Genomic DNA, 55,069 nt, shown 5'->3' with positions numbered 1-55,069 from the left:
GGCGATGAAGACGAGGCTCGCCAGCTGGGCTTGGAACATTTGACGGAAGGCGCTCCAGCGGGAGTCGCCGAGCATCCAGACGTTCACCAGTCCGGGCAGTGTCAGGATGGCGCCGCACACGCGCGCGGTGAGCGGCGTCAGCGGCCAGGCCCAGACGTCGATCGCCACCTGCGGCACGACGAACAGGAAGATCCCGGTGGCCAGCGCTGCGAGCCCGACCACGGCGAGCAGGATGCGCATGAACGTCGGGATGCGCACATCCCGCTCCTCGGGCGTGCGCGGGTCGGCCGGCGCGTTGGCGATCATGGCGGCGAAGACGAGGAACGGCGTCACGATGTAGAGCGTGATCCACACGATGAACGAGATATGCCCGAAATGGAATTTGTCGAGGTGGATGAAGGTCGAGATGGCGAGGAGGGTGGCGAAGACGAATACCGCCGGGAACCCGTACCGAACGTGGTGCCAGCGGTTCGGGCGAACGACTTGCACGAAGAACCAGATGCCGCCGGCATAGGCGGAGGCAAGGAACATGGCCGTCAGCGGAGGGTTGATCGTCCACGCGAACAGCTCGTCGGTGCGCGTGGGGAACCCGTACAGGAGGACGAACGCGGCCACCAGGAACGGGACGATGATGACGCCGACCCAGCGGGTGTACAAGAGGATGCGGTCGTCGGCTCTCATACGGGGTCGCCTGCCTGTTCCTCCGCGGGCGGCTCCGGCTGAGCGGGCGGTTCCGGCTGCGTGGGTGGCGCGGGCGGCGCCAGCGCTTCGGCGACCGCCTCGTCGACGGTGAGCTCGCGGCCCGCGGCGATCGCCGCGTCCAGCGCCTCCCTCGCTCCCGATGCGGCCAGCTGGTCGACATACGATTCGTGGAACGTGAATGCGGGGGCGTTGTACAGGCCACTGCGTTCGCGCAGCACCCGGGCGGCACCGGTGAGCCTGCCGGCCCGCTCGACCTGACCGGACACCGCGGCGACGGCGACCAGCCCCTCGAGCCCGTAGGCGACGCCCTCGACATGGCCGAGGCTCGCCGACTGGATGACGCACTGCGTGAAGTCGGCAGCGGCCTCGGGGACATGGCCGAGCAGAAGCCACGCCCAGCCGAGGTGGTGTACCGCGATCGCCTCGCCGAGACTGTCTCCTCCCCGACGGGTGAGAGCAAGACTCTCCTCGAAGCGATTGAGGGCGCCCTGCACCTTCTGGCGCAGCAGCGCGACCCGGCCGAGCATGACGAGGGCCATCGACTCGCCCCAGTGATCGTTGCTCTCGCGGAACAGGCCGAGGCTGCGTTCCATCGCGTCGTCGGCCCGCTCGGTGTCGGGCTCGGGCGCGGCCAGCAGCGCCAGCGCGAGCGAGATCAGCGCCAGCGCCTCACCGGACTTCTCGCCTTCCCGCTGGAAGAGCTCCGCGCTCTCGGAGAGGCCGGCGACGACCTGGCCGTCGGGATCCTTCCAGAACGTGATGGCGCAGGTGAAGTAGAGCGCGGTGGCCCGGGTGAGATCGCTGAGCTGATCACCGGATGCGAGCGGCTTCTCCATCCAGTCGCGCACCTCGCTGAGCAGGCCGTCGACCCACCAATAGACGAAGAGCGCCCAGGCGAGGTGGGCTGCGCGGTCCCAGTCGCGCCCGTCGAGCAGGAAACGTTCGGCGGCACGCAGGTTGTCGCGTTCGTCCCCGAGTCGTTTCACCCACTCGCGCTGCCGGTCCCCCTCCAGCTCCAGTTCGACGCGATCGCCCAAGTGGATGAAGTACCGGGCATGGGCGTCCCGAACCCGATCGAGCTCACCGATCGTCTCGAGCTGTTCGATCGCGTACTCGCGCACGACCGACAGCATGGAGAATCGTGGACGATCGGCGGTGTCGTGCTGGCTGACCAGGCTGTTGTCCACCAGCACGGAGAGTTCCGCGAGAACGTCGCCGGCGGCCGGATCGCCGTCGCCCCCGACGAACTCCGCAGCTTCGAGGGTGAAGCCGCCCTCGAAGACGCCCAGCCTCGCGAGGAGACGCTTCTCCCGGTCGTCGAGCAGCTGCGTGCTCCACTCGATGGTGCTGCGCAGGGTCTGCTGACGCTGCGGGAGGTCGCGCGATCCGCCGACCAGCAGGCTGAGGCGGCGGTCGAGCCGGTCGAGCAATGCGGCGGGAGAGAGTACCCGGATGCGCGCCGCGGCCAGCTCGATCGCGAGCGGAACGCCGTCCACCGCCGCGCACACGGCCGCGACGGCCCCGGCATTCTCCGACGTGATCTCGAAGTCCGGCTTGACCGCGTGCGCCCGCTCGACGAACAGGGCCACCGAGGAGGCCTCCGCCAGCGGACCCACTTCATAGCTCTGCTCTCCACCGACGCGCAGCAGGGAGCGGCTGGTGACCAGCACGGCCAGGCCGGGTGCGGCCGCGAGCAGCGTCGTCAGGATCGGGGCCGCATCCAGCACCTGTTCGAAGTTGTCGAGCACGAGCAGCACTCCGCGGTCGCCCAGGGCGGTGACCACCTTGTCGATGATCGGAGCCTCGCCCGTGTCACGGACTCCCAGGGCCTGCGCGATGGAGTTCGGAACGCGGGCCGGGTCGTGGACGGCGGAGAGGTCGACGAAGACGGCGCCGTCGGCGAATGCGGGGCTGGCAGCACGCGCCGAAGCGATGGCCAGGCGGCTCTTGCCGATGCCGCCGGGGCCGGTGAGGGTGACGAGGCGTGTGCCCGATTCGAGCATCCGCCTGATCGTCGCCAGATCGCGGTCGCGGCCGATCAGCTCGGTGAGCGGAACTGGGACGCGCACCGCTTCGAGCACCGGGGCCGTGCTGGGCGGGCTGGTCAGCGGGGACAGGTTCCGGCTCTGGTCGAATCGCTCGGCGAGCAGCGTCGCCAGATCGGATTCGACGAGGGCGCCCAGCTCTTCTGCGGTCTCGAAGTACTTGAACGCTGCACGGTCGTCGTCGCGGATGCGGTCGAGCAGCTCGGTGAGTCGCGGCTCACGGTTCTCGGCCGGGCCCTTGATGTAGAGCAGGCGGGGAAGCTCGGGCGGGCACAGGTTGTACTCGTCCTCAAGGCCGGACACCGATTCGTCGGGCGCGACCCAGCCGTATCGCTCCCAGTAGAGTCCGACGAACACGTCGCTCTGGTCGAGATACGCGCGGTACAGCTCGCGCGGCGGATGCGGGCGGGCGCCGAGCTCGAACATCACCGGCGCGAGGTGCAGGCGCTCTATAGCAGCCCGCGTCGTCCGGCGTTCGGGGGCGAGCTCTTTGAGGGTTGAACTGACGAAGATCCGCAATCGCTGATCCGGCGTGCGGATGGTATGAGCTGTGCTCATGCTTTGCATTCTAAGGTTTGCGGCACCGAGTCGTCGAAAATCGACCTTCGCGGGCTGCGCGAAGGTCGATTTGCCGCGACCGGAAGCAGCTTGGCCCCTATGCTGTGGCCATGAGCACGAAGAGCAAGCAGGGGCCGCACCGTGAGACCACGCTGCACGTGGGCGTCGGTCGAGGCCATTGGGGGGCCCTCGCCGGCCTCATCGTCGCCGTTCTGATCGCCTACCCGCTGTCGGCGTGCATCGCGTTCGCCACGCATCCGGGCACCCAGAAGCTCTTCGGAGGGCGCCTCGAATCCGCCTCGCAGGCAGGATTCCAGGCGTTCTGGTGGATCCTCGCCTTGCTGTGCCTCGCGCTGCCGTTCATCGTCGGCTTCGGCATCGCCAAGCTCTCGACGCGCACTCTGACCATTGTCGGCGGGATCGTCGTCGTATTCCTGATCCTGGTGATCGTGCTCGGTCAGATCTTCGTCTTCTAGACGCTGCACTGCTTCGGGTTACCCGCGCCTGCGGCCGCTAGCGGCCGCTCTCCCGCGCATCCCGAATCGCCTGCAGGTCGCTGTAAGCGCGCGCGCTCTCGCGCGTGACCCTGCCGCCGCGGGCTTGCACCGCCGCGGGCAGCCACTCGCTCAGGGTGAAGTGGCGACCACGCGGGCTTCGCTCGACGGCAGTGCCGCGGCTCCGCTCCACTCGGGCGACCCACCCGTGTTCCATTCCCTGTACCCAGTTTGCATTAGCCATGTCCTATACATTACGAAGGAAAAGATTCGGCCACGAGATGGCCTTGGGTCTATCTTCGTAAAAATTCGGCCAGTACACTGTCGGCATGCTGCATTCGGTAGCGGTACCCCTCATCGACGACTTCGCCATGTTCGAATTCGGGGTGGTGTGCGAAGTCTTCGGGCTCGACCGCAGCTACGCCGGGCTCGCACCGTTCGACTTTCGCGTCTGCGGGATCGAGCCGGGTGTTCCGCTGACGAATCCCACGGGGGCGGCGGTCATCACGCCGTTCGGGCTGGAGGCGATGGAAGACGCGGACCTCATCGCGGTGCCGGCTGCGCGCATCCGTGACGACTACCCGGAAGAACTGCTCGAAGCGCTCCGGCGGGCGGATGCCCGTGGCGCGATCCTGCTGAGCGTGTGCTCGGGCGCCTTCATTCTCGGCGCCGCCGGGCTGCTCGACGGGCGCGACTGCACGACGCACTGGCGGTACGCGGATGCGCTGGCCAAGCGCTACCCGAACGCGCGGGTGAACCCCGACGTGCTGTTCGTCGACGACGGGAACCTCATCACGAGCGCAGGAACGTCCGCAGGGATCGATGCAAGCCTGCACGTCGTGCGCCGCGAGCTCGGCAGCGCATTCGCCAACACCATCGCGCGCAACATGGTCGTTCCGCCGCAGCGCGACGGCGGGCAGCGGCAGTTCATCGAGCGGCCGATCAGCGACTGCACCGACGACACGTTCAGTGAGCTGATCGACGATCTCGCACTGCACCTCGACGAGCCCCACACGGTATCCGGGCTCGCCTCGCGCGTGCACATGTCGACGCGCAGCTTCTCCCGCCGGTTCGTGGCCGAGACCGGGGTCTCGCCCATGCAGTGGCTGACACGGCAGCGCATCCTGCACGCCCGGCTGCTGCTCGAGACGACGGAGCTGTCGATCGACGAGGTCGCGGCGCAGTGCGGGTTCGCCAGCGCGACCCTCTTCCGTCATCACTTCGACCAGGAGGTCGGGGTCGCCCCCACCCGGTACCGTCGGTCGTTCGCCAGCGCACCCCAGCTCGCCTGACGCGCGCGCCTCTCCGCCGCCCGGCCCGCCCTCCGAGGTGCCCACCCCTCCCCTGGCCCCAGGCGCCGAGAACGCAGTTGTTACCGTTTGAAGCGTTTCAGAATGGTAGAAACTGCGTTCTCGATGGCGTAAGTGGCGGGCGCGAGAGGCGCGAGCACGCAGGGCGCTACTCGGCGAGGTTGTCGCTGATGGCGTCGAGGGCGAGCGTCTTGGCGCGCGTGGCGGCATCGCCGAGGCGGTGGGTGACCGCGGCGACGAGCCCCTCGATCAGAATGGCCTGCGGCAGACGCGACGCGAGAGTGATCTCATCGCGGAAGGTCAGGTCTGGCATCGTCACTACGAGGCTGATGCCGGCCGCCTGGGCGATGGGGCTGCGGGCGAACGCCGTGACCGCGATCACCGTGGCGCCAGCGGCGGTGGCCGCGTCGACCGTGCGCAGGGTGGAGGCGTTCGAGCCGCTGCCGCTGATGACGAGCACCGCATCCTCTTCGCCGAGCAGGCGGGCGGTAATCTGCTGGCCGATGACGTCGAGTGGGGCCTCGGATGCGCGGCCGACGCTCGTGAGGCGCGCCGCAGCGTCGAGCGCGAGAGGCGCCGAGAGCCCGTTGCCGATCGCGACCACGCGCCGCGCGACCGCGAGCACTTCGACCGCGCGCTGAACCGCGTCGGCGTCGAGAAGCGCGAGCATGTCGCCGACCCGGTCGGCCAGGTGGGTGAAGGTCTGCGCGACGATGCCGGCCGCCCCGTCCGGAGCAGGCGCCTGCTCGGCGGGGCGGTACCCGGCATCGCGTGCCAGCAGCACCCGAAGCTGCTGGTATCCGGTGAAACCGAGGCTCTGGCACGTCCTGACGACGGTGGCGCGGGACGCGCCGGCCAGCTCGGCCACCTGCTGTGAGCTCAGCTCGACGATCTCGCTGGATCGTTCGAGGAGCACGGCTGCGACGGCCTGCTCGGTGGGGAGCAGGGAGGGAAGGAGGGAGCGGATGGTCGCGATGACCTCGCCCGGACGCCGCTCGGTCATGCGCTCGGCCCGGCCGCGGCGGCGATCCGCTCCACCTCGGCGGCGTCGAGGTCGAAGATCTCGGTGCCGTCCTCCGGGCCGGGCGCCGCGATGAACACCACACGCGGATCGCCCTGCACGGGGAGGTCGACGACGGCGAAGCCGGAGCCGACGGTCGCCCGTTCGGTTCCGGCAGCAGCGATGGCGTCTGAGGTGTTCGCCACCCCGGGAGCGACGACGACGGGGATCCCGGCCGTCTCGGCGACGAGGGCGTGGTGATAATGACCGGCGAGCACGAGCCGAACGTCTCCGGAGGCGCAGACGTCGAGCAGGTCGCCGGGGTTCTGAAGTTCGAGCGCGGCCAGCAGAGCGCTCGACGCCGGAACCGGCGGATGGTGCACCACTACGACGGTGCCGTGCACCGCCGGCTCGGCGAGGATGTCGTGCAGCACGTCGAGCTGCCCGGCGTCGATGTTGCCGTAGCCGGCGCCGGGCACCGAACTGTCGATCGCGACGATGCGGAAGCCGTTCACCTCGGTGACGACCTCGCGCGCGCCGAGCACCCGCTCGAAGCCGTCGCGCAGGTCATGGTTGCCCATCGCGTACACGACGGCCGCTCCGTGCTCGTCGGCCCATGGACCGATGCGGGACGCCAGCAGCCGGTACGATTCCGCGCTGCCGTCGTCGGACAGGTCGCCCGAGGCGACCACGGCATCCACGTGCTCGAGTTCGTTCGCGCGAGTCAGCACCCGATCGAGCGCTGCGAGCGTGTCGACCATTCCGTAGTGCAGGGTCCCGTCGCCGAAGAGGTGGGTGTCGGAGAGGTGCAGGATGCGCAGACCACGCTCGGCGGACGGGTTCGGGTGGGTCACGCACACACCCTATTCGGTCGCCCTCAGCTCGATGCCCTCGGCACGCGCACGCCGAGCCGATCGCCGCCGCAGGGCGGTCACGATCGGCAACTCCCAGCGACCCGCGATGATGCGGTGGCGCACCATTCCGGAGAGCTGGTCGATGATCATCGTGACGACGACCACGACGATCATGAGCATCCCGACCACATCCCAGATGCGGAACTGGATGTTGTCGATCAGCATCTTGCCGATACCGCCGGCACCGATCAACCCGAGGATCGCGGACGCGCGAACGTTGATCTCGAAACGGTACAGCCAGAAGGCGAGCACGTCGGGTTTGGCGTTCGGCCACACGCCCCAGCGCATGATCTGGAGGCGGGATGCGCCCGCCGCCGTCGTCGCCTCGATCGCACCCCGGTCGACCGACTCGAAGCTCTCGTAGCCCCATTTGCCGAGCGTGCCGATCGAGCCGATCGCGATGGCCAGGGCACCGGTGTACGCGGTCAGCCCGGTGACGGAGAGCATCAGCACGGCGATCACGACTTCGGGCACGGCACGCAGCACCGCGAACACCGCGCGCAACGGCCAGCGCACCACTCCCGGGGTGAGGCCGCGGGTCGCGAGCAGGCTCAGCGGAAACGACACGACGACACCGAGCACGGTGCCGAACCAGGCCATCGCGACCGAGAGCATCGTGGCGCCGAGCGCATCCGGGAGCTTGTCCCATGCCGGCGGCAGGAACATGAGGCCGAGGTAATGGGTGAGCTTCTGCGGAAGCTGCCAGAGCGCATCCCACGAGATGTCGACACCCCAGAACGCCGCGACCACGATGAGGGTGACGACCACCCAGACCACCGCCCGAATCACGTGCACGGGCTTGCGCGGACGCTCCTGCACGGGGATGCCTGCGCCCGCCCGGGTCTCCCGAACCATCGTCGTGCTCATCGCAGCAGCCTCCTCCGGGTGAACGAACTGAGCAGTTCGAGCAGCACGACGAGCACCATGATCTCGAAGATGATCATGCTCAGGTAGTGGTACTGGTAGAACGTGCGCACCTTGTCGATGAGCATTCCGAGGCCGCCCGCGCCGACCAGGCCGATGACGGTGGAGGCACGGATGTTCAGCTCGAGCACGTAGATCGTCTGCGACAGGTAGGTGGGCGCCACCTCCGGCACCATCGCGGCGCGATTGGCCTTGAACCAGGTGCCTCCGGCAGCGAGCGCCGCCTCCTGCCCACCGCGGTCGAGCCCGTCGAGCGCCTCCGAGACCAGCTTGACGAGGATGCCGACATTGAAGAGCACGAGCGCGAGGATGCCCGACAGCGCGCCCGTGCCGACGACCGTGACGAAGAGGGAGGCGTAGAGGAGGTCGGGAACGCTGCGCACGATGTTCATCACGAACCGCACGACGACGAGCACGGTGCTGTTCGGGTTCGTCGCCCGCGACGCGAGGAAGGAGACCGGCAGCGAGATGATCACACTGACCGCCGTGGCGATGACGGCCATCTGCACCGTCTGCAGCAGGGCCGGAAGCGTCTGGGGGAAGAAGCTGTAGTCGGGCTGGAAGAGCTGGATCAGAGTGTTGGATGCGTTCTGCGCGTTGGCGAACAGAGCGCCGACGTCCACCTGCACCGCGATGGCCGACCAGATCGTGATTCCGGCGATCACGACCAGCGCGACCGAGATCTTCCAGCCGGTGCGCGGCTTGATCGGCCGAGCGGCGGCGGCCACGGTCGCGGGCCGCGACGTCACCGTGGTCACGGCAGCACCGCCGGGGCGTCGAGCACGTCCTCCGCGGTGAGGGAGCGACCGTAGATCGACTCGAACACCGACTCGTCCGCATCCGCCCCGGGTCCGTCGTAGACCACCTCGCCGTTGCGCAGGCCGATCAGCCGCGATCCGTAGCGTCTGGCGAGGTCGAGGAAGTGCAGATTGACCACGACGGTGATGCCGAGGTCGGCGTTGATGCGCTGCAGGTCGCGCATCACCACGTGCGACGTAGGCGGGTCGAGGGATGCGACCGGCTCGTCGGCGAGGATCACCTTCGGCCGCTGCGCGAGCGTGCGGGCGATGGCGACGCGCTGCTGCTGCCCTCCGGAGAGCTCGGATGCGCTCTCGTACGCCTTCGACACGATCTCCACCCGCTCGAGCGCCTGCATCGCGAGCTCCACGTCGTCTTTCGACCAGGCCGCCAGCAGCGTGCGCCAGGCGGACGTGTGGTGCAGCCGGCCCATCAGCACGTTGTTGATGACCGTGGTGCGCTTGGCGAGGTTGAAGCTCTGGAACACCATCCCCACTTCGCTGCGCAAGGTGCGGAGCCGTCGCCCGCTCAGCCCGGAGAGTTCGTAGTCGCCCACCGTGATCTCGCCCGAGGTGATCGGCACCAGTCCGTTGATGGTGCGGATGAGCGTGGACTTCCCGGCGCCGGACAGCCCGACCACGGCGACCATCTCGCCGGGCTCGATCGTGAGATTCACGTCGCGCAGGCCGCTGAACCCGTTCGGGTAGGTCACCCCGACACCGTCGAAGCGGATGCCCGCTCCCGCCTGCTCGCTCGTCATCGTGCTCATTCCGTCCTCACTCCGTGTTCGTCACCGCGCCCGCCGCATCCCTGCGCCCGGGAAACCCGGCTGGGCGGTCCGCGCCGGAAGCCGCGGACCGCCCTGCCTACTTCGTGCGGGTCAGGATCAACCCAGTCCGATGGAGGCCGCGGCCTCCTGCGTCTTCTTCAGGCTCGCCGGGTTCGCGTCGACCAGACCGGTGATCTGGTAGATGGCGGTGAGCGCCTTGACGCCCTCCGGGGTGCCCGCGTACTCCTTCATCGCATCCGCGATCTTGGTCTGCCACTTCTTGCTCAGCTTGCTGCTGATCGAGGCGCCGTCGTTCGGGATCTCGTCGGTCAGCGCGAAGACGACGACCTTCTCGCCGATGTCGGGGGTGTCGGCCTGCACGACGCTGCGCGCATCCCAGTAGCTGGTGCCGACTTCGGCGTCACCGTTGTAGACGGCGAGCACGCTCGCGTCGTTGGCCGTGACCTGGACCGTCTTGATGTCGGTGTCGGCGTCGATGCCCGCCTTCTTCAGGGCTGCGACCGGGAAGATGTAGCCGGCCGGGGATGCGGCCTGCAGCAGGGACACCGTCGCGCCCTTGATCTTCTTGATGCTGTCGAGCCCGGCCGGGCCGGTGCCCTTCTCGGTGCCGTTGCAGTAGAGCATGCCGTTGGCGCCCTTCACCGGTGTGTCGGTGCAGTACTTGTCGGGGTTGTTCGTGAAGAACTGGGCGGCGTACGAGCTCTTGCCTGCACGCTGCGTCTGGAGTGCCGGAACCGCGCCGTACTTGTCGCAGGCCTGGCTCATCTGCAGGCTCGGCAGCATGCCGATCTGGGCCTGGTTGCTGCCGATCGCCTCGACCGCCGCCTGGTAGTCCTGCGTGATGACGCCCTTGACCGGGATGCCGAGGCTCTTGGTCAGAGCCTCTTCGAGCGGCTTGACCGTCTCGACGAGCTTGTTCGCGTCACCCGACGGAACGAGGGCCAGGGTGAGCTGGGTCGGGTCTTTGGCCGAGTCGTCCGCGGTGCCGGTGCAGACGTCGGAGGCACCGGAGGCGCTCGTGGCGCCGGCTGCGGTCTGCTGCTGCACTCCGCAGCCGCTCAGCGCGAGCGCGGTGAGGAGTGCGAGGCCGGAGGCGCTCGCGACGGCGATCTTTCTGAGTTTCATGACAATCCCATTCTGTGCGGGTGGTGGTGTGCGTGCTGGGTGGTGGTGCGGGTCGGTGGACAAGTCGTTCAGGTCGTGACTGCGGAGACGTCGGTCGCGACGTCGGCCCGGTGGCTCTCGGCGAACGCCGCCGGTGACGCCGCCCACTCGCGGATCCCGTCGTACAGCCCGGGAAACTCAGGAGCGATCAGATGCGCCGGTCCGGCCCGGTGGCCGAACCGGTCGATCAGCGCGACCGCGCAACCGGCCGCGAGCGGCTGCTCGAGGTCGTTGCCCCAGATGTCCCCGACCGAGAGCAGTTCTGCGGGTTCGCGTCCGGCGAGCAGTTCGGGGAGCAGAGTGGACCAGCCGGCGGGTTTGCCCGCATCCGTCACGATGCGGTCGATGGCACCGGCGAGGCCGATCGCCGCCAGTGTCTCCCGCACCCCGTCGAGCGGCGCGTTGGTGACGAGCACACGCTCGACCCGCTCCCCCAGCGAGTCGAGAAACGCGGCGAGCCCGTCCGGCGCCGAGACGGCGATGGTTCCTCCGGCAAGCGCCCGCCGACTGGTCTGGTATGCGCGCTGCAGCACGTCCTCGCCTGCATGCCCGGCTGCGAGCGCCGCAACGGCCGCATAGCCGTCGATGTACGCAGGAGACCCGGGCTCCCCGTCGAGGAAGGCGCCGAGCCGTGCCCGGAGTTCCGCGTCGAGGTCGACGGATGCCGTCGAGGCGTCGTCGAGGATCCCGGCGATCACCGCCTCCGCGTATGCCCAGACGGGAGCATCCCCGACACAGACCGTCCCGTCGAAATCGAGGACGAGGAGGGGCTTCTTCGGGGCACGTGCTTCGTTCACGAGTGCAGCTTATGCGTTCATGAACGTTCTGTTCACAGAAATCTTGATCGTGAAACGAGTGTTCACAAGTCGTTAACCTGACGACGTCGAGGCCGCCCCGTGGGATAGTTGCCGCATGACCACCGCCTCCCCGGGCGACACGCTTCTCGCGATCGGTCTCATCGCGGTCCCGCTCGCCTTCACCGCTTTCTACGCGGCGCTCGCTGCGACGTTCCACTACCCGGCCGTGCTGCGCGAACCCGCCGGCGAGGTGCTCGCACGCTTCCGCGCCGGCGGTACCCGACTCGTGCTCCTCTGGTGGGCCTTCGCGATGACCGCGGTCGCGTTCATCCCCGTCGCCGTCGGCGCAGCCCACCTGGCCGGCCCGGACCTCGCCGCGCTCACCCTCGTGATCGGCGTGCTCGCGGGACTCGTGCAGGCGCTCGGTCTGCTCCGCTGGCCTTTTCTCGTGCCGCAGCTTGCGCGGGATCGCGAGCGCTCACCCGAGGCCGTCGACGCGATCTTCGACGCGACCAACCGCTACCTGGGCGTGGCGATCGGCGAGCACCTGGGCTACCTCCTCACCGGCGGCTGGACCATCCTGCTCTCGGCCGGGCTGCTCGCCACGGGCGCGCTACCTGGATGGTTCGCGATCGTGGGGATCGTCATCGGTGCCGCGCTGCTCATCGGCTGCTTCGAGTTCGTCGGGCCGGCGGAGCGCGACGGATGGGCCTTCGCCGGCGCCGTGGTCGCGGTCGCGTACACCGCGTGGTCCCTCTGGCTGATTCTCGGCGGAGTGCTGCTGCTCGTGCTCCCCCACTGAGAGTGCGAGGCGCCGACGGGCGGTCGCAACCCCCGTAGCAACACGAGCCTGCGTCGGCGCCTCGGGACAGGATGCTAACACAACCGGACGTTCAGTTTATTTTGCTCAGCGGACTCGCGGCAGATCGTCTCCCCGATAGTGACGGATGCGCAGCCAGTTGCGCCTCGCCAGCTGCACGCACAGCCAGACCGTGACCAGACCGCATCCGACGACGCCCCAGGCACGCGGATTCTCCCCCTGGGTAGGGATCGCCACCGCGACCGCGACGGTCGCCACGAATGCGAGCACAGCCAACGTCGAACCCCACCCGACGCCTCGTCGCGCCCGGGCAAAATCGGTACTGTCGCCCATGTCAGGACTGTACGCCTGATCTCCGCCGTCGGCCAGAGTCTGTTCGGGTCAGGACATGCGCAATTCCAGGGGGAAGCGCCACCCGTGGAACCAGCCGAGCGTGCGAACCCAGGATGCGTCGATGCGGCGGGTGCTCGGGGCCCCGTTCTGCGTCATCGAGTCGGTCAGTTCGCGGATGTCCCGCTGGAGCTCGGCGAGCGTGATGCGGGTCAGCTCCACGCCCGCGTCGCTCAGGCTGTCGGCCGCCGCGAGGTGGCTGCGGCACGGGAGGATGCCCTCGCGCGCCGGGATCCCCAGCTCGTCGCTGCACTCCGGGCATACGCTGTCCTGCCACTCGAGGAGGGTCTCGTCGAGCCAGACGCGGGTGTGGATCATGCCGTTCGCCTCGACGACCAGCGGTGCGAGCGCGAAGCCCGCGTGCGTGCTGACGATGCCGCCGGGCGCCGGGGTGTGCAGCTTGTCGCAGATGACGCATCCGCCGCGCGGCTGCAGGGTCCGGGTGAAACGGCGGCCCCGAACGCGTGCGAGCCCGTCTCGCATGGTGACCAGCAGGTCCTGGTAGAGGATGCTCACGTCGAACGGCTGGTGGCCCCCGCGCCTCCCGGCGCCCGCTTCCCAGAGCTCGATCTCGACGACGGCGTACGCCCAGGCGTGCCGGGAGCACATCCCCCAGTGCTCGCGCAGGCGGTTGCGGGTGCGCACATCCATGATGTCGCCGTGGATGAAGTTCCAGAGCAAGCGCACCTCGTCGACGCTCAGGTTGCGCTCCGCAGACGTGCCCAGCGGGCGATCGTAGCGCGGGTCCCCGGAGATGTCGTCCGGAGGCGAGACGTCGACCATTCTTCGGCCTCCTCGTGTGCGAGTCAGTGTACTCACGCCGGAGCCGGCTTGCGCCTCCTGGTGGCTGTCTTGAACCAGGTGGCATCGGTGATGCGCGCCAGCAGGGGGCCCGCGACGACCGTTATGAGCACGTATGCGGTGGCGAGCGGCGCCAGGCGCGGCTCGATTCCCGCGGTCACGGCCAGTCCGGCGATCACGATCGAGAACTCGCCCCGCGGGGTGAGTGCGAGGCCGGCGCGCCACCGGCCGGGGATGCCGATGCCGGCTCTGCGCGCGGCGAGGTACCCGGTGGCGACCTTCGTCGACAGGGTGACGACGGCGAGCACGACAGCGGGAAGCAGCATCTCCAGCAGCTCGCTCGCATCCGTCGCCAGGCCGAAGAAGACGAAGAAGACGGCCGCGAAGAGATCCCGCAGCGGGGTGAGCACCTGGCTCGCCTCCTGGGCGACCCGTCCCGAGAGGGCGATACCGACGAGGAAGGCGCCGACCGCCGACGACACGTTGACCTGGGCGGCGAGGCCTGCGACGAGCATCGTGAGTCCGAGAACGCCGAGCAGCAGGGGCTCCGGATGCTCGGGCGTGAAGATCCTCGACACGAACGCTCCGTGACGCAGGGCCACATAGAGGATGAGCGACACGGCGCCGACGGCGATGGCCACGGTGATCGCGCCCTGCAGCAGGCTCACACCGACGACCAGGGCGGCGAGCACCGGCAGATAGAACGCCATCGCGAGGTCCTCCATCACGAGGATGGCGAGCACGATCGGGGTCTCCCGGTTGCCGAGACGCCCGAGGTCCCGGAGCATCTTGGCGACGACACCGGAGGAGGAGACCCAGGTGATGCCGCCGAGGGCCACGGCGGCGACCGGTCCCCAGCCGAGAAGCAGGGCGAAGACCGCACCGGGCACTGCGTTGAAGAGCGCGTCGAGGAGCCCCGCGGTCGGGCGCTTGCGCATATTGGCGAGCAGCTCGCTGGCGGTGTACTCGAGTCCGAGCAGGGCGAGCAGCAGGATGACGCCGATCTGCGACCCGATCTCCAGGAAGCCCTGACTCGCGTCGAACGGCACCAGGCCGCCCTCGCCGAAGAACAGCCCGACGATCAGGTAGAACGGGATGGGCGAGATGCCGAAGCGGATCGCGACCCGTCCGAGCAGACTCATGCCGAGCAGCAACGCGCCGATCTCGATCAAGATCAGCGTGGTCTCGGACATGGTTCCCTCTGGCTCAGCCGGTGCCGGCGATGAGCCGGCCGAGCGTGTCGAGCCCATCCCGCGTTCCGACGGCGATGAGCACATCGCCCGGGCGAAGGATATCTGCGGGGGTCGGCGACGGAGCCACCTCGGTGCCGCGCACGATCGCCACGATCGAGACCCGGGTGCGGGTGCGCGCCTTGGTGTCGCCGAGGGGCCGGTTCAGGTACGGCGAGTCGACCGGCAGCTGCAGCTGCTCGGTGAACACACCCGCGGTGTCGTCGGTGAGACTCGCGAGCCGGCTCAGCGTGACGGAACTGCCCAGCAGGTCGGCCAGCGCTGCCGCCTCGTCGTCGTTCAGCGGAATGGACTCGCTGCTCGAGTCGGGGTCGTCCAGGCTGAAGAGTGCGAGATCGCGGTCGCCGTCGCGGTGGGAGACGACGGACAGGCGACGCCCGCCCTCCGTCAGCAGGTCATGGCGCACGCCGATGCCCGGGAGATCCACCTTCTCAATTCGAACAGCCACGCAAGAAACGTACCAGTCGGACCGCGCGAGCGCTCAGCCGCCCCACGCGGATGCCGGCGCCTTGACGAGCTGAACGGGTGCGGTGCTCCAGTGCGCGCCGTTGGCGTAGTGGCTCGTCGCCCATGGCGACGCCCAGATCGCCGCGGCGGTGACGTCGGCGGAGGCACCGGATGCGAGCGCTGCGACGATCCCCGGATACCCCCGATGCAGGTTCGCGGCAGCGTACTGCGCCGCATCCTGCAGGTTGTCGTAGCTGCCGAGGCCGGCGCCGCCACCGGATCCGTATCCGTTGTTCAAGGGGTTGTTGCGGTTCCACCAGTCGGGCGGCCCGTTCTCCTGGCGCATCCACCGCAGCAGAACGGTGATGTTCTCGTCGGTGGTCGGCCAGCCGCCGTCCATCAGGACGAGCTTCGCCCAGTCGGCGTTGGTGCCGTTGTTGGTCAGCGTCTGCACGCCGTCGGTCGCGGCCATGCTGTCCCGGACGATCGGTGGCGCCACCACGCCGGCGTCGACCACATAGATCTGCCCCGCCGGGCGCGGCTGCTGCTGCTGAGCGGTGGCGATCGCCTGCGCGGTGCTCGCCTGCGCCGGACCAGCCGGAGAAATGGACAACCCGGCCACGAGTGCGAGAGCCATCACACCCACCCCGACGCGGTCGGCGATCGAGCGCCGCACCACCAGCGGAAGAGGCGTCACCCGACGGCCCGCCGAGCGGCGGCCGTGCGTGGGAGTCGGGTATCCGGTCTGCATACCCGTTCGAGAGTAGCAAACCCCCTTGTGAGGCGCGAGGCCGGAGAATCACACGCTCAGGTTCGCTCCTTCGTGGGCATGACGACCTCCGTGACGATCAGGATGACGCCTGCGGAGATCGGGATCGCCACCAGAGCGCCCGGAAGCCCGAACAAGGTGCCGCCAGCGAGGGCCGAGATCAGCACGACCGACCCGGGGATCTTCACCGCCTTGCTCATGACCCTCGGCGTCAGGATGTACGCCTCCACCTGCATGTAGATGAGCATCAGGATGAGCACGATCAGCCCCGACACCGGCGAATGGATGAACGCCAGAATCGTCATCACGACCGTGGTGAGGATCGTTCCGATCAGCGGGATCAGCGTGATGAAGAACGCCAGGATGCCGATCACGAACGCTCCGGGGACCCCGGTCGCCAGCAACAGGATCGTGCTGTAGACGGCGTTGATGAACGCGAGGATCACCATCCCGCTCAGATACTTGCCGACGTTCTGCAGGATCCGCTCCGAGTAGTTGATGAAGCTCGCGCGGTGGGACGCCTTCACCAACCGGTAGGCCGCGGCCTTGGTCGCGTCGTACGAGCCCACGAAGTAGATGGTCAGCACGGCGATGAAGAATCCGGACGTGATGGCGTTGGCGACCGAGATGCCGAACCCGACGGCGCCGCTGCCGATCGCCGCGATGAACTCGGGTTTGGTCACCTCGGCGGCGATCCAGTTGACGACCGATCCGAGCACGCCGTTGCTCGCGTCGTCGGTCGTGTCGAACCAGCCCTGCTCCTTCAGATTCGCGACCTCCTGCGGGATCGCCCGCACGAGTGTCGAGATCTGGGACACGATCAGGGGGACGACGACCCAGATGATCGCGACGATCAGCGCAACGATCAGCAGAATGACGGTGACGATCGCCCAGGTGCGCGTCATCCCGTGCCGCTGGAACCAGCGCACGAGCGGATCGAGTCCGACCGTGATGAACGCGGCGAGGAACACCGAGAAGACGATGCTGCTCAGGTTGAAGACGGCGAGGCCGAGCGCGAGCGCTCCCAGCGCGCCGATCGTGACGAGGAACCCCCAGCGCAGTGGATGTTGGACCATGTTCTCCCCTTGGTCAGTCGTTGCCGAGAGCGTGGAGTGCGCGATCGGCCGAGCCGCCCAGGCCCCAGCGCTCGCTGAGGACGCCGACGGCGGCGCGCTGTTCGGGAGTGAGTGGCCGGATGCGCGCATCCACCTCGCCGAGGTCGAGATCGCGCACGACTTCGACCACCTTGGGGGCGACGGCGAGGTAGTCCGCCGCTCCGAGGATGCGGTTGCGCACGGTCGGCGACAGCGGCTCGTCCGGGTCGGCGGCGACCTCGATGATCCCGTCGAGGTCGCCGTACTCGTTGAGCAGATTGGCGGCCGTCTTCTCGCCGACACCCGCGACGCCGGGAAGCCCGTCGGACGCATCCCCGCGCATCACGGCGAAGTCGGCGTACTGGGCGGGGCTGATCCCGTACTTCGCGCGCAGCACGTCGTCGGTGACGATCTCGAGGTTGCTCATCCCCCGCGCGGTGTAGATCACCCGCACACCGGATGCGTCGTCGGCCAGCTGGAACAGGTCGCGATCGCCGGTGACGACGTCGACCGGCGTGCTCGCCGTGCTGGCCAGGGTTCCGATCACGTCGTCGGCCTCGTGGTCCGCGGCGCCGACGATGGGGATGCCGAACGCGCCGAGCACCTCACGGATGACCGGGATCTGCACGACCAGGTTCTCCGGCGTCTCCTCGATGTCCGTTCCTCCGGGAACCTCGCGCGCCACCCGGTGCGCCTTGTAGCTCGGGATGAGGGCCACGCGCCACTGCGGTCGCCAGGCGTCGTCCCAGCACGCGACGAGCTCGGTCGGTTCGAACTCGGCGACGAGGCGCGCGATGATGTCGAGCAGGCCGCGCACCGCGTTGACGGGGGTTCCATCGGGGCTGCGCACCGTATCCGGCACCCCGTAGAACGCGCGGAAGTACAGCGAAGCGGTATCGAGGAGCATCAGTCGCCCGGTCACATCCCCGATCATGGCACGAGAGCGTGCCGTGCGGTCGGTCACCCGACGCGGGTCAGCCACGCCCGGAAATCTTTTTCGACGAGAATGTCGAATGCCGCCGGTCTCCTTCGACGTCTCCATGAAGCGTTCACCAACCGAAAGGAAGAACGATGAAGTACATGATGTTCGTCGTCACGGATCACGAACCCGATACGACCCCCGACGACTCCGACGTCAACCTGTGGGTCGATGAGTTCGACTCCACCGGCAAGCGGGTCATCGGCGAGGTGCTCGAGCCGCCGGCCAAGTCCACGGTGGTCCGTGTGCGCAACGGGGAGCGCCACGTCACGGACGGGCCGTTCGCCGAGACCAAAGAGTGGATCTGCGGATTCGACATCCTCGAATGCGAGAGCCTCGACGAGGCCATCGAGATCGCCGCGAAGCACCCCATGGCCCGCAACGGCCAGCTGGAGATCCGGCCGTTCATGGTCTGGGAGTGAGCCGCAGGCGGCGGTCCGGTGCGTCCGGCCGCCGCCTGCTTGCCGACTTCTAACAGACCGGGCCGGCCGCCGGCAAGCAGATGTCGTCAGGTGACGTTCCGTTTCGCTTTCGGACGGGGCCCCCTCGCCCCGCACGTTGACTCCGCCATACGGTTCTGGGCACTCACCGATCCCAGAAACCAGGAGTCTCAGCATGCCCTTGCGCCCCCTTCGCACGGCAGCCGCCGCATCAGCCATCGCACTCTCCGCCGCGCTGGTTCTGACGTCTTGCGCCAGCGGCTCGGCCGACGCATCCGCCGGCGAGAAAGTGACCGGCGGCACCATCGTCTACGCCCACCAGCAGGAGCCGGCCTGCGTGTTCGGCGGCTGGATCGAGCAGGCGTACCTGTCGTACCAGGTGCTCGACAGCCTCGTGTCGCTGGATGAGAACCACAAGGTGGTCCCCTGGCTCGCGACGGCCTGGAAGCAGTCCGACGACGGCCTGACCTGGACGTTCACGCTCAAGAAGGGCGTGAAGTTCACCGACGGCACCCCCGTCGACGCCGCCGCGGTCGCGTACAACTTCGACTACTGGGTCACGGGCGGCAACAGCACCGCCAAGGTGTGGCTCGACGGATACTACAAGTCGGCCCAGGCCGTCGACGCCCAGACGCTCCAGGTGAACCTGTCCAAACCGTATCCGCGGTTCGCCGACAACCTCACCCAGGGATACTTCGGCATCCAGTCGCAGAAAGCGCTCGAGACGCGCACCAAGGAACAGAACTGCGAGGCGCCGATCGGATCGGGCGCGTTCATCGTCGACAAGTGGAACCGCGGCCAGGACATCATCCTGAAGCGCAACAAGGACTACACCTCGTGGCCGGCCAACGCGCTGCACACCGGTCCGGCGATCGTCGACGAGGTCGACTGGAAGTTCGTCGCCGACCCGACCACCCGCGTCGCCGCGCTGCAGAGCGGGCAGGTCAACGCGATCTACGATGTTCCCGCGGTCCAGTGGAACACGCTCAAGGACGGCGGCTACCAGCTCGAGAAGTACGTCACCCCCGGCCGGCCGCAGCAGATCTCGTTCAACTCGCAGGTCGGCCCGTTCACCGATGAGAAGGTGCGGCAGGCGTTCGCGTACAGCCTGAACCGCAAGCAGATCGTCGACACGATCGGCCGCGGGGTCATCCCGTTCGAGGGCAACGGCGGCGTCAGCCAGGCGACCCCGGGCTACAGCGAGAAGGCCGCCGCCTGGTACACCCAGGACACCGCCAAGGCGAACGAGCTGCTCGACGAGGCCGGCTGGACGCAGAAAAACAGCTCGGGCATCCGGGAGAAGGACGGCAAGGAGCTCACCGTGACGCTGCCGTACGGCGCCGGCTCGATCATCAACGCCGACGGCGCCGCCATCCTGCAGGGCGTCAAGGAGCAGGCATCGAAGGTCGGCTTCGACGTGAAACTGGTGCCGGTGCCGCAGGCGGAGTTCTTCTCGGGCAAGTACTCGACACCCGACGCGTACGACATCTCGGTCGGCTACTGGACAGCGGTGACCGCCGGAATCCTCTACATCAACTGGCGCCCGTCGACCCCCGACAATCCCAACTACTCCAACTCGACGTTCTCCTCCGACCAGACCCTCGCGGACTACATCCTCGAAGGCAACTCGGCCGCGGACCTCGACGCGCAGAACGCGGCATACGAGAAGGCCCAGGACTACATCGCCGAGCACGCCCTCTCGATCGGCGTCTACGACCGGCTGAGCACGCTGGCCGTGTCGCCCAAGCTCAAGGACGTCTGGCAGGAGCACGCGCAGGGAGGACCGACGTTCTATGACGCATACTTCGTCAAGTAGCGCGGCGGTCGCGGAGCGGGACACGACTCCCGCTCCGCGACGCCCCTCGGTGACCAGGCAGGTACTGCTCACGATCGGCCGCAAGGTCGTCGCGGCGGTCGTCGTGCTCTGGGGCGCCGCCACGGTCGCGTTCTTCGCGCAGACGGCATTGCCCGGGGATCGCGCGACCGTCATCCTCAACATCCGCGCTGGCCAGGCGCAGGTGCGCACCGCCGCCGAGCTTGCGCAGATCAACGCGCAATACGGTCTGCAGCGGCCGCTGATCGTGCAGTACCTCGACTACCTCGGCGGCCTGTTGCGCGGCGACTTCGGCACGTCGTACCAGCAGTTCCGGCCGGTCACCGCGATCATCGGCGAACAGCTGGGAGCCACGGTCGTCCTGTCGCTCACGGCGATCCTGTTCGCGTGGGTCCTCATGGTCGTCTGGGTCACGCTGACCGCCGGCAGGGGCCCGCGGATCGGGGGCGTCGGTTCGACCGTCGACGTGTTCGCCGCCGGACTCCCCGCCTACTGGCTCGGGATCATCCTGCTGCTGGTCTTCGCGCTCGGCCTGCGCTGGTTCCCCGTGCTGAGCGGAAGCGGCGTGAACGGGCTGATCCTCCCGGCCCTCACCCTCGCGATCCCCCTGGCCGGCTTCATGTCCCAGAGCACGCGAGCCGAGTTCGAACGCTCGCTCGACCAGCCGTTCGTGCTGTCGGCCCGGATGCGCGGCATGGGCGATTGGGGCATCCGCCTCCGCCACGTGCTGCGCCACGCGATCATCCCGGCGGTGACGCTCTCCGGATGGGCGCTCGGCGCGACCCTCTCCGGCGCCGTCATCGTGGAGTCGATCTTCAACCGGCCCGGCATCGGCTCCGTCCTCGTCGGAGCGGTCAACTCGCAGGACCTGCCCGTCGTCGTCGGCATCGTGACGCTCGTCGCGGTCGTCTACGTCGTCGCGAACCTGCTCGTCGACATCGTGTACACCCTCGTCGATCCTCGGATGGAGGTCTCATGACCGCTCTCTCCGCGCCCCCTCGCGCGCAACGCGTCGCCGCATCCCTCGGCCGTCGCCCGTGGGGCCTGTACATCGCCATCGCCTTCGGCGTTCTGCTCGCGGTCGCCGCGATCGCGCCGCAGGCGCTCACGGTTCACGCCCCGACCGACATCGACTACAGTGCCGCCCTGCAACCGCCGTCGTGGGAGCACTGGTTCGGTACCGACGAGTCGGGCCGCGACCTCTACACCCGCGTCGTCTGGGGCGCCCGCGAATCCCTGCTGATCGGGCTCGGCGCCGCGGCGGTCGGCGTGAGCACCGCACTCGTGCTCGGCTCGCTCGCCGCCCTCGCCATCAAGCCGGCGGCCGTCGTCGTCGACCGGTTCGTCGAGGTCATGTTCGCCTTTCCGGCGCTGCTGCTCGCGCTGCTCCTGATCGCGATCGCCGGGCCGTCGGCGACCACCGAGATCTTCGCGGTCGGTCTGGGAACGGCTCCCGGATACGCGCGCATGGTGCGTGGTCAGATCCTCGCAGCCAAGAACTCCGGCTACGTCGAGGCGGCGACCGCCCTCGGGCATTCGCGCGGGCGGATCGTTCGCGCGCACATCCTGCCGAACGCACTGCGGCCGCTCGTCGCGGTGTTCGCGCTGTCGATCGGCCAGTCGATCGTCTGGGCGTCGAGCCTGTCGTTCCTCGGACTCGGCGTCGCCCCGCCGTCGTCCGAGTGGGGTGCCCTGCTCGACGCGGGCCGCGCATACATCACCCAGGCCTGGTGGCTCGTGGTGATCCCCGGACTGGTCATCGTGGCGGTCGCGCTGGCCGCGACGACCATCGGCCGGCATTTGCAGACCTCGCTGGAGAAAGGCGAACGCTCATGAGCGTCGTACAAGGGACCACGGAGAAACTGGTCGACGAACTCGACTGGCCGGCCACCCGCCTCCGGGTCGAGAACCTGCGCACCGCGTTCGTCGTCGACGGCCGGCCGCGCGAGGTCGTCTCGGGCGTCTCGTTCGACCTGCTCCCCGGCGAGTGCGTCGCGATCGTCGGCGAATCGGGCTCGGGCAAGAGCGTCACCGCCCGGTCGCTCGTCGGCCTGGCCGGCACGAACGCGATCGTGCACGCGGATGCGCTCGAGATCCACCACGAGGACGTGCGCACGTTCACGCCGCGGCAGTGGCGACGCATCCGGGGCCGGGACATCGGGTTCGTGCTCCAGGATGCGCTAGTCTCGCTCGACCCGCTCCGCCCGGTCGGTGCCGAGATCGCCGAGGCCCTGCGCCTGCACAAGTGGGGCGACCGCGCTGCCCGCGCGCAGCGGGTGCTCCACCTGCTGACCCGCGTCGGCGTTCCGCTTCCCGAGCTGCGGGCGAAGCAGCGGCCCGACCAGCTCTCGGGAGGTCTGCGCCAGCGCGCCCTCATCGCATCGGCGATCGCGCTCGACCCCGACATCGTGATCGCCGACGAACCGACGACGGCGCTGGATGTGACAGTGCAGGCCCAGGTCCTCGCTCAGCTGGAGGAGATGAAACGGCGCGGGGCGTCGATCATCCTCATCAGCCACGACCTCTCGGTGGTCGCCCAGCTCGCCGACCAGATCCTCGTCATGCGCGGCGGTGTCGTGCTGGAGCAGGGAACCGCAGCCGAGGTGCTCGGTTCGCCGCGCCACGAATACACGAAAGCCCTGATCGCCGCCGTGCCGAGCGAGGCCACCCGGGGCAAGGCACTCAGCCCCGGCACGATCGAGGCGGCGACGGATGCGCAGCCGCCGGCCGAGGTCGCAGCACCGGTTCTCGAGGCGACCGGCCTCGTCAAACGGTTCCACACCCGTGACGGCTCGGTCACCCGCGCCGTCGACGGCGTCTCGTTCACCCTCTCCGCCGGTGAGACGCTCGGCATCGTGGGCGAGTCCGGCTCGGGGAAGAGCACGACCGCGCGGCTCGCCCTCGGACTGGAATCGCTCGACGGTGGCGAGGTGCGGCTGCTCGGCCAGGCCTGGTCTGTGCTGCCGGAACGCCGACGGCGCACGCTGCGGCCGCGGATCTCGGTCGTGTACCAGGATCCGCTGAGCTCGTTCGATCCGCGCTGGAATGTCGAGCGCATCCTCGTGGACGCCCTCCGCGGCGAGCGCTTCACGAGCGCGGCCGCCCGCCGGGAGCGCGTGCTCGAGCTCCTCGACCTCGTCGGCCTCACACCTGAGGTGCTGAACCGGTTCCCGCTGCGCCTCTCCGGCGGCCAGCGCCAGCGCGTCGCCATCGCGCGCGCGCTCGCGCCGCGACCGTCGGTGATCGTGCTCGACGAGGCGGTCTCCGCGCTGGACGTCACCATCCAGGCGCAGATCCTCGACCTCCTCGTCGCCCTGCAGCGGGAGACCGGCGTGAGCTACCTGTTCATCTCGCACGACCTGGGCGTCATCAGCCATCTGAGCGACCGTGTCCTCGTCATGAAAGACGGAGTCGTCGTCGAGGAGGGGCGGCCCGATGACATCTTCCGTCACCCGGCGCATCCGTACACGCGCGACTTGATAGCGTCGATTCCGGAGTTCGATCCGGCCTCGTTCGTCGGCTCCCCCATCGAAAAGGACTGACCTCACCATGGCAGAACGCAAACAACTCTTCCTCAACCTCTTCGAAATGGCCACCGTGAGCCACATCACGCACGGTCTCTGGCCGCTGCCGGGCAACAACCGCGAGCGGTTCGCCGACATCGACTACTGGACCGAGCTGGCCCAGATCCTCGAGCACGGCGGGTTCGACGGCATCTTCCTCGCCGACGTGATCGGCGCATACGACGTGTTCCGCGGCGGCCCCGAGACGGCGCTGCGCGAGGGACTGCAGAGCCCGAACATCGACCCGCTGCTCGTCATCCCGGCCATGGCCGCCGTGACCGAACGCCTCGGCTTCGGCGTCACCTTCTCGACCACCTACGAGCCGCCGTTCGCGTTCGCCCGTCGCATGTCGACGCTCGACCACCTCACCAAGGGCCGCATCGGCTGGAACGTCGTGACCTCCTACCTCCCCAACGCGGCCCACAACTTCGGGCTCGACGGCGAAGTGCCGCACGACCTGCGCTACCAGTACGCAGACGAGTACCTCGACGTGCTCTACAAGCTCTGGGAGGGCTCGTGGGACGATGACGCGGTGGTCGCCGACCGCGCGAACAAGGTCTTCACCGACCCGTCCAAAGTGCGTTACATCAACCACGTCGGCGAGCGCCACCGGGTGGCCGGGCCGCACATCGTGCATCCCTCACGCCAGCGCACACCTGTCATCTTCCAGGCGACAGGTTCGCCCGCGGGCATCGAGTTCGCCGGCCGGCACGCAGAAGTCGTCTTCACCGGCGGCCGCACGACCGAAGAGTTCCAGCGCAACGCCGACGGTATGCGCGACGCCGCCGAGCGTCACGGCCGCCAGCGCGACGACGTCAAGTTCATCGCGATGGCCGGCATCATCGTCGGCCGCACGGAGGAGGAGGCTGCGGACAAGTGGCGTGTGTACCGCGAGAACTCGAGTCTCGACGGCATCCTCGCCCACAGCAGCCTGCCCGTCGACCTGACCGCTTTCCCGCGCGACATCACGGTGGCCGAGGCACTGCGCCGCGCCGACGTCTCCCCGTCGAAGGTGCCGTTCCTGCCACTGGAGCGCACGGTCGGCCAGGCACTCGACTTCGTCGGCGGATCGCGCAACGACCGCTTCCTCGTGGTCGGAACCGCCAAGACCGTCGCGGACGAGATCGAGAAGTGGCTCGACGAGGACGGACTCGACGGCATCAACCTGCGCCAGTACCACTCGTTCGACACCGCCAGGGACTTCGCCGAGCTCGTCGTCCCCGAGCTGCGCAAGCGCGGCCGGCTTCCCGACGAGAGCGAGCGATCGGACACTCTCCGCGAGCGGCTCTTCGGTGCGGGCAACAGCCGTCTGCCCGATCGGCACATCGGCGCGCGCTACCGCGGCGGAGCGAACCTCGACAACCCGGTCGAGCCGCTCCGATTCGACACGGCGAACGCGGCCTCCTTCTGATGACCGACCAGAGCCCCGTCACGGTCGTCGGCGTCAGCGGGAGCCCGACGCATCCGTCGCGCACCACCGCCCTGGTGGCCGAGGTGACGGAGGCGTTCGCGACCGAACTCGGCGGCACGGCGACCGTGATCGAGCTCGCGCCGCTGCTCGGCGGGCTTGGCGCGGGCCCCTTCCGCAGCCAGCTCGGCCCCGCAGTCATCGACGCACTCGAGAAGGTGGAGGCGGCGGATGTGGTCGTCGTCGGGTCGCCCGCGTACCGCGCGACCTACACCGGCCTTTTCAAGCTTTTCTTCGACCACATCGGCCAGTACGCGCTCGTCGGCAAGCCCATCGTGCTCACGGCGACCGGTGGCAGCGACCGTCACGCCCTGCTCGTGGAGCACCAGATGCGCCCGCTGTTCGGGTTCTTCCAGTCGCTGACGCTTCCGCTCGGTATCTTCGCCGGCGAGGGCGACTTCGAGGACTACCGGATCGTGTCGGAAGAGCTGGAGGGGCGCATCCAGTCGTCGCTCAAGCGCTCGCTTCCGCTCATCCGGTCGCACCTGAACCCCGGCGAGGTCGCGCTGGATGCGGGCTTCGCCCGTCCGCACGACTTCTGACGCCGCCGCCGGGCGACCGACTACCCTGGACGCCCGGCCTCAGGCGGTGATCGTCTTCGACGACGCCAGGACCTTTCCGTCGGAGTCGAGTGCTTGCACGGAGACGTTGACCGCCTTACCCGTCAGGAAGGAGGTCTCGAAGCCGGAGCGCTCGACCTCGCCGACCCGAGCGGGTTCGCCGGTCGCGGATGCGAGGAAGCGCCAGGATTTGACCTGCGTCGCGCCGTTCCAGCTGGCGAAGATGCGCATCCCGTCGCCTTCGGCGCGCACGGCGACATCCGGAGTGGTCGTCGGACGGGCGGACCATTCGTGCCGGTATGCCCGGTAGGAGATGCCGCCGAGGGACGCTTCGTAGACCGCCTTGCCGGTGGAGGTGAACTCGGTGACCGCGGGGTCGGTGCCCCATCCGACGAGCACGTTGCCGTCGCCGAGCACCTGCACGCTGCCCATCGCGGTGCCCAGATGCTTGTCGTGGGTGTACGCCTGCAGCAGGGTCGCCGTGGTCTCGTCGGCGTTCAGCTCGAACTTCATGCCACGGGACTCCCCGTCGGTGCCCGAGTACAGGTGGTTGTCGAACAGCGTGATGGTGCCGTCGGAGTGCCGGCGCACGTCGTGCTGCCAGGCGAACACGGCGTCGTCCGCCACCTCGATGTCGCTCTTCTTGCCGCCGAACCGCCAGCGAACATCACCGCTCGTGCGGTCGATCGCGTAGACGGTGTGGGTGTGGCGCGCGGAGACCAGAAGGGTGTCCCCATCCTCCTCGACCGCGTTGAAATGGTATGCGTCGAAGGCCTTACCGGCGGTGGTGCCGTCGTGGCCCGCATCCTGGTCCAGGCCCAGATACGTCTCGGCGATCGGGATGTGGTCGAGCGCGCTCCAGTCGAGCAGCACATCGCCGGTGGCCACGTCGATCTCCTGAACGTGACAGTTGTAGATGTAGCCCTTCTTCGCGCCGCCGATCGAGCTGAGGTCGGCCGGCCTGGCGGCGTAGATCGTGACGAGCGCTGTGCCGCGACTGGTGAGGTGGAACTCGTGGAGGTCGGCGTCCAGACCGTTTCCGGCCGACACGGTGGCGATCTTCGTGTAAGAGGTGTCGAGGATGGTGCCGGTGCCCGCGCCGTGACCGCCGGTGCTGGTGCCCGTCCAGTACGTGAGCACGGGTTCGCCCCGGTAGGTCTGCACCTTGAGGTCGGTGAGATTCGCCTTGGTCGGCTCGATCCACACGGGCTCACCCGACTCGCGCATGATCAGACCGTTGAAGCCCTTCACCTGCTGGGTGACGAAGAGCAGGCCGGCGGCCGTGGTGCCCGTCTTCCAGCTCGTCACCTCGGGCACGGTCAGGTCGGTGCTCACGAACGTGCGCAGCACGGGTTGGGCCGCCGACGAGGGCGTGGCCGTGGCTTGGCGTGTGGCAGCAGACGACTCGGGGCTGTCGCGCGTGGCGAAGATCACGCCGGCGATGATGCCGGCGCCGACCATCCCGCTCCCAGCGATGAGGGCGCGACGACTGAGTCGGGCGTTGCTGTCGGTTTTCTCAGTGTCCATCGCTTCTACTATCGGCGCGGATCTGCGTGTGAGCTAGGCCCAAGCTGTGCACCCGCTCAGAGGAATCCCGCTGGGTCGGTCGGAGATCTTGTCGCGCGCTGCGGCGTGTTGTCCGTCGCGACGGAGATCGCGGGCGGAGAGACGCGATTCTTCCTGCGTTAGTGGGGCGGGCGGGAGCCCAACGACCGAATCGCCAGGCGCTGCGATGTCGGCAGGTCAGCAGACCTGAGAATCGCGAATGCGCCGCACACCGATCCCCCTCCGTCGGAGATCTCGGTCGCTCACCGGGTTTGCTCCGTCCGGACGGAGGACATCGTCGGCAAACTCGCGCTTTCTCCGTCCGAAGGCGGGGCCGGTCGCGCCCTGGCCGGTCGGGCCGCGCCGCAAGGCGCGCGCAGGTCGGTCGGAGATCTCGTCGCGCGCTGCGGCGTGTTGTCCGTCGCGACGGAGATTGCGGGCGGAGAGACGCGATTCTTCCTGCGCAGCGGCGCGCGCCGGCGGCGCAGCGGCGCGCGCAGAAGGCGCAGCGTCTCCCCGAACCGCGGCGTCCCTACTGGACCGACCAGCCGCCATCCGACGGCAGGATGGCGCCGTTGATGTTGACGCCGTCGTCGCTCAGCAGGAACGTGATCGAAGCGGCGAGCTGCTCGGCGGTCGCGAGCGTCGGGATCGCGGCCTGGAACGGGCCCAGCCTGGCACTGCCGACCTCCGACACATGGGCCGGCATGGGGATGCCGGTCGCCACCCCGCCGGGCGCGACGGCGTTGACCCGGATGCCCTGCGGTCCGTACATGAATGCGGCGCTGCGAGTCAGGCCGATGACCCCGTGCTTCGAGACCGTGTACGCGTTACCGGAGGCGTCGCCGCGAAGTCCGGCCTCCGAGGCGATGTTCACGATCGATCCGGTGCCGGCGTCGAGCATCGCGGGCAGCACGGCGCGGGTGAGCTTGAATCCGCCGGTGAGGTTGATCGCGATGACGCGGTCCCAGATCGCGTCCGACGTCTCGTGCGCGGGCGAGAAGTCGTCGTTCACGCCTGCGACGTTCGCCAAGCCGTCGATCCGGTCCCCCGCCGCGGCGACGATCCGGTCGATGTCCTCCTGCTTCGTGATGTCCCCGACCACGGGCACGACCGACCCGCCGGCGACGGATGCGGCGAGGTCGTTCAGCTTGTCGCCGGCGATGTCGACGGCCACGACCCGGCCGCCCTCGCGCGCGATGCGGGATGCGGTCGCACGGCCGATCCCGGATGCGGCGCCCGTGACGATCACGGTGCGCCCGTCGAACCGCCCGGGCGTGATGCGCTCGCGCCACCCGGTGGCCTCGGCATCCTCGGTCGGGGCCACGCCGCCGTTGGCGCGCAGCACGAGATCATCGATCACCGACTGCGGCATGGCGCCCTGGCTCATCGCGACCAGCTGCTGGAGCGGCAGGCCGGCGACGGGGGCGAGCACCGTCTCGTCGACGCCGGCTCCCCCGAGCAGTTCGCGGATCAGCGGGCCGCCCTCCGGATGCTGCAGCCAGGTGCCGATCGTGCTGTTGGCGGTGAGAGGCTTCGGGTCTGTCATTGTGGTTTCCTTTCGCGAGCTGCTGCTTGTCGAGTGCGGCTCCGTGTGACGAGCGCACTACCGGACAACACTGTCCGGTAGTACGCTACACCGGTGCCGACGAACTCCGAAGCGAAAGCGAATCTCGGGCCGAGCGCCGGCCCGGCGAACCGTCGCGCACTCATCGCCGCAGCTCGCGAGGTCTTCGCGGAGAGCGGGTTCCAGGCACCCCTCAGCGCCGTCGCCCGGCGGGCAGGAGTCGGCCAGGGCAGCCTCTACCGCCACTTCCCCGACCGCATCGCTCTTGCCGTGGCGGTGTTCGACGACAACATCACCGAACTGGAGGCCCTCGTCGAGAGTGACGGGTCGACCCTGAGCGACCTCTTCGACCTCATCACGGCGCAGGCGATCGGATCGACGGCGCTGGTCGACATGCTCATCTCCGACCGTCACGACGCCCGCACGGTCCACCTGGGCACCCGGGTGGTCGCCGTGATCGACACGATCCTCGCGCGTGACAAGTCAGCCGGCAGGATCGGCGCGGGCGTCGAGGCGGCCGACGTCATGCTCGCCATCTCGATGCTCGCCCTGATGCTCTCGAAGTCCGATCCCGAAGAACGGCCGTCCACCGCCGCCCGCGGCCGCGCGATCTTCCGCGCCGCCTTCTCGTACCAGCGGTAGCCGCATCCGGAGGCCCGTCCGGGATACCCTGACCACGCTCTCGCGCGTACCATCCGACTCGGCGGCTCTCCCGTCGCCAGGACGAGTCGGAAAGGGTCTCCGGATGTCCCCCAACGGTACTCAGCGTGTCCTCATCCTCGGCGGTGGCTATGCCGGCCTCTACACGGCCCTCGGGTTGCAACGACATCGCGGTGAGACGCCGGTCCAGATCACCGTGGTCGATCAGAGTCCGTACATGACCTACCAGCCCCTCCTGCCCGAGGTAGCGGGGGGACACGTCGCGCCCCGGGATGTCACGGTTCCGCTGCACCGCACGCTGAAGAAGTCCCGGGTCATCCGCGGCACCCTCGACTCCGTCAGCCTGGCCGGCCGATCGGCCGTGGTGCGCTCGCTCGACGGCAGCATCCTGGAGCTGGATTTCGACCACGTCGTCTTCGCGCTCGGAGCGGTCACCCGCACCTTCCCCACCCCGGGACTGAAGGACATGGGTGTGGGGTTCAAGACCATGGAGGAGGCAGTCTTCGCCCGCGAGAATGTTCTCGAGTGCGTGGCGAAGGCGGCTGCGACCATGGACCCGGCGCTGCGGAAGAAGCTGCTCACCTTCGTCTTCGTCGGCGCTGGATACACCGGTGTCGAGGCCATCAGCGAGCTTCGTGACGCCTGCATGAAGGCGGCCGACAGCTTCCCGTCGCTGAACCGCTCGGATGTGCACTGGATACTCGTCGAGGCGCTCGACCGGGTGGCGCCCGAGGTGGGACCGGACCTCTCGATGTGGACGCTCGGCGAACTCGGCCGGCACGACATCGATGTGCGGCTCGAGACGACCGTCACGTCGTGCGTCGACGGGCACATCCAGTTGTCGAGCGGCGACGCCTTCGACGCTGCGACACTGATCTGGACCGCTGGAGTGCGCCCCAGCCCGACTCTCGAGAACACGGATGCGCCCCTCGGCCCCCGTGGGCATGTCATCGCCGACACGCGGCTGCGGGTGACCCGCGACGACGGCGGCGTTATCGCCGGAGCCTGGGCAGTCGGCGACAACGCGCAAGTCCCCGACCTGACGGCCTCCAAGCAACCGGCGTACTACACGCCGAACGCTCAGAACGCGCTCCGCCAGGCGGCCGTCGCGGCCCGCAACATCCTGCACGACATCCGTGGCGAGGGTCTCGAGGAGTACCGCCACGCATCTCTCGGCACGATCGCGAGCTACGGCGTCGGAGACGGAGCCGCACTGATCCTGGGGGTGAAGCTGAAGCGGCTGCCCGCCTGGCTGGTCCATCGCACGTACCACGGGCTCGTCGTGCCGACCGTGAACCGGAAGTTCCGCGTCTTCGCCGGGTGGATCATCGACGCTCTGTCGCTCCGGGAAGTGACCTCGCTCGCCGCGCTCAGACACCCGCGCCGGGCGTTCACCTCCGCGTTCCCTGCCGAGAAGTCGAAGAAGTAACGCTCGCTCACGGCTGGCAGGATTGGTGTGAGCGCGCCACTGCCGAACGCGACGACCGCGCGCCGCCCGAACGAGGAGTCAGCCATGACCGAACCCGTCGACCCGTCCACTCTCGCCCGCTTGGCCGAGCATGAGGAGCGCTTGAGGTTCCCCGATTTCACACATGCCGACGCCTGGAAGGTCGGCACGCGGATCGTCGAACTGGCCACCGAACGCAACGCCCCGATCGCGGCGAGCATCTACCTGGGCGACCAGCGCGTCTTCCACGTCGGCATGGCCGGCTCGACGGCGGACAACGACGACTGGCTGGAGCGCAAGGTCGGGGTCGTACGCCGCTTCAACGCCAGTTCACTGCTCGTCCGCGACCGGTTCCGCGCCCAGGGGATCCAGGCCGTCGAACCGCGCCTGGGTCTCGACCACCGACTGCACACGTTCAGCGGCGGCGCCTTCCCACTGCGCGTCCGCAGTGCCCTCGTCGGGGTCATCGGCGTGTCAGGGCTCACCGACGAGGCCGACCACGACCTCGTGGTCGAGGTTCTCAGCGAGCACCTGTCGGGTGTCGCGAACTGAGCCCAGGCCGTCAGTCGGCGGGATTCACCAGGCAGAACGGGTGGCCGGCAGGGTCGCGGTAGACCCGGAACGTTGCCGTTCCCGCCCCTGTCGCAGTGGCACCCAGCTCGAGCACCGCGGCCTCGCCGACGTCGAGGTCGTCGACCTTGACGTCGAGGTGCATCTGCTGGGGCACCTCCTGACTCGGCCATTGGGGAGGGTTGTACGCCTCGACCTGCTGGAACGCGATGATGGGCCGGCCACCGTCGGCAGCGACGATCTCCGCCCAGTCGTCGTCGTACATGACGATCTCCAGTCCGAGGAGCTTGGAGTAGAAGCGGGCGAGCTCACGAGTGTCGGGGCAGTCGATGACGAGCGATTCAAGGGATCCGATCATGGGCTCACGATATGCCCGCGCACCGACACCACCAGGGCCATGGCCTTCCCGGCGAGCCTGCCGTACCATTTTTCTAGAGTGAGTTGTGGTCGTTGGTCGGCCGAACGCCGGCGCCGCAGCCGCCGGACGGAGACCCCCGATGATGAACATGACTTCCCGGATGATGGACACCGCGATGAGCATGCCCGGCATGGACATGACCGCGATGAACGAGCTGGTCGAGGCGTGCTCGGCCTGCGAACAGGCCTGTACGTTGTGCGCCGACAGCATGATGATGACGGACGGGATGGGCAAATGCGCGGCGATGTGTTCGGACACGGCAGACATGTCCAACACGATGATGCGCGCGATGCTCCGCCCGACCGGCTACGACATGAACAGCATGATGGCGATGATGCAGGCCACGATGACCATGTGCAACGCCTGCGCCGACGAGTGCATGAAGCACGCGGACATGAGCGAGCAGTGCAAGATGTGTGCTGATGCCTGCCGTCAGTGCGCCATGGCGGCCCAGAAGATGATGGACACGATGAAGTCCATGATGCCGACCGCCTGAGCGGTCGGTTCTGTTCGCTAGAGAGCGGTTGCGGCAGCAGCCGTGTTCGACGCGGGAGCGACGTTCAGCCAGTGGCTCCCGGCAGCGAGCACGTGGTAGACCTCGTGGAGCGCGACCGGCTCCCCGGAGTGGAGCGCGCCTGTGAGGTCGGAGTGCTGCCAGACCCAGACGCTCTCCTGGTCGTCGATCGTCGTGAGCTGCACCCAGCCATCCGGGAGCACGAGGGTCACGACCGCGTCGCGCCACTTCGACGGCGTCGCGGAGGCCACTCGCCGCTGGAGGAACGAGAGCTCGTGCCCGGCGCCCGACTCGGCGCACATGACCCCACCGCATCCGTTCAGCAGGTGCTGATCGTCATGCGTTCGCGGAGGTGTCGGCTGGCTCATTTTCTTTCCTGAGGCGTTGGGGTGGACGTTTTTCGTCTTCCAACGGTAAGTCGCCGACCGGGAAGATCCGAGTGAGGGCGTCACATAGCGAAACGAAGCGTGACGGTTCCCTCGGACCGGCCTGGCACTACATGCCCTGGGTGAGGCAGAGGAAGTTCCCTTCCGTATCCCTGAACCAGGCGGCCTTGACGTCACCCATGGTGGCGACCCCGTTCTGGGTCTTCAGTCCCGGATTGTCGTAGTCCTCGAACGTGACGCCCCGCTCCCGCAGGCGCGCCATGTCGGCTTCGAGTTCGTCGGTGATCCAGCACATCTGGGTGTTCTGGGCCGTTCCCGCGTTCGACGTCTCGTAGATCTCGAATGCCGAGCCCGACCCGAGGTGATAGACGAGATTGCCCGCCTGGACGTCGTCGGGGTCGAGTCCGAGAGCGGTGTGGTAGAAGTCCTGCGCGCGTTTGAGATCGGATGCAGGCAGTACTGCGTGTGCTTCGTTGAGCATGGTGAACGCCTCCTAGGGCGTGTGCGGATCGGTGACTCGGGTGGGAGTTCGACCTCGGCGCGGGTAAGCCGTCGATGTGGCCGCTGCTCCTCGTCCGTCGATGCCGGAGTCTCTCCGGGTGGCAGGGCGCTGGCTATCGCATCGCTGCTCACTGTACGCCCGTGGCGCTTCCAGACGGGGAAGACTTCGCGATAGCGTGATCAGACTCTGTGGGGAGGCCGGGGATGGCGGAGATGACTGGGCGACGATCGCCGTGGAAACGATTCTGGGATCGCGGCGGATGGTGGAAAGCCCTGCTCGTCGTCGCCGCCTACTACGGGCTCTACCAGCTGGCGGCCCTTCTGATCAGTCTCGCGTTCGGTCACCTGATCGACAAAGACGATGTGTTCGCGAACGGATTGAGCGTGTTCTTCGGCGTGGCAGCGTCGATCCTGGTCGGCAGCATCCTCCTGGTGATCTTCGCGCTCTCCCTCGGCTGGCTGAAAGAGCTGTTCGGGAGGCAGCCCATCCGCGGGTCCTGGTGGATGTGGATCGGCGTCGCGGTCGTGCTCGTCTTCAACGTCCTCCGTTTCGCGAGCGTCGATTACGCCGGCTGGAACGTGGGTGCCGTGATCGCGGTACTGTTCACCGGCCTGTGCGTCGGATTCGCCGAGGAGCTCCTCATCCGGGGCTTCGCCGTCAACCTGCTGCGGCGCGCCGGATACGGGGAACGCTCGGTCATGCTGCTCTCCTCCCTCATCTTCGCCGCCCTGCACTCGGGAAATCTGCTCATGGGTCAGAACCTGGTCACGGTCGCGTTCACGGTCGTGTACACCTTCGCCTTCGGCATCACGATGTACGTCGCTCTGCGCGTCACCGGCAACCTGATCTGGCCGATCCTGCTCCACGCATCCACCGACCCCAGCCTGATCCTGCTGGCCGGCGACATCGACGCCACGGGCGGGAACCTGCACCCGGGACCGCTCGCCGGAGTCGCAGGGCTCGGCAACATCGCGGTGATGATCTTCGCGATCATTCCGCTGATCTTCGTGCGCGGCCGCGTCGACCGCGAACGCGCCTACGGCATCCGACCCGAGCTGCTGCATGAACGATCCTGACATCGACCGGATGCGGCGCGAGGCAGCGGCCCGGGCATCCGCTCGGCCGCGCCTTCCGTTCAGCGGCACGGTCACCGACGAGACCGTCGGTTCGGTGCCTGTGCGCTGGTACACGCCGGAGACGGATGCTCGCCCCGACACCGGCGTCGTCTTCCTGCACGGCGGCTACGGTGTGCTCGGCGATCTGGACCTGCAGGACGGATACTGCCGACGGATCGCGAGCATCCTGCGGACCACGGTGCTCTCAGTGGGCTATCGCCTGGCGCCGGAAGCCGACCTGACCGAATCGGCGGCGGACGCCGTCGAAGGTGTCGCTGCCCTGCGGGACGCCGGCGTCCGGGACGTGGTGCTGTGGGGCGACTCGGCCGGCGGTGCCCTGGCCATCGTCACCGCCCGCCAGGCACGGGCGGCGGCGCTGGTGCTCACCAACCCGAACGTCGACCTCACGGTGAGCGGATTCGACCCCGAGGCCACGGGAGGACCGGGCCGCGAGCTGTCGGAGTGGGCCTTCGCCCGCTGGGCCGGCCGGGGCCGTCTGCAGGATGCGCCCGACCTCGCAGCGGACGTGCGCGGACTGCCGCCGGCGTTCGTGGCCGTCGGCTCCACCGACTCGCTCCTGCCGGACTCGCGCCGGTTCGTTCAGCAGTGCCGGGAAGCGGGCGTCCGCGCCGAGCTCCACGTCGTGCCCGGCGCGTCGCACGGTTTCATGGGCGGTCCCGACGTCACAACAATTGCGGACGTCATCCAGCGGGCAGGCGCCTTCATCGGCTCCGATCCGGCCGCCTGACCGCGCGACGACGCGCCCTCTAGCCCTCCCCGACGACGGCCGCCATGTCTCCGACGCCAGGCGTCCCGTCGGCGAGCGCGTAGCGCTGCATCACGGCACCCTTCGGTGAGGTGACGGCCGGCTCGATGAGCGTGAGGTTCGTCGGCACCACCCCGTCGGCGAAGACCTTCTTCCCACCACCGAGCAGGATCGGGTACACCCAGAGGGTGAGCCGGTCGAAGAGCCGCTCCGCGAAGAGCGTCTGCACGAGGTCGAGGCTGCCGATGACGTGGACCGCCTCGTGCCGGTCGCGCAGCTCACGGATGTCGGCCACGACATCCGTGCCGAGCAGCGTGGAACCCTCCCACTCGGGAGCGATCGCCTGGCGCGAGGCCACGTATTTCGGGATGCGGTTGAACAGCTCTGCGATGCCACCCTCCTCGTGCGGCCAGTACGCGGCGAAGATGTCGTAGGTGCGGCGCCCGAGCAGCAGGGCGTCCATCCCGTCCATCCCGGCCCAGACCTGCTCGCCGACGACCGAGTCGGTGATCGGCGCCTGCCAGCCGCCGAACGCGAACCCGGCGTCGACGTCTTCGTTCCGGCCCCCGGGTGCCTGCGCGACGCCGTCGAGCGTGGTGAACAGGTCGATGTGGATGAGTCCCATGCCGTGCTCCGTCCTGTCGCCCGTCGACATCCCGACGGCGGGATCGCTTCGAGCGTGCCACGCGATCTCACGCGGCGCAACCGCGGATGCCGGGAGGGACATCACCCCGACCGCATGATGCAGGCTGCGCCGCGGAGGTCTAGCCTCGCAGCGTGACCACTTCGAACAATGCTCGTCCCGGCGGTGTCACCACGGTCGCTGTCCTCACTTGGATCTCGGGCGCGATCAGCGTCATCACGGGGCTCCTGCTGCTCTTCCAGACGGGAAACGCCGACATCGTCGCCCGTTTCGGCGAAGCGGCGCTCCTGGTCGTCTTCGCCGTATCGGTCATGATCGTCGGCATCGTCGTCCTGATCGTCGCCGGCGGCCTGCTCCGTGGTATCAACGGCGCGCGAGTCGTCGCTGTGATCTTCCAGGCGCTGTCGATCGCAGCGGCGATCTGGCTCTCGATCAGCGCGCCGGCGTTTCTCTGGGCCGCGGTCATCGGCATCGTGGTGTCCGTCGCCGTGATCGTCCTGCTCTTCAGCGGGCGGGCGAACGCCTACTTCCGCGACTGAACGGCTTCACCACTCCGGGACGTCGACACCCAGCCATCGGCCGAGATCGGCGATCTCAGCACGGACCGTATCGTGCTCGTCTTCGTCGAACGGCAGGAACTCGTGCACGGCTGTGACCGCCAGCACTTCGTGCTCACGATCGACCTGGGCGTCGAGCATGCCGACGAAGCGGTCGCCCAGCAGGATGGGATGGGCGAAGTAGCCGTACTTCCGCTGCGGCTTGGGCTTGAACTGCTCGAGCACGTAGTCGAGCTCGAAGAGGTCGTGCAGTCGTGGACGGTCGAAGAGCATGCCGTCGTACGGGCTGAGGAACGCGGCGCGCCCGCCCTCGTCGTTGTCCAGCGCGGCGAGCGCCTCAGGGTCCACGCGCCACTTCTGGCGCATCCCCTCGATGGTCGCCGGCTCGCCCGCCTCTCCCACCCGGGTCCAGGGTGAGCCCTGCCTGACGATCCCCGCGGCCTGCAGTCTTCGCTCGTTCAGCATCCGCTCGGCCTCCTCGGGCTCGTACGAGGGGAGATCGCGCGGATACACGCGCTCGGCGAGATCCCACCGCCGGTGCCGCCCCTGACGCCCGACGATGGCGACCTCACCCTGCCGTTGCAGGAAGTCGAGCATGTGTGCCACCTGGTTCGACCCGGACCAGCCGTCCGGCGGGCGGGCCACATCGGCGGTGTCCGGGATATCGCTCGCCAGCAGCGGCCCCTCTGCCCGCAATCGCGCGAGAACCTCGGTGCGAAAGCGGTCGTTCGCCGCCAGCCACTCCCGGCTGCTCTCCCGGCGCGGCCAGCGCCGCATGGCCGGCAGCATGAGCGGCAGCAGGCTCACCGGGCGGAAGGCTCCGTCGAACTCGAACAACAGCCGATCCAGCTCGACGGCCTTCGACAGCTGGGCCGGCTCGTAGGCCGAGCCGATCCGCGACCAGAGGATCGTGTGCTCCGCCGTCGCGATGGTCGCTGTCGGGTCGATCTTGATGGCCCGAGCTGCTCCGCGACCCCGACGACGTCGTCCGGTCGGTCGGCTTCCAGCAGCTGTGCCTGCACGGCGATGCGCCGGGCCTGGTCGCGGGTGAGCTGGTGCGTCACGGGTCGAGGGTATCAGCGGGCCGGATCCGCGCATCCGGAGTTGCAACTCAACGGTTGCATCTTGTGCAAGTTCGTGCAACCCTGTGGTTGCATCAATCGACAGAAAGGAACAGAATCATGACCATGACCGAAAACGGGCCCTCCGTCGTCGACCGCGACGAGTTCACGGTGCGGCGCACCATCACGATCGCGGCACCGCCCGAGAAGGTGTGGGCCGCGATCACCGAGGTCGAGCACATCGCGCGGTGGTTCCCGCAGGCGGCCGTGCTCGACGGAGTCGCCGTCGGCGCCGGCGGCCTCTTCTCGTTCGACGGCTACGGCGACGTCCCCGTGCAGATCGAGGAACTCGACCCGCCCCGGATGATCGCCTACCGCTGGGGAGGCGCCTCATCGCTCGACCCGGTTCGGGTCGACGTCGAGAACTCGACGGTGTTCCGCTTCACCCTCGAACCCGTCGCAACCGGCACCCGGCTCACCGTCGTCGAGTCGGGCTTCGACGCGCTGTCCGACCCGGCCGGCAGCATGGAGAGCAACCGCACCGGCTGGGACTCCGAGCTGGACGAGCTCGTCGCCTACCTCGAGGGAGGCTCGTGACCACAAGCACCCTCGTGCCGGTGTTCGCCGCATTGGGCGACGAGACCCGATGGAGCATCCTGGCGGCCCTCGGCGAGGGCGACGCATCGGCGTCCGCCCTCGCCGGGCGGCTACCCGTCACACGGCAGGCGATCGCGAAGCACCTCTCCGTGCTCCAGGAGGTCGGCCTCGTCGAGCCCTTTCGGGTCGGCCGCGAGCTGCGCTACCGCGTGATCGGCTCGCAGCTGAGCGACACGGCACGCCGCCTCGATCGCGTCGGCGCCGAGTGGGACCACCGTCTGGCCGAGATCAAGCGGATCGCCGAGCACCTGTAGCCGGTTCCCGACCGCGTTGCTTCCCGCCCGCGTTGCATCCCGACCACGGAGAACTCCCCGACTCTACGCTGGCGGGATGAGCGAAACGTCGACACCCACCCGCCTTCGCATCCGTTGGGGCTGGTTCATCGGATGCATCCTGCTGGGCCTCGCCGCCATCGTGATCGGTTTGCTCCTGACGCCGGCCGCCGCCAGTGCAGGCTATCTCGCCGGTGTGCTGGCGAACGTCGGAACTACACTGCTGCTGGTGGGCTTCGTGGTACTGCTGGAGCGCCGGATCGTCGACAACGCTGTGCGCTTGGTCCGCACCGCGAACGAGCAGGCGAACGAAGCCATCCGAGAGCAGATCCGGGATCTCGACGACCGGCTGGACACGGTGTGGAAGTCCGCGACGGCCGAGAACGTCAGCGAGAAGATGGCCGAGACGACCCGCCTCACCGACGAATTCACCAAGCGCATCGTGGACGAGTCGAAACGCGACGACTAGGACGAGGCCCAGCGGCGACGTCGCGCGCATACGTGGCGCTACATGTCGCAAAAGCTGCATAGACTGCCGTCCGTGCACACAGTCAATGCCGACAAGTCCACCAGAGTTGAACGCCCCACCGCTCGTCTGTTGTACTTTCTCGCCCTCGGGGTGATAGCCGGCGCTGCTCTCATCGCCTTCGCGCTGCTCCCACAGCAGATCGCGGTCCTGGCCCCCGTGCTTGCAATCGTGGCGACCCTAATTGTCGATCGCGCTGCTCGCCGCTCCTCAGTTCACCCCTTCACTACTCGCCCTGGACGGGTGGCCATCGTCTATTTCGTGGTCTTCGGCATCGTCTGGCTCGGGGGGCTGCTACTGGTGGGGGCTGTGGCGCGCGACGGAGACTCACCCTGGCTGCCCTGGATTCTTGCCGGGGTCGTTTTCGTGGTCACCCTCATCGGAACCTGGATCCCCGAGGGCCGCTCCACCCACAGGGCGGCTCCCACCAGTTAGCGCGGAACGCCGCCCGTGGTCAGTTCTCGCCGGTTCTTCTCGTACTTTCCTCGCCCGACCGCACGCCACAACAGCCGGACGGGCCGTGGCAGGTTCTCACGCTGCCATTCAGCGCCCCCGTCGGGCTGGGCTGCGAGAATCGCGCCCAACGCCTCCCAGGTCTTGCCTTTCGGGGTCGCCTTGCGCCCGTGCTCGGCGAACCACTCGATCTCTTTCGGAGTCAGCGTCGTTTCCATCACCGGAACGATGTTCGCTTCTTCGTCGGGCAGATGAATAGCAAGCGCCGCGTTGACTCCGTCGAGGGCGGATTGCACGTTGGCCGCGTCCCCTTCTCGCCCGCTCGCCCGCCATGCGGGCAAAGCAGCATCCATCTGCGTCAGGTGTACGAGCAGCTCGGCGTGATGTTGCTTCATCCGCTCAACGTGAATTGCGCACGACGGCGCGCGCTGCTCGAGAGCGTCCCACAGGTGGGTATCTTCGCCCTCGTGATGCGCGTGGAGTGCGACGGACAGCATCGCGAGGTGATCACCCACGACATCTGCGTGCGCGGAATCGCCCTCCGCAACGCCCGCGACCAGCGCCGGCGCCTCGGCGAACCCCGCACGAAACATTCGGTGGATCTCGGCCATCCCCCGCGCGTCGCAGGTCTTGCCGTTTTCGATTGGACCCTTCGGTGAATCTCCACTCGAGGGCAGCGCTGTTGCGGGCATGAGTCGCTCCGTTCGTCGGCGAACTGGCAATCGAACTCTATTCGGGGTGCGGCCGGCCCGACAAGGCCTGTCGCGGGCCGCCTGCTCAGACTCCGGCAAACAGAGAACCGGGCTGGATGCGCATCCGGCCCGGTTCTCTGTTCACGAACGCCGGATCAGCGCACCTTGACGGACAGTGGCTTGCTCGTGGCGGAGCCGGCCGCGTTGGTGAAGGTCACCGTGTAAGCGTGGGTTCCAGGGGCTGCTCCCGTGACGTCGATGGACGCGTGCTGAGCGTTGGGCGTGGCGGCCGTCAGGCTGCCGGAGCCGATCACCGTGTTCCCGTCGCGGAACGTGTAGGAGGTCGCGTTGGTCCCCCACCACAGATCCGCCGAAAGCGTGAACGAGCCGTCTGCGTGCTGGGCGCTCGAGGAGAGCCCGGGTACGCCCGGCGACGCATCCGTCACCTTCACCGTGAGCGGCTGCGTCGCCGTGGTCCCCTTCGAGTTCGTGAGCTGGCCGGTGAACGTGTAGGTGCCGTTCTTCAGGCCGTCGATGTGCACGACCGCCTGCTGCGCGAAGGGCGAGATCATCGGGAGGCGCACCGACTTCACGAGCGTGCCGTCCTGGTACAGCTTGAACAGCTGACCGTTGACGCCCCACCACATGTTCATCGTGATGTCGAACGTGCCGTCCTTGAGGCCCGTGTCCCACCCGTCGTTCGACGAGAGCACCGCCTTGCCCGGAACCGAGCTGGAGCCGTCGTTCGACGTCACCTCCGGCAGCGTCACCGAGTTCGATGCTGCAGAGGGCGAACCCTCGCCGAGCTGGTTGACGCCCGTCACGGTGTAGGTGTGCGTCGAGCCGAGGTCGAGGTTCGTGAAGGTGCACGAGGTCTCCGAGGTGATGCACACCGGGGTGGTGGCATCGCCGTCGTACACCCGGTACCCCGTGAACCCGAGGCCCGTCGGCGACGACGGGGCCCAGGTGACCTTGATCGACGTGTCGCCTGTGGCGACGGCTTTCACGTCACCGGGCGCTGCCGCCATCGTGACGTCGGCGACGGCGAGCCAGGAGATGACCGGCAGCGAACTGCCCGCGCCCTCGTTGGTCACGACGTAGTCGACGGTGGCCGGCGTGTCCAGTGTGAAGGTGAGGTCCTCCGCGAGCGGTGTGTTCGTGCCTGACAGTGGGATGCTGCCCTTCGCGAGCTCCGTCCCGCCCACCGACACCGTCTGATACATCGAACGCGACACGTTCCACCACTCGGTGAAGCCGCCCGTGAGCGTGTACGTGCCGGCGTCCAGCGGCAGGTGATAGGTGAGCTTCGTCGTGTCCTGGTAGAGCCCTGTCGAGTACTTGTCGTTGATGTCGGTCGTCGACTTCGTCTCCATCCCAGTGGCGTCGTAGCCCCACTGGCCGGCGGACGTCGACACCTGGTCGACGGCGTCGTTGCGCAGGGTCGGGACCGACTGCTTCACGGCCGTGTACTCGGGCGAGGCGACGCCGTTCGTACCCGAGTCGATGAAGTACACGAGCCCCTTCGGAACCACCTCGTAGGAGGCGACGACGGGCGCGTCGTCGGCGCCGATCGTGCCCGAGACCGAGAGCTTGCCGTAGAGCGTCCGCTGCTGGGCGATGGATGCGGCGTCCCAGGTCACGGCCGTGGCCACCCCGGCGACCGTGACGGTGTCGGGGAGCGCATCCTTCAGACCCAGCGTCCCCTGGACTCCGAGGTCGCGCGGCAGCACCTGGACGTACGCGAGCGCCAGCCGGGCGTTGTACCCGCTCGTGCCGTTCGTCCCGAACTCCAGGTCGACGACCGCGGGCGCGTTGAGCGTGATGCGCTGGGCGATCGGGGTCGCGGTGCCGTTCGACGCCGCCGTCACGGTGGTCGCCGTGCCGCCGTGGACGCCCACCTTGGAGTAGATGTTCGTCGTCAGGCCGGCGCGCGGTGCCTGCACGCCCACCACGTTGTAGCTTCCCGCGGGCAGGGACACGTGGTACGTGACCGGCTTGTTGAAGTCGGCGCCGACGTAGGAGGAGCCCCAGTCGGTCGGCGTGCCGGCGGCGAGGGTGGGCGCCGCGGTGGAGTAGCCCCACGTGGAGCCCGCGGTCGCGCCATCCCACTTCTGGTCGGCGGCGGCGTTCTGCAGGTGCGGATACAGCCCTGCGACCGCCGCGTATGCGGAGGGCGCGGCAGACGTCGACGCACCCGAGTCGATGAAGTACGCGAGGCTCGAGGGCACCATCAGAACGGCCGCGCTGAAGCGCTGGTACACGCCGGCTGAGGTCTTGTCCGTCGTGCGTCCCGTCGCCGTGAAGGTGCCGAGCTCCGCGGTCGAACCGACACTCGCGAGGGATGCGGCATCCCACGTCACCGCCAGGTCCGAGCCGTCGATCGACATGGTCTTCGGCAGCGTGCGGCCGGCCGTCGCGACGGCGGTCATGCCGAGATCTCGCACGTCCGGGCTGACGTCCTTGGGCACCAGCGCGTCGATCGCGGTCGTCAGCCGGACGGTGATCGCCGCAGCGCCTTCGGCGTCGAGGCCGAATGCCGACGGGTCGGCGACGGCGGCACGGGCATTCGTCAGCGCCGCGCTCACGCGGGACCAGGAGTCCGTGCCCCAATCGTCCCCGTTGAGTGCGTCGCCCTTCGCGACCGCAGCGGCGAGGGCCGTCGTGTCGACCTTGGCCGAGTCCGCGTTCGCGGTGATGACGCCCACCGCGTCCACGTTGATCGGGCTCGCGTTGGCGGTCGAGATCACCACGGTGTGCGTGCCGCTTTTCAGGCCGCGCAGCTCGAACGCGGTGCGCTCGCTTCCGGAGGCCAGCGTCGGTGCGTTCGCGACGACCTGCGCCCCGTCCACGGTGACGTTCAGCGTCGGCTGACCGGTGTTCGTGCCGATGATGTCGAGTCCGGTGCCGGTGAACGTGTAAGTCATCGCGGCGCCCTTGCGCGTGCTGTTGGAGGCGGTGCGCTGGTACTCGAACATGCCCTGGCCGTTGATGTTGCTCCAGCCGCTGTCGAACTGCAGGACCGGCGTGGAGGTGTTGGCCCAGCTCGTCTGGTGCATGCCGTCGATGAGCTGCGTGTAATAGGGCGTGTAGCCGGGGACCGTCGTGACCTTGAGGTTGTCGAAGTCGACGAAGTTGAAGCTCGATCCGAGCTGGATGCGACCGGTCGCCTGGGGCGACGCATCCGTGTAGGTCGTGATCTGCTTGCCGTTGATCGAGGCGCTGTAGACGGAGCCTGCGACGGTCACCGCCAGGTTGTTCCAGACCCCCGCGCCGGTCTTGAATGCGACGTCGGCGTTGCCCGCCACGGTGCCGCTCGCGACGGTCGCGCCGAAGCGCATCAGGCTCCAGGCCCCGGTCGGGTCGACCTTCAGCTCGGCCGCGGAGACGCTCTGCCCGTTCGCCGTGCCGCCCTGCTCCCGGGCGCCGATGCTGGCGTACTGGCCCGAAGCCGTCGCCTCGAACTGCACGTCGGACGAGACGGTGTAGTTCGCCCACCGGCCGTCGCCGATCGTCGTCTTCGGGTCGCCGGCGTTCCAGGCGCTGCCCGCCATGCCGGGGCCGACCTGCTGTCGCATCACGCGGCCGTGGCTCGAGTCGCTCGTCGTGACGGACTCGAACGCTCCGTTCGTGTCGTCCGTATAGCGCGGGGTGGCGCCGTTGTCGGCGGTCGCTACACCCGGTGTTCCGGCCGGCTTCGCCTTCGCGCCGCGGCTGTCGAGGTAGGACTCGCCGCTGTCGACGAGTTTGCCGGTCGCCGAGTCGTACGTCTTGACGTTGCCTTCGTTCGCGTAGTCGAAGTCGTCGGCGTAGAGGTACGCGTCGTCGGTCACTCCGTTCGTGTTGCCTGTGGAGTCCGTGTCGAGCACGTCACGTCCACCGTCTGCCGCCGTGTACTCCTTGGAGGTCGGCAGCGTGTTGCCGTAGCCCGCCTTCGGCGTGAGCGTGCCGTCGGCCGCCTTCGTGGCGTGGTCGAGCGTCGTCGCGGTCAGCGTCGAAAACGGCTTCACGGTGAACGTGTACGACCCGTCGGTGGTCGGCGAGATCTCATCGACCGGCTTCAGATAGTTCGCGTCGTAGGCCTGGCCGGCATCCGCCGCCCGCGTCTCCCAAAGCTCCATCGTCTTGTCGGCGCCGAGGTTCAGTCCGTTCGCGGCGATCTTGTACGTGCGCGTGTACTTGCTGTCGTTGACGATGACCGTCGAGAAGTCCGACCCATCCGGTGCCGCGAGGGTCGTGTACGACGCACCACCGGTCCGGGCGCCGCTCGGCGGGTTGCCCGTGCCGAGCTGGCTCGCGGACGCTTGCGGGATCGCCCGCCAGATGCCGGCCGTGTTGTCGGAGTTCTCCCACCCGAGCGTGGCGAACTGCGTGAACTGGGCGAGGACGTCGAGCCCTCCGTCGTAGTAGGTCCAGCCCGACCATGGGTCGCGGGCGCTGACGAGCTCCTTCGACGAGTACTGCATGCCGTCGTAGAACGACCCGATCGCGGGCTGGAAGATGCTGAAGGTGCGGTTGGATGCGGCGAACCCGGTGGTGATCCAGTTGCCCATCTCGAGCGCGCTGTTGGTGCCGCCGAACTGCGTACCGGTGCCGCCGGCCTCGTCGCTCGCGTTGTTGTTCGGCCGGTCGGCGGAGCTGGAGAAGGTCGACTGACCCTCGGAGTTCCAGACCTCCTTGTCGAACTGCTGCGCGAGCTTCTTCATGTTGCCGTTGGAGTCGTCCGCGCTGCTGTAGTGGAATCCCACCACATCGACGGCGTCGCGGAGAGACGGGTCCGTCGCCGTCATCGCGTTGCCGAAGGAGAGCGGCGGCGTGCCCACGGTGTCCGCGGCGATCGTCTTGATGCTGTGGAAGAGCTGCTCCTCCTGGGCGCTCTTGAACCCGTTGTTCGGGTCGTCAGCCGTCGCGCCTTCGTACCCCTTGGTGTCATTGCGGAGCCAGCCGGAGAAGGTCTTGTACAGCGAGATGTTCGGGCTGCCGGTCTCGTTCGTGTCTGGGTTGATCGAGTCCACCATGATGCCGTACTCGCGGTAAACGGCGAGGACGGTGTTCTTGAACCAGATGTACTGGTCGGCATCTGTCGCCACCCACGTGGGCCGGTCCCATCGCAGGATGCTCACGTGCACCGTGCCCGTCGCGACCTTCTGGGCATCGGCGGCGAGCTGGAATCCGGGCTCGCGCTGCACATTCGGGTACTCGGCGCGGGAGCGCATCGTCGAAGCCTCGGGTCCGGTCGACGTGTTGCGGTCGTTGCCCATCTCGATCTTGACGGTGTTCATGATCGGGTTCGAGCCGCCGAAGAACGTCTGGATGAGCTGCCAGTACTGGTCCGGATGCTGTGACTTGTAGTCCATGAGCAGCGCGCTCGTGGAGTTGCCCGACAGCAGGCCGAAGCCCTTGAACGTGAGTCCGTTGACGTTCTTGGCGGCGGCGGCGACATCGCTGCCGTTCAGCGTCACAGCGACGGGATCGGTCACCGCCGCCTCCGCCATCGCCGGGAACCCGACGGCTGCCGCGACCACCGCGGCGCTCACCGCCATGGTCACGGCGGCCCTCCGAGTCCTCCGACCGAACCCGGCACGGGGCGTCATCGCCTCCGACATCTTTGTCTCCGTTCTCCGCCTCCACGACGAGGCAAGCTTCTTCACCGCGACACTAGGAGCGCATCCGGGTGAGCCACCACGAATCGAACAGGCTCGAACAGGAACTGCACGAACCGCACTCGCTCGGACCGACTCGGAACCCGGCGGGCGAGGTCACGCGTCGACCGCGACGCGTCCGCGCGAGGAGTCGCGCACCTGAAGCTGCGGCTCGAGCCGCACGTGATGGAGCGGGCGCTCCGCACCCTCGGTCAGGCGCGCGAGCGCCAGCCGGACTGCCATTCTGCCGACATACTGCTTCGGCGGCCGCACGGCCGAGATCGCCGGCGAGCCGAGGTAGGCGACCTCGTCGTCGTAGGCGACGACCGCCAGGTCGTGCGGGACCCGCACACCCCGGTCGAGACACCGCTGCACGAACGCGACGGCGGACGGATCCGCGAGGATCAGTACAGCGGTGACCTGCGCATCCAGGCACTGGTCGATGAGGCCGTCGTACATCTCGTCGCGCTCCGTGCCGGCGAGCGTGTCGTCGTACTCGGCGACGACGCCTGCGGGCATTCCGAGCCTCTCGATCGTGTCGCGCCAGCCCCGCATGACACCCACAGATGTCGGACTCGCCGGCGGGTAGAACAGGGCGAGCCGCCGATGCCCTGTGGCGTGCAGGTGATGGACCGCGAGCGACGCGCCGTACGGATGGTCGGTTCCCACCGACTCCAGGTTGCGCACCACGAGGTCCGACGGCACCTGGCGCTCGGCCAGGACGACTGGGATCGGCAGCGACTCGAGCCAGCGCAGCATGTCCTGGCCGGCGCGACCGAAGGCGTTCGGCGCGACGATCAGGGCATGCGTGCTCGCCGAGTCGACGAGCGCCTGGATCTGCCTCCGGTCGTCCTTGATGTCGTACGACGAGCCGCGCAAGGCGATCCGCGACTGCGATTCGACCGCCTCCGCGCGAGCGCCGTACACGACATGCGGCCAGTAGTAGTCGAGAGAGGGCACGACCATCCCGATCGTGTAACGGCCGAGTTTCGCGCTCACCGGAACGCTGCGATCCATTGGGCTGCGGATCGTCGCACCCCCGTGAACACGCGAGACGAGCCCCTGCTGGGCCAGGTGGTTGATATCACGACGGACGGTCATCTCGCTGATGCCGAGGAGCCGCGCGAACTCGGTCACGCGGATCGCGCCGTGGGCTCCGAGCTCCGCCATTATGCGCTCGCGGCGCTGAAGCGAGAACAGACTGCTACCGTCCACAGCGCATCCTCTCGATTCTCGGCATCGGCGGTCGGGTTCAGCTGCGGGCCGCGAGCACGTCGGACAGGCGCTCCAGCTGCACCGGATCCTCGAGCGCCGATCCCACAGCGGCGACCCGCACGCCGGCGGCCAGGTAGTCGCCGACGTTGGCGGCGCTGAGGCCGCCGGTCGCCACGAAACGCACCTGCGGGAACGGACCGCGGATGTGCGCGAACCAGCCCGTGCCGAGCCACGTCGCCGGGAACGCCTTCAGCCAGGTGAGTCCGAGGCCGACCGCCGCCTGCACCTCCGTTGGCGTTGCCACGCCGGGCAGGATGGGGATGCCCCGCTCCTGCGCGGCCCGCACCATGGCGGGATCCAGGCCCGGCGACACCACGTAGCGAGCGCCCGCGGCGACCGCGGCATCAAGCTGCTCGACGGTGATGATCGTGCCGGCGCCGACGATCTTGCCGCGTTCCTCGCCGAGGCGAACGACCTCGCGGAGCGCCGCGTCGTCCTCGGCGGTCTGCAGCGGCACCTCGACGGCATCGATGCCGAGATCCCATGCGAGCGTCGACAGCTCCGCAGAACGCTCGACTCCCATGCCCCGCAGGATCGCCATGAGCGGTGCCCGCGCGAAGGTGTCCTCGAACCAGTCGGTCATTGTTCTTCCACTTCGTCAGGCCAGTCGGCGGTGGTGGCGAGGACGAGTGCCGCGCGGGCGTGTCCCTCGCGCAGCCGTTCGTCGATGGTTGCATGGTCGAGCAGCGCCGCGAGGTAGCCGCCGGCGAAGGCGTCGCCCGCGCCCACCTCCTCGACGACCTCGACCTTCAGCGCCGGGACGAACACGTGGTCCACGCCGGTGAACGTCGTCGCGCCGTGCGGGCCGTCCTTGACGACGAGCTCGACGACCTCCGGCAGCAGTGCCCGCACCTCGGCGGGCGTCGCCGTCCCCCACAGACGCTCAGCCTCGTCGCGCCCGACGAACACGATGTCGGCGCGTGCGGCGAACGACTTCAGCGCGGCACCGGCGGTCTCGGGACCCCACAGCGCGAGGCGGTGGTTGACGTCGAAACTGACGAGCACTCCCGCCTCGCGGGCGCGGGTCAGAATCCGATCGAGGAACTCCGCCGCCGACGGCGAGATGACCGCCGTGATGCCGGACACGTGCAGCACCGCGATGCCATCGAGATCGACGCCGTCGGCGTCCGCGGCGCACAGGAACGATGCCGCCGACCCTGCGCGGTAGTAGTGCACGCCATGCCCGGGATCTTTGACATACAGTCCGGTGGGGCGGCCCGGATCCCGGATGACCGTCGACACGCCGATCCCGCGGGCCGCAAGGCGCTGCAGGATGCGCTCGCCCAGCGGATCGGCCCCTAGTCGGCTGAACCACGCCGCCGGGTGGCCGAGCGCGGCCACGTGTCCGGCGACGTTCGACTCGGCACCGCCGGCGTCGACCCGGAAAGCGTCGGCGGCGTGTAGCCGCTCCGCCTCGCGCGGTGCGACCATGGCCATCGTCTCGCCGGCGGCGAGCAGCATCCCGCTCACTTCAGGTCGGTGACGGGAGCGGCGTCCATGTCGTCGAACGTCTGGTTCTCGCCCGCCATGGCCCACACGAACGAGTATGCCGCGGTCCCGACGCCCGAGTGGAGCGACCAGCTCGGCGAGATGATCGCCTGGCGGTCGGCTACGAGGAGGTGCCGGGTCTCCTCGCGCTCGCCGAGCAGGTGGACGACGCGCGCGTCCTCCGGAATGTCGAAGTAGAGGTAGCACTCCGTGCGGCGGTCGTGCGTGTGCGCCGGCATCGTGTTCCACATCGAGCCGGGGTGCAGCTGCGTCACTCCCATGACGATCTGGCAGCTCTGGACGCCGTTCTCGTGGATGTACTGGTTCAGCGTGCGGCGGTTGCTCGTCACCTGGTCGCCGAGCTCGCGCACGGTGCCCTCGCCGGGCGCGACCAGTGCGGCGGGATAGGTCGTGTGCGCGGGAGCCGAGAAGAGGTAGAACTGCGCATCCTCCCCCGCGAACGACACCTCGCGGATGCCGCGGCCGAGGTAGAGGCACGCGCCGTTCACGAGCTCGAAGACCTCGCCGTCGGCGGTGACCGTGCCGGGACCGCCGACGTTGACGATGCCGAGCTCGCGGTGCTCGAGGAAGTAGTCGCTGCGGATCTCGGGGTAGCCGGTGAGCTCCAGCACGCCTCCGGCCGGCTTCGCGCCGCCGAGGACGATCCGGTCGTGGTGAGTGTACGTGAGGCGGATCTCGCCCGGCACGAAGACCTCGGGGATCAGGTAGGTGTCGCACAGTTCCTGCGTCGTCATGCCCGGGATCTGGGTGGGATTGGTCGCGTAGCGCTGTTCGATGGGTGTCGGCATGATGCTCCTGTTCTGGTGACTCAGCGGACGAGCCAGCCGCCGTCGACCGGCACGATCGCACCGGTGACGTAGGCCGCGGCGTCCGAAGCGAGGAAGGCGAAGATTCCCTGGAGGTCGGCGGGCGTGCCCCAGCGTCCGGCGGGGATGCGGGCGACGATGGATGCCTCGCGGTCCTGGTCTGCGCGCAGTGCGGCGGTGTTGTCGGTCGCCATGTAGCCGGGCGCGACCGCGTTGACGGTGACGCCCGAGGCGGCCCACTCGTTGGCGAGTGCTTTCGTGAGCCCCGCGACCGCGTGCTTCGAAGCGGTGTACGCGGGCACGAAGACGCCGCCCTGGAACGACAGCATGGACGCGACGTTGATGATGCGGCCGCTCCGCTGCGCGAGCATGTGACGACCCGCTGCCTGTGAGAGATGGAACACCGCGTCGAGGTTGACGGCGAGCACGTCGTTCCAGTCTTGGGCGGAGTACTCCGCGGCGGGCGCGCGACGGATTGTGCCGGCGTTGTTGACGAGTATGTCGAGGCCGCCGAGCGCGGCGATCGCCTCGCCGACAGCATCCGTCAGCTCCTGAGGGGTCGCCGAGGCGAAGTCGCGGCGGATCGAGTGGACGCGACGACCGAGCGCACGGATACGGTCCGCAGTCTCGGAGGCGTCGCCCCGGTCGAGCAGCGCGACGTCGGCGCCGGCCTCGGCGAGCGCGATTGCAGCCCCCTGGCCGAGCCCTCGGCTGGAGCCGCTCACGAGGGCGACCTTGCCATCCAAGCGGAAGGAATCGAGGATCATCTGGCGGCCTCCTGGGCGACGGTGAACGTGGTGGTGAGCTCTCCGATGCGGGAGATGCGGACGGTGACCGCGTCTCCGTCTCCGAGCGGGCGGTGCGCTTCCTGGGCGGCGGCGAGCTTCTGCGGAGTGCCGGTCGACACGATATCGCCCGGCTCGAGGGTCAGCACCTGGCTCAGGTGGTGGATGACGAACGCCACGCTGAAAATCGTGGTCGAGGTCGACTGCGAGACGGTGACGACACCGTCGCGCACGACTTCGACGAGCAGGTCTTGCGGATCGGGCACCTCGTCCGCCGTCACGACCCATGGGCCGAGGGGAGCGAACCCGTCCGAGCATTTCCCGAGAGCCCACTGACTCTGCCGCCGCTGCCACGCCCGGTCCGACACGTCGTTCAGGATCGTGTATCCGCCCACGTGGGCGAGAGCGTCGCCGATGGACACCCGCTGCGCCCGGCGACCGATCACGACGGCGAGCTCGCCCTCGTAGTCGACATCGGTGGCGCCCTGCGGGATCACAACAGCATCGTCCGGGGCCGCCAACGTGTTCGGGGTCTTGACGAATACGTCCGGCCATTCCGGATCGTTCGCCGTCGCGTCGACGCCGTCGGGCACATGCCCGCGGTAGTTGTAGCCGAGGCACAGGATCTTGCCCGGCGTGACCGGGGCGGCGAGCGTGACGGAATCGAGCCGCGGGAGGGATGCAGCATCCGTCGCCGCCACCGCATCCCGAACCAGCGCGAGCCGCGCCTCGTCGGCGAGGATCTCCTCGACGCGCGCCGAGATGCTGGAAAGGTCGAGGAGGTGATCCTCGCCATCGACCGAGACGACGGCGCCGGGCCGCATGCCGCCGCCCGCCCGATACGTCACGAGGCGCATGTCGGCTCCCCTGCTGGAAATGCCGGGATCACCAGTAGAGCCGCCACTCGGGGTCGGCCGTGCGCATGAGCGCCTCCAGGTAGTAGAAGTCCCCCCAGAGGTTGCCCTCGTCGACGCCTTCGCGGGCGGGCAGGCTGTAGACGCCGTGCAGGAGGAGTGCATCCGACTCGCCCTCCGCTGGCGTGTAGCCGGCGATGAGCGAGGCGAGGATGCGGTCGGCGGCCTCGACGGCACGCTCCGCGGCCGCAGGGTCGGTCTCGGCGAGTGCGAGCTCGCGGAGACCGGATACGGCGATGGCCGCCGCCGAGCTGTCGCGCGGGGCGTCGCTGCCGTCGGTGTAGACGAGGTCCCAGAAGGCGACTCCGTCGGCGGGGAGGTGCGCGAGGAAGTACGCGGCGCAGCGGCGCGACGCATCCAGGAACCGCTCATCGCCCGTCGCCCGGTAGTTCAGGGCGAAGCCATAGATGCCCCACGCCTGTCCGCGCGCCCAGCACGAGTCGTCGTGCGCACCCTGCGCGGTCGCGCCCCGGAGCGGCTCGCCGGTCGTCGGGTCCCAGTAGAAGGTGTGGTACGTCGTGTCGTCGGGGCGGATCATGTTGTCCCGCAACTGGAGCGTGTGGCGCAAGACCGCCTCCGCGTAGCGCTTATCGCCGGTCTGCTCAGTGGCCCAGGTGAGGAGGGGCATGTTCATCAGGCTGTCGATGATCGTACGTCCGCGCTCCTCGGGGTCCGACAGGTCGCCCCATGCCTGGATGATGCCGGCGGGTTCGAGGACGCGCGTCATGAGGTGGTCGGCGGCCGCGATCGCAGCGGCGCGGGCCTCTTCGTCACCGGTCAGGCGCCATGCTGTGATGCACGCCAGGCTGTAGAGGAACCCGAGGTCGTGCGTGTCCAGGTCCACGCCCTCGCGCATCCGCTCCTCGAAGTTGGCCGCGTGCCGAAGCGCGGCGTCGCGGAACACGTCGTCGCCAGTGGCCTCCCACGCGATCCACTGCATGCCGGGGACGAAGCTCGTCGTCCAGCCTCGGTTGCCGCCCTCGGGCACGCCGCCCGCCGCCGGCCGCAACGGATAGAAGCCATCGCGCGTCGTGTCGTCCGGGTACCGATCGCCGAAACGCTCGATGTTGCGTCGCACCGTGTCGATCGCTGCGGTCAGCGCGGCGCGCACCTCGAGCTGAGCCGCACGGGCGTGTCCAGGCGCGGAGGAAAGAGAGGTCATATTTGGCAGTCCTTGTCGATTTCTTCTTCAGGGTCAGTCGGTCAGCGGCTCGGCGGCCGGAAGCACGGGGCGCAGCGTGAAACGCGAGTTGGCCCAGATCAGGAACAGCGCGGCCGCGGCCGTCACCCCGGCGGCGATCGCGGGCAGGTTGGCGAAGAGCGCGACCTGGACGGCCCCGACCAGCAGTGACACGAGCGTGAGGTACCAGCGCCGTACGCCGAGGAGCAGCGCGGCACGCAGCACGTCGCGCAGCCGGGCGACGGGCACCTCGGCGATCGCCACGAGCGAGAGCATCCCGGCGGCGAGCGTCAGGACGCTCAGCAGGAGCAGCAGCGGCACGACCACGACACCGAGGGTCGAGGCCGCGAGCGCCCGCACGTCGACGAGCAGCACGACGAGGAGGGCGGCCGTCACAGCGCCGACCGTGAGCGCCTTGCGCCACGTGGCCGCGTAGCCGCGGAGGAACGTGCGCACCGGGCGGGTATCGCCGTGCCCGTGCTCGCGGAACACCGTGAAGGCGGCGCTGAAGCCGGGTGCGGCGAGCGCCGCGGCGATCGCGAGGTAGGGCCAGCTCTCCACGGGGTTCGTGCCGATGGCGAGCACCAGCAGCGGCAGGCACGCTACGGCGAGCATGAGGTTCGTGCCGAGGCCGAGGTAAGCGGTCTCGAAGGCGGTCGAGGCGAAGCCGTGTGAGATCCGTGGCATGGGTGTCATCCCTTCAACCCGCTCGTCGCGATGCCTTCGACGAAGTACTTCTGCCCGAGGAGGAACACGATCGCAATCGGCACGACCGAGATCACGAGGCCCGCGAACATCAGGCCGTAGTTCGCCGAGTACTGGTTGCTCACGAACGTCTGCAGTCCGAGCTGCAGGGTCCACAGGTCCGGGTTCCGCAGGTAGATGAGCGGGCCCAAGTAGTCGTTCCACACCGTGACGAACGTGAGGAGCGTGAGGCTCGCGATCGCCGGCACCGACAGCGGCACCATGATGCGCCGCCAGATGCCGTACTCGCTCAGGCCGTCGATGCGGGCGGCCTCGGAGAGCTCCTCGGGGATCGTCTCGTAGTACTGCTTCATCAAGAACACACCGAAGGCGCTGAACGCCTGGAGCAGGATGATGGCCCACAGCGTGTTCGCGAGGTGCACCTTCGCGAGCATGATGAACTGCGGGATCATGTACGACTGCCACGGCACCGCAATGGTCGCGATGTACGCCAGGAACAGGGCGTCGCGGCCACGGAACTTCATCCGAGCGAATCCGTAGGCGGCGAACGAGCCGGTGAACACCTGAAGGATCGTGACCGCCACCGCGAGCACCAGCGTGTTGCGGATCCAGACCACGATGTTCGAGTGAGTCCAGATGTCGACGTAGTTGCTCCAGTCCCACGTCACCGGCAGCCACTTCACCGGGACGGAGAACACTTCGTTGGCGGGCTTCAGAGAGCTCGAGACCATCCAGAAGAACGGTACGAGCAGGGCGAAGGCGGCGAGGAACAGCACGACGTAGCCGACGATGCGGCCGATGCGACGCACGCCATTGCGTGGTGCGCGCGTAGCGCGCTGCGGCGGGTGCTCGGCGAGGTCCTGGAGGCTGCGCTGCAGCGTCGCTGACTGCGTGATCTCACTCATCGGGTACTCCCCCGCTTGTTGATGAGGAACTGGACGATGGTCACGGCGATGCAGATGAGGAACAGGACGATGGATGCCGCGGAGGCATAGCCGAACTGGTTCTGCACGAACGCGGTCTGGTAGATGAACTGCGACAGCACCAGGGTCGCGTTGCCCGGACCGCCGTTGGTCATGACCAGGATCAGGTCGAAGACCTTGAACGAGTTGATCGTCAGGATGACCGTCACGAAGAACGTCGTCGGCCGCAGGCACGGCATCGTCACGTTCCAGAACCGCTGCCAGACACCCGCACCGTCGACGCGGGCCGCCTCATGCAGTTCGCGAGGAACGGCCTGAAGGCCCGCGAGGAAGAGGATCATGTAGTAGCCCATGTCGCGCCACGTGCTGACGATGACCGTGGCGGGCATCGCCCACGTGGTCGACTGCAGCCAGGTCGGCGGGTTCTGGATGCCGACGAAGTGCAGGAACTGGTTGATCGGGCCGTACTGCGGGCTGAACAGCAGGTTCCACACCACTGCGATCGCGACGATCGACGTGATGTACGGGAAGAAGGCGGCCGTGCGGAAGAAGCCGACGCCGCGCAGCTTGGTGTTCAGCAGGAGCGCGAGTCCCAGCGAGACGACGAACGTCAGCGGGATGTGCAGGATCGCGTAGTAGAAGGTGTTGAGCACCGCGACGTGGAACGTCGTGTCGCCGAGCAGCCGCTGGAAGTTCGCGAGACCGGTCCAGGTGGCCGTGCCGAAGATGTTCCAGTTCGTGAAGCCGAGGTAGAACAGGGTCACGACGGGTATCAGCGTCAGCAGCGCGAATCCCAGGAAGTTCGGGAGTATGAAGCTCCAGCCGATGAGCGTGTTGCGCATCCGCAGTCGCGACCTGCGCCGCGGGAGGGGCGGGGCAGGCGACGTGTCGACGTCTGTGGCGATCGCCGTCATTGTTCGTCCTTACATTCGGGGAAGTGAGAGGGGCGGGGTGGGGGGCGCCGGGGGGGGGCGCCCCCCCCCCGAGTGGGCGTGGCCCCGCGAGGGGTGTTAGAAGAGGGGGGGCGGGGGGTGTTTGCCAGTTCGCCGGGGGCGGGAGCGGTGAATAAAG

57 protein-coding genes (1 of these 57 only partly in view) are annotated in these 55,069 nt (G+C 68.4%); 21 read left to right on the top strand and 36 right to left on the bottom strand.

Annotated elements, in window-relative coordinates; all coding sequences use genetic code 11:
* Both ACFVV0_RS03855 and ACFVV0_RS03850 read right to left on the bottom strand, forming a co-directional pair.
* Positions 1-681, bottom strand: partial view of a hypothetical protein gene (locus tag ACFVV0_RS03855; RefSeq protein WP_387058456.1) — the 5' portion only. 168 nt of this gene lie to the left of the window's left edge; 681 of the gene's 849 nt are visible here — the first part of the coding sequence; it begins with the start codon at positions 679-681; its stop codon lies beyond the left edge, outside the window.
* Complete coding sequence (locus tag ACFVV0_RS03850; RefSeq protein ID WP_387058454.1) at positions 678-3,305, bottom strand: ATP-binding protein; 2,628 nt, start codon at positions 3,303-3,305, stop codon at positions 678-680. Before ACFVV0_RS03850 ends, ACFVV0_RS03855 begins: the two co-directional genes overlap by 4 nt.
* 110 nt (positions 3,306-3,415) lie before the next feature.
* Here ACFVV0_RS03850 and ACFVV0_RS03845 point away from each other — a divergent pair, with 110 nt between their 5' ends.
* Positions 3,416-3,781, top strand: a complete 366-nt coding sequence (locus tag ACFVV0_RS03845) for a hypothetical protein (RefSeq protein ID WP_387058452.1) — start codon at positions 3,416-3,418, stop codon at positions 3,779-3,781.
* 37 nt (positions 3,782-3,818) lie between these two features.
* On the opposite strand, the gene ACFVV0_RS03840 is transcribed toward ACFVV0_RS03845, so the two are convergent.
* Positions 3,819-4,043, bottom strand: a complete 225-nt coding sequence (locus ACFVV0_RS03840; RefSeq protein ID WP_387058449.1) for a hypothetical protein — start codon at positions 4,041-4,043, stop codon at positions 3,819-3,821.
* Between the two features lie 85 nt (positions 4,044-4,128).
* Here ACFVV0_RS03840 and ACFVV0_RS03835 point away from each other — a divergent pair, with 85 nt between their 5' ends.
* Positions 4,129-5,091, top strand: a complete 963-nt coding sequence (locus ACFVV0_RS03835; RefSeq protein WP_387058447.1) for a helix-turn-helix domain-containing protein — start codon at positions 4,129-4,131, stop codon at positions 5,089-5,091.
* Positions 5,092-5,257: 166 nt separating this feature from the next.
* Here ACFVV0_RS03835 and ACFVV0_RS03830 read toward each other — a convergent pair whose 3' ends face one another.
* From ACFVV0_RS03830 to ACFVV0_RS03800, 7 genes are all read right to left on the bottom strand, one after another.
* Complete coding sequence (locus ACFVV0_RS03830) at positions 5,258-6,112, bottom strand: MurR/RpiR family transcriptional regulator (protein ID WP_387058444.1); 855 nt, start codon at positions 6,110-6,112, stop codon at positions 5,258-5,260.
* On the bottom strand, positions 6,109-6,963 hold the full coding sequence (locus ACFVV0_RS03825) for a metallophosphoesterase (RefSeq protein WP_387058441.1): 855 nt from the start codon (positions 6,961-6,963) through the stop codon (positions 6,109-6,111). The genes ACFVV0_RS03830 and ACFVV0_RS03825 overlap by 4 nt, the downstream gene beginning before the upstream one ends.
* A 9-nt stretch (positions 6,964-6,972) precedes the next feature.
* Positions 6,973-7,890 (bottom strand): phosphonate ABC transporter, permease protein PhnE, encoded by a 918-nt coding sequence (gene phnE / locus ACFVV0_RS03820; protein WP_387058438.1) that lies wholly within the window; start codon positions 7,888-7,890, stop codon positions 6,973-6,975.
* Positions 7,887-8,705, bottom strand: a complete 819-nt coding sequence (gene phnE / locus ACFVV0_RS03815) for a phosphonate ABC transporter, permease protein PhnE (RefSeq protein WP_387058435.1) — start codon at positions 8,703-8,705, stop codon at positions 7,887-7,889. Before phnE (ACFVV0_RS03815) ends, phnE (ACFVV0_RS03820) begins: the two co-directional genes overlap by 4 nt.
* Positions 8,702-9,514 (bottom strand): phosphonate ABC transporter ATP-binding protein, encoded by an 813-nt coding sequence (gene phnC / locus ACFVV0_RS03810; RefSeq protein ID WP_387058432.1) that lies wholly within the window; start codon positions 9,512-9,514, stop codon positions 8,702-8,704. The genes phnE (ACFVV0_RS03815) and phnC overlap by 4 nt, the downstream gene beginning before the upstream one ends.
* A 117-nt stretch (positions 9,515-9,631) precedes the next feature.
* Positions 9,632-10,660 (bottom strand): phosphate/phosphite/phosphonate ABC transporter substrate-binding protein, encoded by a 1,029-nt coding sequence (phnD, locus tag ACFVV0_RS03805; RefSeq protein ID WP_387058429.1) that lies wholly within the window; start codon positions 10,658-10,660, stop codon positions 9,632-9,634.
* 68 nt (positions 10,661-10,728) lie between these two features.
* On the bottom strand, positions 10,729-11,496 hold the full coding sequence (locus ACFVV0_RS03800; protein WP_387058427.1) for an HAD family hydrolase: 768 nt from the start codon (positions 11,494-11,496) through the stop codon (positions 10,729-10,731).
* A gap of 115 nt (positions 11,497-11,611) precedes the next feature.
* Between ACFVV0_RS03800 and ACFVV0_RS03795 the strand changes: the two genes are divergently transcribed.
* Positions 11,612-12,298, top strand: coding sequence for a DUF4386 domain-containing protein (locus tag ACFVV0_RS03795; protein WP_387058425.1), 687 nt, complete (start codon positions 11,612-11,614; stop codon positions 12,296-12,298).
* A 105-nt stretch (positions 12,299-12,403) separates the two neighbouring features.
* Here the strand turns inward: ACFVV0_RS03795 and ACFVV0_RS03790 are convergent, their stop codons facing one another.
* Genes ACFVV0_RS03790 through ACFVV0_RS03760 form a run of 7 tightly spaced genes read right to left on the bottom strand, consistent with a single transcriptional unit; the run spans position 12,404 to position 17,974 of the window.
* A complete protein-coding gene (locus ACFVV0_RS03790; protein WP_387058422.1) occupies positions 12,404-12,649 on the bottom strand; it encodes a hypothetical protein in 246 nt (81 codons plus the stop codon).
* A gap of 48 nt (positions 12,650-12,697) precedes the next feature.
* Positions 12,698-13,489 (bottom strand): hypothetical protein, encoded by a 792-nt coding sequence (locus tag ACFVV0_RS03785; protein WP_387058420.1) that lies wholly within the window; start codon positions 13,487-13,489, stop codon positions 12,698-12,700.
* Positions 13,490-13,521: 32 nt separating this feature from the next.
* A complete protein-coding gene (locus ACFVV0_RS03780) occupies positions 13,522-14,700 on the bottom strand; it encodes a cation:proton antiporter (RefSeq protein ID WP_387058418.1) in 1,179 nt (392 codons plus the stop codon).
* Positions 14,701-14,713: 13 nt separating this feature from the next.
* On the bottom strand, positions 14,714-15,205 hold the full coding sequence (locus tag ACFVV0_RS03775; RefSeq protein ID WP_387058416.1) for a cation:proton antiporter regulatory subunit: 492 nt from the start codon (positions 15,203-15,205) through the stop codon (positions 14,714-14,716).
* A 33-nt stretch (positions 15,206-15,238) separates the two neighbouring features.
* Complete coding sequence (locus ACFVV0_RS03770) at positions 15,239-15,955, bottom strand: hypothetical protein (protein WP_387058414.1); 717 nt, start codon at positions 15,953-15,955, stop codon at positions 15,239-15,241.
* A 56-nt stretch (positions 15,956-16,011) separates the two neighbouring features.
* Complete coding sequence (locus ACFVV0_RS03765) at positions 16,012-17,049, bottom strand: AI-2E family transporter (RefSeq protein WP_387058412.1); 1,038 nt, start codon at positions 17,047-17,049, stop codon at positions 16,012-16,014.
* A 13-nt stretch (positions 17,050-17,062) separates the two neighbouring features.
* Complete coding sequence (locus ACFVV0_RS03760; RefSeq protein WP_387059472.1) at positions 17,063-17,974, bottom strand: 5'-3' exonuclease H3TH domain-containing protein; 912 nt, start codon at positions 17,972-17,974, stop codon at positions 17,063-17,065.
* Positions 17,975-18,138: 164 nt separating this feature from the next.
* On the opposite strand from ACFVV0_RS03760, the gene ACFVV0_RS03755 reads away from it, so the two are divergent.
* The 7 genes from ACFVV0_RS03755 to msuE all read left to right on the top strand — a co-directional run bounded on the left by ACFVV0_RS03755 (position 18,139) and on the right by msuE (position 25,893).
* Complete coding sequence (locus ACFVV0_RS03755; protein ID WP_387058409.1) at positions 18,139-18,468, top strand: YciI family protein; 330 nt, start codon at positions 18,139-18,141, stop codon at positions 18,466-18,468.
* Positions 18,469-18,661: 193 nt separating this feature from the next.
* Positions 18,662-20,302 (top strand): ABC transporter substrate-binding protein, encoded by a 1,641-nt coding sequence (locus ACFVV0_RS03750; protein ID WP_387058406.1) that lies wholly within the window; start codon positions 18,662-18,664, stop codon positions 20,300-20,302.
* Positions 20,280-21,299 carry an ABC transporter permease gene (locus ACFVV0_RS03745; RefSeq protein WP_387058402.1) on the top strand — a complete coding sequence of 340 codons (1,020 nt, stop codon included), beginning with the start codon at positions 20,280-20,282 and terminating at the stop codon, positions 21,297-21,299. Before ACFVV0_RS03750 ends, ACFVV0_RS03745 begins: the two co-directional genes overlap by 23 nt.
* A complete protein-coding gene (locus ACFVV0_RS03740) occupies positions 21,296-22,156 on the top strand; it encodes an ABC transporter permease (RefSeq protein WP_387058399.1) in 861 nt (286 codons plus the stop codon). The genes ACFVV0_RS03745 and ACFVV0_RS03740 overlap by 4 nt, the downstream gene beginning before the upstream one ends.
* A complete protein-coding gene (locus tag ACFVV0_RS03735) occupies positions 22,153-23,862 on the top strand; it encodes a dipeptide ABC transporter ATP-binding protein (protein ID WP_387058396.1) in 1,710 nt (569 codons plus the stop codon). The genes ACFVV0_RS03740 and ACFVV0_RS03735 overlap by 4 nt, the downstream gene beginning before the upstream one ends.
* Positions 23,863-23,869: 7 nt before the next feature.
* Complete coding sequence (locus tag ACFVV0_RS03730) at positions 23,870-25,294, top strand: NtaA/DmoA family FMN-dependent monooxygenase (RefSeq protein ID WP_387058393.1); 1,425 nt, start codon at positions 23,870-23,872, stop codon at positions 25,292-25,294.
* Positions 25,294-25,893, top strand: coding sequence for an FMN reductase (gene msuE, locus ACFVV0_RS03725; protein WP_387058390.1), 600 nt, complete (start codon positions 25,294-25,296; stop codon positions 25,891-25,893). The genes ACFVV0_RS03730 and msuE overlap by 1 nt, the downstream gene beginning before the upstream one ends.
* A 39-nt stretch (positions 25,894-25,932) precedes the next feature.
* Here the strand turns inward: msuE and ACFVV0_RS03720 are convergent, their stop codons facing one another.
* A complete protein-coding gene (locus ACFVV0_RS03720; protein WP_387058388.1) occupies positions 25,933-27,438 on the bottom strand; it encodes an arylsulfotransferase family protein in 1,506 nt (501 codons plus the stop codon).
* 550 nt (positions 27,439-27,988) lie between these two features.
* Positions 27,989-29,005 (bottom strand): SDR family NAD(P)-dependent oxidoreductase, encoded by a 1,017-nt coding sequence (locus tag ACFVV0_RS03715; protein ID WP_387058385.1) that lies wholly within the window; start codon positions 29,003-29,005, stop codon positions 27,989-27,991.
* Positions 29,006-29,098: 93 nt separating this feature from the next.
* On the opposite strand from ACFVV0_RS03715, the gene ACFVV0_RS03710 reads away from it, so the two are divergent.
* The 3 genes from ACFVV0_RS03710 (at position 29,099) to ACFVV0_RS03700 (ending at position 31,682) form a co-directional block, all read left to right on the top strand.
* Positions 29,099-29,665: a TetR/AcrR family transcriptional regulator gene (locus ACFVV0_RS03710; protein ID WP_387058382.1), complete on the top strand. Its 567-nt coding sequence runs from the start codon at positions 29,099-29,101 to the stop codon at positions 29,663-29,665.
* Between the two features lie 103 nt (positions 29,666-29,768).
* Entirely contained in the window at positions 29,769-31,112 is a 1,344-nt protein-coding gene (locus ACFVV0_RS03705) for an NAD(P)/FAD-dependent oxidoreductase (protein ID WP_387058379.1), read from the top strand.
* Between the two features lie 84 nt (positions 31,113-31,196).
* Positions 31,197-31,682, top strand: coding sequence for a heme-degrading domain-containing protein (locus ACFVV0_RS03700; protein WP_387058377.1), 486 nt, complete (start codon positions 31,197-31,199; stop codon positions 31,680-31,682).
* A gap of 10 nt (positions 31,683-31,692) precedes the next feature.
* Here ACFVV0_RS03700 and ACFVV0_RS03695 read toward each other — a convergent pair whose 3' ends face one another.
* Positions 31,693-32,058, bottom strand: coding sequence for a VOC family protein (locus ACFVV0_RS03695; protein ID WP_387058374.1), 366 nt, complete (start codon positions 32,056-32,058; stop codon positions 31,693-31,695).
* Between the two features lie 139 nt (positions 32,059-32,197).
* Here ACFVV0_RS03695 and ACFVV0_RS03690 point away from each other — a divergent pair, with 139 nt between their 5' ends.
* Positions 32,198-32,614, top strand: a complete 417-nt coding sequence (locus ACFVV0_RS03690; protein ID WP_387058371.1) for a hypothetical protein — start codon at positions 32,198-32,200, stop codon at positions 32,612-32,614.
* Positions 32,615-32,631: 17 nt separating this feature from the next.
* Here ACFVV0_RS03690 and ACFVV0_RS03685 read toward each other — a convergent pair whose 3' ends face one another.
* On the bottom strand, positions 32,632-33,000 hold the full coding sequence (locus ACFVV0_RS03685; protein ID WP_387058368.1) for a hypothetical protein: 369 nt from the start codon (positions 32,998-33,000) through the stop codon (positions 32,632-32,634).
* A gap of 127 nt (positions 33,001-33,127) precedes the next feature.
* Complete coding sequence (locus tag ACFVV0_RS03680) at positions 33,128-33,499, bottom strand: VOC family protein (protein ID WP_387058365.1); 372 nt, start codon at positions 33,497-33,499, stop codon at positions 33,128-33,130.
* Positions 33,500-33,732: 233 nt separating this feature from the next.
* Between ACFVV0_RS03680 and ACFVV0_RS03675 the strand changes: the two genes are divergently transcribed.
* On the top strand, positions 33,733-34,596 hold the full coding sequence (locus ACFVV0_RS03675; protein ID WP_387058362.1) for a CPBP family intramembrane glutamic endopeptidase: 864 nt from the start codon (positions 33,733-33,735) through the stop codon (positions 34,594-34,596).
* A complete protein-coding gene (locus tag ACFVV0_RS03670; RefSeq protein WP_387058359.1) occupies positions 34,583-35,383 on the top strand; it encodes an alpha/beta hydrolase in 801 nt (266 codons plus the stop codon). Before ACFVV0_RS03675 ends, ACFVV0_RS03670 begins: the two co-directional genes overlap by 14 nt.
* 19 nt (positions 35,384-35,402) lie before the next feature.
* Here the strand turns inward: ACFVV0_RS03670 and ACFVV0_RS03665 are convergent, their stop codons facing one another.
* Positions 35,403-36,026: a dihydrofolate reductase family protein gene (locus ACFVV0_RS03665; RefSeq protein WP_387058356.1), complete on the bottom strand. Its 624-nt coding sequence runs from the start codon at positions 36,024-36,026 to the stop codon at positions 35,403-35,405.
* Between the two features lie 152 nt (positions 36,027-36,178).
* Between ACFVV0_RS03665 and ACFVV0_RS03660 the strand changes: the two genes are divergently transcribed.
* Positions 36,179-36,583, top strand: coding sequence for a hypothetical protein (locus tag ACFVV0_RS03660; protein ID WP_387058354.1), 405 nt, complete (start codon positions 36,179-36,181; stop codon positions 36,581-36,583).
* Positions 36,584-36,589: 6 nt separating this feature from the next.
* Here ACFVV0_RS03660 and ACFVV0_RS03655 read toward each other — a convergent pair whose 3' ends face one another.
* Positions 36,590-37,699, bottom strand: a complete 1,110-nt coding sequence (locus tag ACFVV0_RS03655; protein WP_387058351.1) for a DNA glycosylase AlkZ-like family protein — start codon at positions 37,697-37,699, stop codon at positions 36,590-36,592.
* Between the two features lie 83 nt (positions 37,700-37,782).
* Here ACFVV0_RS03655 and ACFVV0_RS03650 point away from each other — a divergent pair, with 83 nt between their 5' ends.
* From ACFVV0_RS03650 to ACFVV0_RS03635, 4 genes are all read left to right on the top strand, one after another.
* Complete coding sequence (locus ACFVV0_RS03650; RefSeq protein WP_387058349.1) at positions 37,783-38,259, top strand: SRPBCC family protein; 477 nt, start codon at positions 37,783-37,785, stop codon at positions 38,257-38,259.
* On the top strand, positions 38,256-38,573 hold the full coding sequence (locus ACFVV0_RS03645) for an ArsR/SmtB family transcription factor (protein ID WP_387058346.1): 318 nt from the start codon (positions 38,256-38,258) through the stop codon (positions 38,571-38,573). The genes ACFVV0_RS03650 and ACFVV0_RS03645 overlap by 4 nt, the downstream gene beginning before the upstream one ends.
* A 76-nt stretch (positions 38,574-38,649) precedes the next feature.
* The gene (locus tag ACFVV0_RS03640; RefSeq protein ID WP_387058344.1) at positions 38,650-39,060 is read left to right on the top strand and encodes a hypothetical protein; all 411 of its coding nucleotides are present in this window, start codon (positions 38,650-38,652) and stop codon (positions 39,058-39,060) included.
* Between the two features lie 72 nt (positions 39,061-39,132).
* The gene (locus ACFVV0_RS03635; RefSeq protein ID WP_387058342.1) at positions 39,133-39,552 is read left to right on the top strand and encodes a hypothetical protein; all 420 of its coding nucleotides are present in this window, start codon (positions 39,133-39,135) and stop codon (positions 39,550-39,552) included.
* On the opposite strand, the gene ACFVV0_RS03630 is transcribed toward ACFVV0_RS03635, so the two are convergent.
* The 12 genes from ACFVV0_RS03630 to ACFVV0_RS03575 form a co-directional block, all read right to left on the bottom strand.
* Complete coding sequence (locus ACFVV0_RS03630; RefSeq protein ID WP_387058339.1) at positions 39,549-40,181, bottom strand: hemerythrin domain-containing protein; 633 nt, start codon at positions 40,179-40,181, stop codon at positions 39,549-39,551. The two genes, ACFVV0_RS03635 and ACFVV0_RS03630, sit on opposite strands and share 4 nt — an antisense overlap.
* 236 nt (positions 40,182-40,417) lie before the next feature.
* Entirely contained in the window at positions 40,418-45,802 is a 5,385-nt protein-coding gene (locus ACFVV0_RS03625; RefSeq protein ID WP_387059469.1) for a fibronectin type III domain-containing protein, read from the bottom strand.
* Positions 45,803-46,018: 216 nt separating this feature from the next.
* Complete coding sequence (locus tag ACFVV0_RS03620) at positions 46,019-47,116, bottom strand: LacI family DNA-binding transcriptional regulator (protein WP_387058337.1); 1,098 nt, start codon at positions 47,114-47,116, stop codon at positions 46,019-46,021.
* Between the two features lie 37 nt (positions 47,117-47,153).
* Complete coding sequence (locus ACFVV0_RS03615; protein ID WP_387058334.1) at positions 47,154-47,759, bottom strand: bifunctional 4-hydroxy-2-oxoglutarate aldolase/2-dehydro-3-deoxy-phosphogluconate aldolase; 606 nt, start codon at positions 47,757-47,759, stop codon at positions 47,154-47,156.
* A complete protein-coding gene (locus ACFVV0_RS03610; RefSeq protein ID WP_387059466.1) occupies positions 47,756-48,637 on the bottom strand; it encodes a sugar kinase in 882 nt (293 codons plus the stop codon). The genes ACFVV0_RS03615 and ACFVV0_RS03610 overlap by 4 nt, the downstream gene beginning before the upstream one ends.
* 5 nt (positions 48,638-48,642) lie before the next feature.
* On the bottom strand, positions 48,643-49,473 hold the full coding sequence (kduI, locus tag ACFVV0_RS03605) for a 5-dehydro-4-deoxy-D-glucuronate isomerase (RefSeq protein WP_387058330.1): 831 nt from the start codon (positions 49,471-49,473) through the stop codon (positions 48,643-48,645).
* A gap of 20 nt (positions 49,474-49,493) precedes the next feature.
* Entirely contained in the window at positions 49,494-50,258 is a 765-nt protein-coding gene (gene kduD, locus ACFVV0_RS03600) for a 2-dehydro-3-deoxy-D-gluconate 5-dehydrogenase KduD (RefSeq protein WP_387058327.1), read from the bottom strand.
* Entirely contained in the window at positions 50,255-51,133 is an 879-nt protein-coding gene (locus tag ACFVV0_RS03595; protein WP_387058324.1) for a fumarylacetoacetate hydrolase family protein, read from the bottom strand. Before ACFVV0_RS03595 ends, kduD begins: the two co-directional genes overlap by 4 nt.
* A 28-nt stretch (positions 51,134-51,161) precedes the next feature.
* Complete coding sequence (locus tag ACFVV0_RS03590; RefSeq protein WP_387058322.1) at positions 51,162-52,352, bottom strand: glycoside hydrolase family 88 protein; 1,191 nt, start codon at positions 52,350-52,352, stop codon at positions 51,162-51,164.
* 33 nt (positions 52,353-52,385) lie between these two features.
* Complete coding sequence (locus tag ACFVV0_RS03585) at positions 52,386-53,057, bottom strand: DUF624 domain-containing protein (RefSeq protein WP_387058320.1); 672 nt, start codon at positions 53,055-53,057, stop codon at positions 52,386-52,388.
* A gap of 5 nt (positions 53,058-53,062) precedes the next feature.
* Positions 53,063-53,980, bottom strand: coding sequence for a carbohydrate ABC transporter permease (locus ACFVV0_RS03580; protein WP_387058317.1), 918 nt, complete (start codon positions 53,978-53,980; stop codon positions 53,063-53,065).
* The gene (locus ACFVV0_RS03575; protein WP_387058314.1) at positions 53,977-54,912 is read right to left on the bottom strand and encodes a carbohydrate ABC transporter permease; all 936 of its coding nucleotides are present in this window, start codon (positions 54,910-54,912) and stop codon (positions 53,977-53,979) included. The genes ACFVV0_RS03580 and ACFVV0_RS03575 overlap by 4 nt, the downstream gene beginning before the upstream one ends.
* Between the last annotated feature and the right edge of the window lie 157 nt (positions 54,913-55,069).

Origin of the sequence: Leifsonia sp. NPDC058230 (genome assembly GCF_042882245.1) — a bacterium.
Classification (GTDB): domain Bacteria; phylum Actinomycetota; class Actinomycetes; order Actinomycetales; family Microbacteriaceae; genus Leifsonia.
This window is presented reverse-complemented; position numbering and strand designations above follow the sequence as displayed.

Coding starts and splice junctions, on each gene's coding strand:
- ACFVV0_RS03745 (WP_387058402.1), top strand. CDS start 20,280: ATGACGCATACTTCGTCAAGTAGCGCGGCGGTCGCGGAGCGGGACACG.
- phnC (WP_387058432.1), bottom strand. CDS start 9,514: ATGAGCACGATGACGAGCGAGCAGGCGGGAGCGGGCATCCGCTTCGAC.
- ACFVV0_RS03750 (WP_387058406.1), top strand. CDS start 18,662: ATGCCCTTGCGCCCCCTTCGCACGGCAGCCGCCGCATCAGCCATCGCA.
- ACFVV0_RS03610 (WP_387059466.1), bottom strand. CDS start 48,637: ATGCTGCTCGCCGCCGGCGAGACGATGGCCATGGTCGCACCGCGCGAG.
- ACFVV0_RS03680 (WP_387058365.1), bottom strand. CDS start 33,499: ATGCTCAACGAAGCACACGCAGTACTGCCTGCATCCGATCTCAAACGC.
- ACFVV0_RS03840 (WP_387058449.1), bottom strand. CDS start 4,043: ATGGCTAATGCAAACTGGGTACAGGGAATGGAACACGGGTGGGTCGCC.
- ACFVV0_RS03670 (WP_387058359.1), top strand. CDS start 34,583: ATGAACGATCCTGACATCGACCGGATGCGGCGCGAGGCAGCGGCCCGG.
- ACFVV0_RS03755 (WP_387058409.1), top strand. CDS start 18,139: ATGAAGTACATGATGTTCGTCGTCACGGATCACGAACCCGATACGACC.
- ACFVV0_RS03790 (WP_387058422.1), bottom strand. CDS start 12,649: ATGGGCGACAGTACCGATTTTGCCCGGGCGCGACGAGGCGTCGGGTGG.
- ACFVV0_RS03765 (WP_387058412.1), bottom strand. CDS start 17,049: ATGGTCCAACATCCACTGCGCTGGGGGTTCCTCGTCACGATCGGCGCG.
- ACFVV0_RS03655 (WP_387058351.1), bottom strand. CDS start 37,699: ATGCGCGGATCCGGCCCGCTGATACCCTCGACCCGTGACGCACCAGCT.
- ACFVV0_RS03615 (WP_387058334.1), bottom strand. CDS start 47,759: ATGACCGACTGGTTCGAGGACACCTTCGCGCGGGCACCGCTCATGGCG.
- ACFVV0_RS03835 (WP_387058447.1), top strand. CDS start 4,129: ATGCTGCATTCGGTAGCGGTACCCCTCATCGACGACTTCGCCATGTTC.
- ACFVV0_RS03795 (WP_387058425.1), top strand. CDS start 11,612: ATGACCACCGCCTCCCCGGGCGACACGCTTCTCGCGATCGGTCTCATC.
- ACFVV0_RS03630 (WP_387058339.1), bottom strand. CDS start 40,181: ATGGCCGAGATCCACCGAATGTTTCGTGCGGGGTTCGCCGAGGCGCCG.
- ACFVV0_RS03650 (WP_387058349.1), top strand. CDS start 37,783: ATGACCATGACCGAAAACGGGCCCTCCGTCGTCGACCGCGACGAGTTC.
- ACFVV0_RS03720 (WP_387058388.1), bottom strand. CDS start 27,438: ATGGACACTGAGAAAACCGACAGCAACGCCCGACTCAGTCGTCGCGCC.
- ACFVV0_RS03585 (WP_387058320.1), bottom strand. CDS start 53,057: ATGCCACGGATCTCACACGGCTTCGCCTCGACCGCCTTCGAGACCGCT.
- ACFVV0_RS03685 (WP_387058368.1), bottom strand. CDS start 33,000: ATGAGCCAGCCGACACCTCCGCGAACGCATGACGATCAGCACCTGCTG.
- ACFVV0_RS03640 (WP_387058344.1), top strand. CDS start 38,650: ATGAGCGAAACGTCGACACCCACCCGCCTTCGCATCCGTTGGGGCTGG.
- ACFVV0_RS03675 (WP_387058362.1), top strand. CDS start 33,733: ATGACTGGGCGACGATCGCCGTGGAAACGATTCTGGGATCGCGGCGGA.
- ACFVV0_RS03830 (WP_387058444.1), bottom strand. CDS start 6,112: ATGACCGAGCGGCGTCCGGGCGAGGTCATCGCGACCATCCGCTCCCTC.
- ACFVV0_RS03785 (WP_387058420.1), bottom strand. CDS start 13,489: ATGGTCGACGTCTCGCCTCCGGACGACATCTCCGGGGACCCGCGCTAC.
- ACFVV0_RS03760 (WP_387059472.1), bottom strand. CDS start 17,974: ATGCTCCTCGATACCGCTTCGCTGTACTTCCGCGCGTTCTACGGGGTG.
- ACFVV0_RS03625 (WP_387059469.1), bottom strand. CDS start 45,802: ATGGCGGTGAGCGCCGCGGTGGTCGCGGCAGCCGTCGGGTTCCCGGCG.
- ACFVV0_RS03705 (WP_387058379.1), top strand. CDS start 29,769: ATGTCCCCCAACGGTACTCAGCGTGTCCTCATCCTCGGCGGTGGCTAT.
- ACFVV0_RS03690 (WP_387058371.1), top strand. CDS start 32,198: ATGATGAACATGACTTCCCGGATGATGGACACCGCGATGAGCATGCCC.
- ACFVV0_RS03850 (WP_387058454.1), bottom strand. CDS start 3,305: ATGAGCACAGCTCATACCATCCGCACGCCGGATCAGCGATTGCGGATC.
- ACFVV0_RS03590 (WP_387058322.1), bottom strand. CDS start 52,352: ATGACCTCTCTTTCCTCCGCGCCTGGACACGCCCGTGCGGCTCAGCTC.
- ACFVV0_RS03730 (WP_387058393.1), top strand. CDS start 23,870: ATGGCAGAACGCAAACAACTCTTCCTCAACCTCTTCGAAATGGCCACC.
- ACFVV0_RS03740 (WP_387058399.1), top strand. CDS start 21,296: ATGACCGCTCTCTCCGCGCCCCCTCGCGCGCAACGCGTCGCCGCATCC.
- ACFVV0_RS03695 (WP_387058374.1), bottom strand. CDS start 32,058: ATGATCGGATCCCTTGAATCGCTCGTCATCGACTGCCCCGACACTCGT.
- ACFVV0_RS03770 (WP_387058414.1), bottom strand. CDS start 15,955: ATGCAGACCGGATACCCGACTCCCACGCACGGCCGCCGCTCGGCGGGC.
- ACFVV0_RS03845 (WP_387058452.1), top strand. CDS start 3,416: ATGAGCACGAAGAGCAAGCAGGGGCCGCACCGTGAGACCACGCTGCAC.
- ACFVV0_RS03665 (WP_387058356.1), bottom strand. CDS start 36,026: ATGGGACTCATCCACATCGACCTGTTCACCACGCTCGACGGCGTCGCG.
- ACFVV0_RS03580 (WP_387058317.1), bottom strand. CDS start 53,980: ATGAGTGAGATCACGCAGTCAGCGACGCTGCAGCGCAGCCTCCAGGAC.
- ACFVV0_RS03735 (WP_387058396.1), top strand. CDS start 22,153: ATGAGCGTCGTACAAGGGACCACGGAGAAACTGGTCGACGAACTCGAC.
- ACFVV0_RS03575 (WP_387058314.1), bottom strand. CDS start 54,912: ATGACGGCGATCGCCACAGACGTCGACACGTCGCCTGCCCCGCCCCTC.
- ACFVV0_RS03700 (WP_387058377.1), top strand. CDS start 31,197: ATGACCGAACCCGTCGACCCGTCCACTCTCGCCCGCTTGGCCGAGCAT.
- ACFVV0_RS03715 (WP_387058385.1), bottom strand. CDS start 29,005: ATGACAGACCCGAAGCCTCTCACCGCCAACAGCACGATCGGCACCTGG.
- phnE (WP_387058438.1), bottom strand. CDS start 7,890: ATGAGCACGACGATGGTTCGGGAGACCCGGGCGGGCGCAGGCATCCCC.
- kduD (WP_387058327.1), bottom strand. CDS start 50,258: ATGATCCTCGATTCCTTCCGCTTGGATGGCAAGGTCGCCCTCGTGAGC.
- phnD (WP_387058429.1), bottom strand. CDS start 10,660: ATGAAACTCAGAAAGATCGCCGTCGCGAGCGCCTCCGGCCTCGCACTC.
- kduI (WP_387058330.1), bottom strand. CDS start 49,473: ATGCCGACACCCATCGAACAGCGCTACGCGACCAATCCCACCCAGATC.
- ACFVV0_RS03780 (WP_387058418.1), bottom strand. CDS start 14,700: ATGTCCGAGACCACGCTGATCTTGATCGAGATCGGCGCGTTGCTGCTC.
- msuE (WP_387058390.1), top strand. CDS start 25,294: ATGACCGACCAGAGCCCCGTCACGGTCGTCGGCGTCAGCGGGAGCCCG.
- ACFVV0_RS03595 (WP_387058324.1), bottom strand. CDS start 51,133: ATGCGCCTCGTGACGTATCGGGCGGGCGGCGGCATGCGGCCCGGCGCC.